The sequence below is a fragment of the Actinosynnema sp. NPDC049800 genome (genome assembly GCF_040656635.1).
GTDB lineage: Bacteria > Actinomycetota > Actinomycetes > Mycobacteriales > Pseudonocardiaceae > Actinosynnema.
Window position 1 is genome coordinate 1 of record NZ_JBFAMT010000021.1, and the last position, 55,323, is coordinate 55,323.

A 55,323-nucleotide genomic window follows, 5' to 3' on the forward strand; every position below is an offset into this window, starting at 1 on the left:
CCGGGCAGGCCTGGCGGGAAAAGCGTCCGCCAAGCCTGCCCGGCTTCGACCAGCCTATGGCACCCGAACCCATGTCAAATCGGGCCTAGGTGCGGCGGTTCCGGGTCCGTTGTGGGCGGGCGGGGGTGGTGCGTCCGGTGGGTGCGCGGCGGGGGCGTTGTGGGCGGGCGGGGGTGGTGCGTCCGGTGGGTGCGCGGCGGGGGCGTTGTGGGCGGGTGGGAGTGAGGGCTGATGCGTCGGTTCTCGTTGCGGTGGCGGGTCGCGTTGGTCATGGGGCTCGGGTCGGTGTTGTTGACCAGTGCGGTGGCGGTGGCGGTTTGGAATCTCACGGCCGGCTACATGTTGCGCCAGCGGGAGCAGAGCGCGGTGCGGCAGGCCGAGGTGAACGTGAGGTTGGTCGACGCGGCGTTGAGCAGTGGCTCGGACGGGTTGACCGGGTTGTTGACCGGGCTGACCACGGGGCCCGACTCGACCGTGCTGCTGTTCCACGACGGCCAGGTGCTGACCAGCGGGCGGCAGGTGGACGCGCGGGCGTTGCCCCGGAGGCTGGTCGACCTGGGCAGGGAGGGCACGCCCGCCGCGCAGCGGCTCGTGGTGGAGGGCATCCCGGTGCTGGCGGTGCCGTTGCCCATCGAGTCGACCGACGGGGCCTACGTCGAGTTGGCGCCGCTGGTGCAGTTGGACCGCACGTTCCGCTTCCTCAGCGCCCTGCTCGTGGCGGTCACCGTGGTCAGCGGCTTGCTGGGGGTAGCGCTGGGCTCGTGGGCCAGTCGGCGGGCGCTGCGGCCGTTGACCGAGCTGACCAAGGCCGCCTCCCGGATCGCGGGCGGTGACTTGGGGGCGCGGTTGCCCACCCAGACCGACCCCGACCTGACGTCGTTGGCCGCCACGTTCAACGCGACGGCCGAGGCGCTCGAGCAGCGGGTGCGGCGGGACGCGCGGTTCGCGGGCGATGTCAGCCACGAGTTGCGGTCGCCGTTGACGACCATGGTCAACGCCGCCGAGGTCCTGCGCCGACGCCGCGTGGAAGTGCCGGGCACGGCGGGCAAGGCGCTCGACCTGCTGACGTCCGAAGTGGACCGGTTCGCGCGGATGGTGGTGGACCTGCTGGAGATCTCCCGGGCCGACCAGGGCGCCGAGGACCCGACGTCGGAGACGATCGACCTGGCGACGCTGGTGGCCAACGTCGTCGCGGCACGTCCGGGTGGTCCGGTCGAGGTGGACACCGGGTCGCCGCCGCCGCGGGTGCTCGGCGACCGCCGCCGGCTGGACCGCGCCGTGGACAACCTGCTCGACAACGCCGAGCGGCACGCGGGCGGTGTGGTGCGGATCGGGGTGTTCGCGCGGGACGGCAAGGTGCGGATCGAGGTGGACGACGCCGGACCCGGGGTGCCGCCCGAGCTGCGCGACCGCGTCTTCGACCGCTTCGACCGGGGCGCGCGGGCCGGGCGTCGTGGCGCGGACACGGGGAGCGGGCTCGGGTTGGCGCTGGTCGCGCAGCACGTGCAGCGGCACGGTGGCACGGTGCGGGTGGAGGACCGGCCGGGTGGCGGAGCCCGGTTCGTGGTGGAGCTGCCGGAGGCCGGAGGATGAAGGTCGGGAAGACGGAGGGCGGGAAGACGGAGGGCGGGAGGACGAAGGTCGTGACGATCTTGCTGGCGGCGTCGGCGCTGGTCGTGTCGGCGCTGGTCACGGGGTGTGGCGTCACCACCCAGGACGAGCCGCAGCCGTTGGTCACGTCCACCGCGAACCCGGTGCCGACGCCGACGCTCACCCAACGCCCCGATCCCACCACCTCGACCACGTCGACCACGTCCGCTCCGACGTCGACCACGTAGGCGATAGCCGGCCCTGTCGGCGGAACGTGCGGCGCGCGGGCCCGGATGATGGGGTGATGCGCAGGCGGGTGTTGTCGGTGGTGGCGGTGGTGGCCATCATCGTGACCGTGGTGTTCGGTGGCGCGTTCGCGTTCCAGCGCAAGCTCATCTACCTGCCGACCGGTGGGCCGTTGCCGAGTGCGGGTGAGGTGTTGGACGGCGGGCGGGACGTCACGTTGACCACGGCGGACGGGTTGAGGTTGGCGGCTTGGCACTTCCCCGTGGAGTCGGCGCGGGCGACGGTGTTGGTCGCGCCAGGCAACGCGGGCAACCGCCGGCTGCGCCTGCCGCTCGCCCGGGCGTTGACGGCGCGCGGGCTGTCGGTGTTGTTGATCGACTACCGGGGTTACGGCGGCAACCCCGGCGATCCGACGGAGGCCGGGCTGGCGCTGGACGTGCGCGCGGCCCGGGAGCACCTGGTCCGCGACGCCGGTGTGCCGGCCGACCGGTTGATCTACTTCGGCGAGAGCCTGGGGTCGGCGGTGGTGGCGGAGTTGGCGGTCGAGCACCCGCCGGCCGGGTTGGTGCTGCGGTCGCCGTTCACGGACCTCGCCTCGGTCGGCGCGCGCCACTACCCGTTCCTGCCGGTCCGGTGGCTGCTGCTGGACGAGTTCCCGACCGAACGGCTCGTGGCGCGGGTGGACGCGCCGGTCACCGTCGTCTACGGCACGGCGGACTCGATCGTCCCGCCCGAGCAGAGCCGAGCGGTGGCGGCGGCGGCACGGGGGCGGTCCGTCGAGGTCACGGGGGCCGACCACAACGACCGCGTGCTGCTGGACGGCACGCGGTTGGTCGAGGCGATAGCCGGGGCCGCGTGAGCTACCAGGCGTCCTCCGGCCCGTCGTCGGGCAGCGGCACGACGCGGTTCTGGTCGGCGACGTCGGCCGGGTCGGCCTCGGGCACCTCCGGCGGCTCGGGGGCGTTCGCCCGGCCGACGGCGGCCTCCTCGTCGATGATCCCGGTGTCGGGCTCGGGCTCGACGGTGCGCAGCTGATCGGGCACGTCGTTCCACGGCTTCTCGGTCACGGTGATCCTCCACAACGGCGCGGGCACAACGGCGCGGGCAGGGCGCCGCCCGCTGCGACCAGCGTCGCAGCGGGCGGACGGATGCGACGTTCAGCAGGGGATTCACACACCATCGGGGGACTCAAACCCGTGGCGCCCGGCGAATCGCGCCACGAGGCGCGGGCCGGGCAACCGCGCCCGGGAAACCGGTGGTGCGAGCACCGTGAAGACCCCCGCTCCCACTCCGGATCACCTCCTCGGATCGATCACGGATCGCTGTTCGAACAGTCACTGTCGAGAGGTGGGGTGGCGGAGGGACCGCTGACGCGGCGGTGGGGATCGCTCGCGCGGGTCGACCCGGTGGGGCGGGCGGACCGCGGGAGAACCCGGCCGGTCGGGGTCGGTGGACGGTAGCCGCGCGGTGGACCGGGGGCGGTGCTCGGTGGAGCCGTGGAAGTTGGCCGCGATGATCGCGGCGAACTCGGCGTCGAGCCACTGCCGATCCGCCAGGACCACGTCGGCGAAGCCGGTGGTCCACACGCCACTCGTGCCGATCACGTCGATCACTCCCGGGCCGCGTTCACCTGGTCACTGACCGATATACCTTTCTTATAGCCACCGCTGTAGGTAGTGTCAAGTACCCGGTGGCGGAGGGAGCCGACGTGGCCCTGCACGAACTCGACGACGTCGACTTCCCGGCCTACTCGATCGGTCAGGCGGCCGACCTGCTCGGCGTGCGGCAGGCGTTCCTGCGCAGCCTGGACACCGCCGAGCTGGTCCGACCGCACCGCTCCGCGGCCGGGCACCGCCGCTACAGCCGCAGGCAGCTCGAACTCGCGCAGCGGGTGCGGGCGCTGTTCGACCAGGGCCACTCGCTCGCCGCGACCACGCGCATCCTGGAGCTGGAGGACGCGCTGGCCGCGGCGCGCGCGGAGATCGCCGACCTGCGGGGCAGGCTCGGCGCCGGGTCAGGTGGTCCAGTCGGCTGACAGGCCGGAGACGGCGGCCTTCTCGCCGGTCGCGCTGATGTGCGCGGTCTCGTCGCCCAGCCTGAGGTCGGTCAGGGTCAGCTCGCCCCAGCGCGGTGGCAGGTGCGGATCGGTGGTCAACGTCCTGTTCGGCACGTGGGGCTCCAGGCCCAGGCAGGAGCGGACCAACAGCAGCGGTGACGCGCTGGCCCACGCCTGCGGCGAGCACGACGTCGGGTAGGGCACGGGTGGGCTGAAGTCGTCGCGGGAGAAGCCGCAGTACAGCTCGGGCAGGCGTCCGCCGAACGCGGCGGCGGCGTCCAGCAGGCCGTCGGCCAGGCGGTGGGCGAGGTCGACCGCGCCGGGCAGGTGGGCGTAGCGCAGCAGCCCGGCCACCGCGATGGCCGTGTCGTGCGGCCAGACCGAACCGTTGTGGTAGCTCATCGGGTTGTAGGCGCCCATCGAGGACGCGAGCGTGCGCAGGCCGTAGCCGGTGTCCATGTCGGGCTCGGCCAGCCGCCGGATCACCGCGGCCGCGTGCTCGTCGGTCGCGATGCCCGACCACAGGCAGTGGGCGACGTTGCTGGTCAGCGCGTCGACGGGCTGCTTGCGGCCGTCGAGCGCGATGGCGTACCAGCCCCGGTCCGGCAGCCAGAACGCCTCGGCGAACCGGTGGCGCAGCTCGTCGGCGCGGTGGCGCAGGCGGGCGGCGGTGACCTCGTCGCCGAACCCCTCGGCCAGCTCCGCCCGCGCCCGGAACGCCGCGTACGCGTAACCCTGGACCTCGCACAGCGCGATCGCCGGGATGGCGGGTCGGCCGGAGGCGTCGTTGACGCCGTCGAAGCTGTCCTTCCAGCCCTGGTTGGCCAGGCCCCGGTCGGTGGCCCGGCGGTACTCCACGAACCCGTCGCCGTCGCGGTCGCCGTACCGGTCGACCCACGCGAGCGCGGCGTCGGCGGCGGGCAGCAGGGAGCGCACCACGTCGGGGTCCGCGCCCCACCGCCAGACCTCGGCCAGCAGCATCACGAACAGCGGCGTGGCGTCGACCGTGCCGTAGTAGTGGTTGCCGCCCAGCACCGCCGTGCTGTCCGGACCCAGCCGCAGCTCGTGCAGGATGCGGCCGGGCTCCTCCTCGGTCAGCGGGTCGACCACCTTGCCCTGCGTCTCGGCCAGGGTCTGCAACGTGCCCAGCGCCAGGCCGACGTCCAGCGGCAGCGCCATCCACGCGGTCAGCAGGCTGTCGCGGCCGAACAGGGTCATGAACCAGGGCGCGCCGGCGGCGACGAACGGTCGGCCGTCGCGCGTCGGGTCGTGGATCTGGAGCGCGCCGAGGTCGCTCTCCGTGCGGCGCAACACCCCCGTCAACACCGGGTCGCTCGCGGTGACCAGCGTGCTGGCCGCGCGCCACGCCCGGATCTTGCGCGCGGGCCCGCTGGCCTCGATCCGCTCGCCGCGGTGGAACTGGGGCTGCACCGGCCGGCCGGACACGGTCGGCTGCACGGCCACCTCCGTGGACCACCGGCCGCCGGCGGGCACGACCACGTGCCAGCTCAACGCGCCCGGCACCACCACGGGCTCGGCGGTGGCGGTGACCGACACCCCGCGCGAGCCGTCCTTGCGGTCGCGCAGCACGAGTTCCGACCCGGCGGCGGTGGTGTCGGAACCGCCGTGCGCGACCCGGCCCTCCTTGACCGCGAACAGGTCGGCGAAGTCGGCGTCCACGTGCAGCTCCAGCCGCACGGCGGTGGCTTCCCGGCCCAGGTTGTCGACCGTGATCGTCTCACGCATCCCGTCGCCGACCAGCCGTTCGCGCACCAGCAGCAGGGTGCTGTCGGCGAGGCCGGCGGCGGGTGGGCGGCGCAGCGCGAACCGCGCGGCGAACGCCTCCGGGTGCGAGACGGACAGCGGGTGCGGCGTGCGGCCGTCCAGCCGGAGCTGCCAGCGCGACACCACGCGCGCGTCGCGGAAGAACAGGCCGTGCGGCGTGCCGGGCTCGATGTCGCCGGTGCCGGTCGAGAGGCAGAAGGTGCTGCCCTCGACCAACGTCGTGGTGCCGCCGACGTCGCCGGTGAACGCCGGCTCGCCCGCGTTGAGCGGTTCCGGTGGCAGGTCGGCCGTCACGCGCGGTCCCCCGAGGCGTGCAGGGCGGGCCCGCCGTCGGTGTTGCGCTGGTAGACCCGGTCGAGCGCGTTGTCCAGCGCGGCGTAGTCGCGGCGCAGCGCGGTGAGCGAGCCGTCGGTGTCGAGCGCCGCCCGGTAGGCGGCCTCGTAGCCCGCGCCGAGGCCGTCGACGTCGAAGCGCGCGGCGACGTGCGCCCGGCAGGCGGCCGGGTCCAGGTCGCGCACGTCGTGCAGCGCGGCCACCAGTTCCTCGGGATCGTCCCGGACCAACCCGGTCACGCCGTCCACCACCACCTCCGGCACCGCGCCCGCCCGCAGCGCCACCACCGGCGTCCCGCAGGCCATCGCCTCGATCATCACCATGCCGAACGGCTCTTCCCAACGGATCGGGAACAGAAGACACCGCGCGGCGGAGAGGAGGTTGCGCTTTTCGGTCGCATCGGCGACGCCGAAGACGTGGTCGCGCTCGGTCAGCCGGGGGCGGACCTCGGCCTCGAAGTACTCCTTCTCGATCGGCTCGGCGCACTTGCCCGCCAGGACGAGCGGCACACCGGCGGCGTGGGCGGCCTCCAGCGCCAGGTGCGGCGCCTTGTCCGGGTGGAAGCGCCCGAGGAACAACGCGTAGTCCTCTTTCCGGGAGCGGAACGGCCAGTCGCGCAGGCGCAGCGCGTTGTGCACGGTGGCGACCCAGTTCAGCTCCGGCGCGAGCACGCGCTGCCGGTCGCTGATCGCGACGAGACCGACGTCCTCGCCCAGTTCCCGGTAGTAGCGGCGCAGGTCCGCGTCGACGGGGCCGTGGACGGTGGCCACGGTCGGCAGGCCCATCGCGGCGAACGCGGGCGCGTTGAGCGGACCGGCGAGGGTGTGGTCGTGCACGACGTCCAGGCCCCCGGCGGCGGCGAGCCGTGCGATCTCGCGGCGGACCGCCGCCGCGTGCACGACTTCGGGGAACGGCTCGCCGAGGCGTTCGGGGATCGTGCGGTCCCAGACGGGGACGAACCGGGCCCTGGTGCCGGGTCGCCCCGCGCCGAGCAGGGTCACCGAGTGACCGCGGGCGACGAGCGAGTCGGCGAGATCGGCGACGACGGCCTCCACGCCGCCGTAGGCCTTGGGCGGCACGTCGAAGTACGGTGGGGCGACGAGCGCGACGCGCAACCGGTCGCGGACGGCCTGGTGGGAAAGCGTTGCGGTGGAAGACAGGTTGCTCAAGTCGACCTCCGAGGCGGCAGGCGGACCACTGTTGGCACTCTTCGACCGAGAGTGCTAACAAAGATCGTGGGCGGTGCGCAACACCCACCGCCGCGAACATGACGTCGATCACGGGAGAGGTGCAGCGGTGGTGGCGGTGGACGGAGACCTGGTGCCGTTGCGGGCGGACTTCGACGTCGTGTGGCGCGGGTACGACCGCGGCCACGTGCGGCGCTACGTCGAGGGCGTCGAAGCCGAACTCCGCGTGCTGGCGGTGGATCGCGACGCGGCCGAGGCCCGGGCCGACGACCTCGCCCGCCAACTCGAGACCGCCCGCGCGGAGATCCGCGTGCTGCGGGAGCACGTCGACCGGATCTCCCGCACGCCGATCGAACCGGACGCGCTCACCGAGCGGTTGCGGCGCATGGCGGAGCTCGCGCACGAGGAGGCGGCCGAGATCACCGCGCGGGCGCGGGCCGTCGCCGAGAACCACTGGGCCACCGCGGAACGGGCCGCGACGCGGGCGCGCGAGCGGTCGGAACGGCTCGTCGCCGAGCTCGACGCGCAGCGGCGGCAGGCGGAGGCCGAGCACCGGAGGTCGATGCGGGAGGCCGGTGAGCGGATCCTGGCCGAGACGCGGGAGGCCGAGCGGCGCCGGCGTGAGCTCGACGAGCGGGCGGCGGCCGTGCGCGAGGAGGTCCGGGTCGACTTCGAGTTGGCGATGGCCGCGCGGCGGGCCGAGTCGGCGGCGGCACTGGCCGCCCAGGAGGCCGCCGCGCGGGCGCGGGCGGATCAGCTGGTCCGCGCGGCGGAGGAGCACGCGCGGCGGATCGTGACCGAGGCGCGGCAACGGGTGGACGAGCTGCGCGCCCGGCGCGACCGCATCGCCGCCGGGTTGCGCGACGCGCGGGAGCTGCTGGCCGAGGCGAACCCGTTGCTGCACGCGCCGCTGGACGAGATCCCCGCCCAGCGAACGGGCTCGGAGCCCGTCCCTGAAAGTACAGCGGAGGCTGTATAGTTCGGCTGGTGCTGACGTGTGAAACGCGCGAGACGGCGCTCGCCCGGCTCGGCCGGGCGCTGGCCGACCCGACCCGGTGCCGCATCCTGGTCGCCTTGCTGGACGGTCCCGGCTACCCGGCGCGGTTGGCCGAGCAGTTGGGCCTGAGCAGGTCCAACGCCTCCAACCACCTGTCGTGCCTGCGCGGCTGCGGGCTCGTCGTGGCCACCTACGAGGGTCGGCAGGTGCGCTACGACATCGCCGACCCGCACCTGGCCCGCGCCATCGGCGAGCTGCTCGACGTGGTCCTCGCCGTCGACCCGACGCAGGACTGCGTGGACGACGCGGTGGTCGCGCGATGACCGCCGAGACGTCACCCACGCCGACGTCCACGTGCGCGGACGGCTGCTGCGCCGTAGAGCCGAAGCCGGTCCTGGCGCCGGACCGCCGCGCCGCGCTCACCCGGCGGGTCCGCCTGCTGGTGGCCGCCACGATCACCTACAACGTCGTCGAGGCGGTGATCGCGATCAGCGCCGGCACGATCGCCTCGTCGACCGCGCTGATCGGCTTCGGCCTCGACTCCGTGGTGGAGGTCGCCTCCGCCACCGCCGTCGCCTGGCAGTTCTCCGCCAAGGACCACGAGGCCAGGGAACGGGTCGCGCTGCGCGTGATCGCCCTGTCGTTCTTCGCGCTGGCGCTCTACGTGGCGGTCGAGTCCGTCCGCGCCCTGCTCGGCGCTCAGGCCGCCGACCACTCCGCGGTCGGCATGGTCCTCGCCGCCGTCTCGCTGGTCGTGATGCCGGTCCTCTCGCGCGCCCAGCGCACGGCGGGCCGCGAGCTCGGCTCGACGAGCGCCGTCGCCGACTCCAAGCAGACGTTGCTGTGCACGTGGCTGTCCGCCGTCCTGCTGGCCGGGCTGGTCCTCAACAGCGCCCTCGGCTGGTGGTGGGCGGATCCGGTGGCCGCGCTCGTGATCGCCGCCGTGGCGGTCAAGGAGGGCCGCGAGGCCTGGCGCGGCGACCACTGCTGCTGACGCGCGGCTACCCGGCCCCGCCGAGGCCGAGCCGGCCGCCACCGTCCGGGAGCGGTGGCGGCCCCGGGCGCACGAGCAGCACCACGTTCACGCCGGCCACCAGCACCAGTCCGGCGAGCGCGACCCAGAAGCCCACCGCCGTGCCGACCACTTCGCCCGCCCGGCCCACCACGTCGACGCCTCGCGCGGACGGCAGGTGGACCAGCCAGGTCGCCTCCTGCTCCGCCAGCGAGACCAGCCGGCCCACCAGCGCGACCTCGGTGGCCACCAGCAGCGCGGCCGCCACCGACGCGACCGCCGCCGTGAGGATCGCCCGCAGCCTCCACACGCGCACGAACATGGTCAACAGGCCGAGGCCCATCACGACCGCCGTCGCGATGCCCCACACCCGCACCGCACCCCTCGGCGCCGCCTCGCTCGCCATGCCCGCGTTCGCCTCCGGCGACAGCTCGAACACCCCGCTGACCGAGAAGTCGGGATCGCCGCCGGTGACCACGTCGGCGCCCGACACCGAGACGCTGACGGCTCCCGACCCCTCCGGGAGGTCGGCGGGCAGCGAGCACGACGCCGTCGCCATGGGCAGCACCAGGAACAGCAACGCCACCAGCAGCAAGCCGGTCGGCCCGGCCCACACCTGAACCCGCTTGACCTCGCCGTCCGCCGCCATGAGAACGCACGCTAGGGCGCGCTCGCACCGCTCCCCGCGCCGTGGCCGCAACCGGCCGGCTCAGACAGAGTGTCCAGAAGCCGGACTTTGTGTCTAGACTGCGGGCATGACGGCGGACGTGATCCTCGCTGCGCTCAAGGGCGTGGTGCCCGGGTTGGCGGCGACGTTCGGGCGGTCGTGCGAGGTGGTGCTGCACGACTACCGGCAGCCCGACCACTCGGTGGTCGCGGTGGCGGGCGACGTGACCGGGCGGCGCGTCGGCGGGGCCATGAGCGAGATCGGGCTGGCCGTGCTCGCCGCCGGCGACGAGGCGGTCGACGAGCTCAACTACCTGACCCGCACGCCCGACGGGCGGTTGGTCAAGTCGTCCACCATGCCGTTGCGCGACGAGCACGGCACGGTGTTCGGCGCGCTGTGCGTGAACCTGGACGTGACGGCGTTGCGCCAGGTCGGCGACCTGCTCGCGGACCTGGCCGGTGGTGGCGGCGCGCCGACGACCACGACGTTCAGCGACGACGTCGAGGAGGTCGTCGACGCCGTCGTGCGCGCCGAGGAACTGGCCTTGGCCAAACCGGTGGCGGGCCTGGGCAGACCCGAGCGCCTGCGCCTGCTGCGCGCCCTCGACCGGCGTGGCGTGTTCCACCTGCGCGGTGCGGCGCCGAAGGTCGCGGCACGGCTCGGCATCTCGCGCGCCTCCCTCTACGCCGACCTGGCCGCGTGCCGGACCGAACCGACCGATGAGGAGCGATGACCCCCTACCTGCTCGTGGACGAGGCGAAGGTGCGGCGCAACGTCGACCGCCTGCGCGCCCACCTCGACGCGCTCGCCACCCCCCTGCGCCCGCACGTGAAGACGGCCAAGTCGGTCGACGTGGCCCGCTTGGTCTTCGACGGCGGCACGGGCCCCATCACGGTCTCGACGCTGCGCGAGGCCGAGGCGTTCGCGGACGCGGGGTTCACCGACATCGTCTACGCGGTCGGCATCGCGCCGGCCAAGCTGGACCGGGTGCTGGCGCTGCGGCGGCGCGGCGTGGACCTGGTGGTGCTGCTGGACAACGTCGCGCAGGCCCGTGCGGTGGCGGAGGCGTCGGCCGCGTCCGGGATCGTGATCCCGGCTCTGATCGAGGTCGACTGCGACGGCCACCGGGGCGGCGTGCTGCCCGGCTCCCCCGACGTCGCGGAGATCGCCGCCGCGCTCGACGGCGCGGAACTGCGCGGCGTGCTGACCCACGCCGGCGAGTCGTACTTCTGCTACACCCGCGACGCCCTGGTGAAGGCGGCGGAGGCCGAACGCGCCGCCGCCGTCCGCGTGGCCGAGGACCTGCGCGCGGCGGGGCACGCGTGCCCGGTGGTGAGCATCGGCTCGACGCCGACCGCGCACGCCGTGACCGACCTGACCGGCGTGACCGAGGTCCGCGCGGGCAACTTCGTGTTCTTCGACCTGGTGATGGCGGGCATCGGCGTGTGCTCGGTGGCCGACCTCGCGCTGTCCGTCGTGGTCACGGTGATCGGCCACCGACCGGGCCGGATCATGACCGACGGCGGCTGGATGGCCACCTCGCGCGACCGCGGCACGTCCCGCCAGCCGGTCGACCAGGGCTACGGCCTCGTCGCGCCGCTGGACGGCCCGCCGTTCGAGGACCTGCTGATGACCGACGCCAGCCAGGAGCACGGCACCCTGGCGATGCGGCCCGGCAGCGACCGGCCGCTGCCCGACCTGCCGGTGGGCACGCAGGTCCGCGTGCTGCCCAACCACGCGTGCGCCACGGCCGCGCAGCACGACGCCTACCGGCTCGCCGGCGACGCGGGCACGACGTGGGAGCGGGTGAACGGCTGGTGATCTTCCTGTCGGAGGAGGAAACGCGCGCGCTGGTGACCCGGGAGCTGGCCTACGAAGCCGCCCTGTCGGCGTTGCTGGAGGCGGCGGGCGGCGGCGTGCAGTTCCCGGCCGTGGTCGGTCACGGGTCCTCGCCCGCCAACCGGTTCACCGTCAAGTCGGCCGCCGCGGCGCGGGCGGCCGGGGTGAAGATCGGCAGCTACTGGCCGGGCAACACCGAGCGCGGGCTGCCGCGGCACAACTCGGTGATCCTGCTGTTCGACCAGTCCACCGGCCGGATCGCGGCGGTGATCGAGGCGGGTTTCGCGAACGCGTTCCGCACCGCCGCGGCCGACGCCGTGGCCGCCGACGTGCTGGCCCGGCCGGACGCGCGGTCGTTGGCGGTCTTCGGCACGGGTCCGCAGGCGTGGCACGAGTGCGTGGCGCTGGCCCGCGTGCGCGACCTGGCGGTCGTCCACGTGGTGGCGCGTGACGCCGGCCGGGGCGCGCGGTTCGTGGCCGACCTGGCGGCCGAAGGGCTGCCGGCGGTGCTGACCGGGGCCGAGGAGGCGTGCCGGTCGGCGGACGTCATCGTCACGGCGACGACCGCCCGCGCCCCGCTGTTCGAGGCGGGGTGGGTGCGGCCGGGCACGCACGTGGCGAGCATGGGCTCCGACGGCAAGGGCAAGCAGGAGCTGCCGGTGGAGCTGCTCGCGTCCGCGCGGCTGTTCTGCGACTGGCCCGCGCAGTCCGCGGCGATCGGCGAGTTCCAGCACGTGCCCGACGCCCGGCCGACCGCGTTGGGCGACGTGCTCGCGGGCCGTGCGGCGGGTCGGACGTCGCCCGAGGACGTGACGGTGTTCGACAGCTCGGGCATCGCGTTGCAGGACCTGCACCTCGGCGTGGCGCTCCTGCGCGCCGCCGGGCTCACCCCGCCACCAGCGGGGTGACCGCGGGTCGGGTGCGGCGTCGCGGACGGTCGCGGAGTCCACTGTGGACTCGTGGGCGCGCCGCTCGGACCGTGCGGCTTGGCAGGTTCCGGCCGTGGCGGGGGAGGTCGCGGGGAACCTGCCACGCTTGACGGCATGACACCCTCCGCTGTGGACCGGCTGCTGCTCGCCGGCGGGCTGCTCGCCGCGCTGGCCACGGCGGGCTGCGACACCGTGTCAGGCACCGCCGTTCCCGCTCCGATGACCAGCACCACGACCACGACGACCACCACCACCACTCCCCCGGCGCCGACCGCCGCCGACGGCACGAACTACGCGGCGTGCGCGGACGGGACGTGCGAGGTGGCGTTGTCCGGCCCGGTCGACATCCCGCTGGGCGGGGCGGCCGGGCCGGGCACGTTCGCGGTGCGCGCGGTGCTGGCGGACGGGATCGAGTTCGAGCTGACGTCGGCCATCGGCGGTGGCAGCGGTTCGCTGAAAGGGCACTGCACGGCCACGTTCGTGCCCGGTGGCGGCGGCATGTCGTGCTCGAACAAGCCGTCCCCGCCGCCCGAGCCCCGCGCGGGCGTGCTCGCCGTGCAGATGGTCGGCGTCACGGGCGGGACGGCGGTCGTGCGGCTGGTCACCGGGTGACGCGCCTCAGCCGAGCTGGTAGCCGACCTGCCGCACGGTGTGGATGAGCGGCGGCTGGCGCAGCTTGCGGCGCAGCCCGGCCATCAGCACGTCCAGCACGTTGGTCGCGGGCTGCGCCATCTCGTCCCACGCGTGCCGGATGAGGTCGGCGCGCGACACCGGCCGCCCCGCGTTGGCCAGCAACAGCTCCAGCACCAGGTACTCGCGCCGGGTCAACGTCAGCAGCACGCCGGCGCGCCGCACCTGGCGCGCGCCGGCGTCCAGCTCCACGTCCGCGTGCCGCAGCACGGCGGGCCGCTCGATCTCGCGGCGGTGGCACAGCAGGCGCACCCGCACCACCAGCTCCTCCATCGCGAACGGCTTCACCAGGTAGTCGTCGCCGACCTCCAGGCCCTCCACCCGGTGGCCCACGCCGTCCAGCGCGGTGAGGAACAGCACCGGCACCCGCAGCCCGGACCGCCGCCGCTGCCGGACGTAGGCCAGGGTGTCGACGCGGCCCGACGTGCCGCGGGCGGGAACCATGCGGTCGAGCACCGCGCAGTCGTAGGAGTTGACCGCCAGCGCCTCGTCCGCGCCCGCCAGGTCCGCCGCCGTGTCGACCGCGAAACCCGCGCCCCGCAACGACACCGCCACCGCGAACAGCAGGTCCGTCTCGTCCTCGGTCACCAGGATGCGCACGTCACCACCGTAGTCACCCGGCGCGTTGCAGCAGCCAGCCCCGGTCGGCGGCCTTCGCGCCCGCCTGGAACCGGCTGCGCGCGCCGAGGCGGTTCATGATGTCGGCGACCATGCGCCGGACCGTGCGGACCGAGACGTCCAGCCGGGCGGCGGCGGCCTCGTCCGTGCTGCCGGCGAACAGCAGGGTCAGCAGCTCCTGCTCGCGCCGGGACAGCTCGCAGTCGTCGGCCACGTCGTAGGCGGCCACCGCCTCCGGCCAGACCCGCTCGAACAGCTCGACCGCCGCGCGCACCACGCTGGGCAGCCGGAACACCGCGACGCCCTGGTCGGCCGGCAGCACGGCCGCGACACCGTCGACGACGACCGCGTCCATCGGGACCTGCGGCAACGTCCGCACGTCGCACGGCGCCAGGGCCAGCGCGGAGGGCCGCAGCGCGTCGGGCAGCAGGACCCGGTAGCGCACGCCGCGCCGCAGGTTGGCCTGGTCGATCCGGCGCAACGACATCCCGCCGGTGGCCATCACGACGACTTCCGCGCGGGCCTTGGCGAGCAGCGCGTCCACGCCGGTCGGCAACACCTTGATCACAGGACACCTCCGATGAGCAGCGAGGCGGCGACGCCCCGGGCGTGCAGTCCATCCAGTCGTTCGAGTCGTACGTGTGCGGAGAGCACGCCGACGGCCGCTTCCACGGCGGCTTCGGCGGCTCCCGCGATGCGCAGCACGGCGTCGTCCGCGGTCAGGGCGACGGTCACCGCGACGCCGGGCGCGGCGGTGAGCAGCCAGTCGACGGCGGCGCGCGCGGTCGTGCCGGGCAGCCGGAAGCAGGCCTGCGCGACGGGCCCGCTGTGCCAGTAGCGCCAGTCCTCGCGGACTTCGCGGTGCCCGGTCACGTGACCGAGCGCGGCGATGGTGGTGACCAGGTCCTCCTCGGCGAGCAGGTCGGTGGTCACGCCGCGGCGGCGCAGCTCGCGGCGGGTGCGGCGGGTCGAGTTGCCGAGCACGCGGACCACCTCGTCGTCGTGCCAGAGCTCCGGCGTCCGCTTCGCCTGCACCGCGACCCAGGCCCGCGGTCGCCGCACCTGGCCGCGCCCGACGTGCAGGACGACCCGGACGTCCGGCCCGGCCAGCCCGGCGAGCACGCGGGGAGCGGCCAGCCGCGGTCGCAACACCGCCACCACCCCGCCGGGCCCGTGCACGTGGTCCCCCTCCACCCACGCGCCGGGCGCGACGACCTCCAACAACCCCCCGCTGCGCCGCCGCCGGACCCGGAACGCCACGTACCGCCCGACCCACTCGGACACCCACCGCCGCCGCCACCGGCCCAACGCCGAGACCAGCACGACCGCCGCCGCGACCCACAGCGGAACCGCCACGGGCCAGGGCGATCCGACCCCGAACAGCACCGCGAGCACGGCGAGCTGGGCGCACACGAACCTGGTCATCGCGATCCCCCCGACACCCGGACCCGGTTCGAACGGGCAGGACGAACGCCGGGCCCGCGGACCAAGCCACCCGAACCGCGTGCCAGGCCGCCACCCGCGCCCGAACCGCGGCCCGGCACCGACAACGGCCCAGCCGTCCATCCCACACCGACACAGACACCAACACCGGCACCGCGAGCACGACCCCGCATCACGCGGCCACCTCCCGGCGCGCCCGCACCAGCTCCGGCCCCGGCTCGACACCCAGCTCGGCGGCCAGGAAGTCGCACACCCGCTGGTACTCCGACAGCGCGTTCGCCCGCCGACCGGCCGCGTGCAGCGCCCGCACCAGCCGCGCCCACGCCCCCTCCCGCAACGGGTCCTCCGCGGTCAACGTCCGCAGCACGGCGATCGCCTCGCCGTGCCTGCCCACCGCCGCGTACGCGTCCGCCAGCCGCTCCCGCAGCTCCCACCGCAGTTCGCGCAGCCAAGCCGTCGCCGCCAACGCCGTCTCCGCCCGCAACTCCGCGAACGGCGCGCCCCGCCACAACTCCAGCGCCGACGTCAGGCAGTCGACGGCCTCCGGCGGGCTCACCCGAGCGGACCGGTCCAGCAGGGCACGGGCGACGTCGGCGTCCACCTCGCCCGGCGCGACGTGCAGCCGGTAGGACCGCGGCCTGGCGTCGATGCGCCCCGCGGGCACGACCTGCCGGAGCTGCCAGACGTAGGTGCGCACGTTCCGCGAGGCCGACGGCGGAACGGCCTGTTCCTGCCAGATCTCGTCGATCAGCTCCTCTAGGCTGACCCAGGCGTTAGCGTGCAGGAGCAACGTGGCCAGCAGGGTGGCGGGCTTGCGCGGCCCGTCTTGCGGGCCGAGGACTCGGAAGATCACGCCACGAACGATCCGTCACGACACATGAGGTTCTGATGACATGCGGGTGATGGTGGTGGAGGACGACGAGAACCTCCGGGTCGCCGTGGCGGCCGAGTTGCGCGGCGCCGGGCTGGACGTGGACACCGCGGCCGACGTCCCCGCCGCGGATCGCGCGTTCGCCCGCACCGACTACGCGTGCGTGGTGTTCGACCGGATGCTGGGCGACGACGACGCCATCGACTACGTCCAGCGACAACGCGCACGCGGCTGGACGACGCCGGTGCTCTTCCTCACCGCGCGGGACACCGTCGGCGACCGGGTGGCGGGCTTCGCCCACGGCGGCGACGACTACCTGGTCAAACCGTTCGCCGTCGAGGAGTTGACCGCCCGGGTGCACAAGCTGTGCCGCCGCGCGGGCGTCGGCCGGCCGGCCGTGCTGCGCCACGCCGACCTCGAGGTGGACTGCATCCGGCACGAGGTGCGCCGCGCCGGCGTGCTGCTGTCGTTGTCCGGCCTGGAGTTCGCGGTGCTGGAGTACCTCGCCGCGCACGTCGGCCAGGTGGTCACGCGCACCGACCTGATCGAGCACTGCTGGGACGACGAGCCCATGGCCAACGTGGTGGAAGCCGTGATCAAGAGACTGCGCCGCAAGCTGCACGGGCCCGAGCTGATCCACACCGTCCACGGGCACGGCTACCGGCTGGGCGCCGCATGAGCGGCGGCGCGAGCGGCTCCGCGGCGCGCTTGCGCAGCCTGCGACGGCTGCTCACCGTGCTGTTCACCGCGATGAACACCGCCGGGCTGCTGGTGTTCGCCATCCTGGTGATCCAGAACGACGGCGAGCAGGGCATCGACAAGCTGGACGCCGACCTGCACCGCGTCACCGACGTGGTGAGCAGGCTCATCGACTACGACGACTCGTTGATCACCGCGGACCTCGTGGGCGACCCCGTGAACCGCAACTGCCCCCAGTTCGTGATCCTCTCCGGCGGCGCCACCCGCGAGTTCGGCAGCCACCGCAGCGAACGCACCTGCGTGAACGCCGACATGGGCGTGCTCAGCGCCCTCGCGACCACCGCCGTGAGCCAGGAAGTCCTGGTGACCGGCCCGAAGGACGGCCTGCGGGTCCGCGCCCAGCCCGTGAAGACCGCGGACGACGAGGTGGTCGGCGCGATCGTCGCCTACACCGACCTCGCCCCGGAACGGGCGCGCCACCTCGGCACGGTGTGGCGCGTGGTCGGCGGCTGCCTGGTCCTGGTGATCGCGCTCGGCCTCGCCGGGCACGTGCTGTCGGGCCGCGCGATCCGGCCCGCCGCGGCGGCGTTGGAGCAGCAAGAGGTGCTGCTCGCCGAAACCGCGCACGACCTGCGGACACCGGTGGCCGCGCTGCGCGCGTTGGCCGAGACCGCGATGCGCAACCCCGACCAGCACGCCGAACTGCTGCCGCGCACGGTGGGGCTGGCCGCGCGGATGGGCGGCATCATCGACGGCCTGCTGGTCCGGGCCCGGCTGGCGGCGGGCGTCGAGCACCTGGCGATCCAGCCGATCTGGCTGGACCAGCTCGTCGCGGTGGTGGTCGAGGAGACGCCCGCGCCGGACGTCGAGGTCACCGTCGCCGCCGCGCCGACCATGGTCAACGCCGACCCGACCCTGCTGCAACGCGCGATCGGCAACCTGCTGGCCAACGCCCTGCGGCACGGTCGCCGCCCGGACGGCGACGCGAAGGTGCACATCACCGTCGCGGGCGGCCGGGTGACGGTGGCCGACAACGGGCCGGGCATCGACCCGGAGGCGGCCGAGCGCGTGTTCGACCGGTTCACCACCTCCGGCGCGTCCGCCGGGCTCGGGCTCGCGATCGTGCGCTGGGTCGCCCTGGCGCACGGCGGCACGCTGCGGGTCTACAACGCCGAGGAGGGCGGGGCGATCTTCGAGCTGTCCCTGCCGGTCAGCGGACCGTGAACGTCTCCCACGGCTTGAGCCGCACCCAGTCGTCGTCCAACCGGTACGCGAGGTAGTACGTGTACCGGCCGGGGGTGTCGAAGGAACGCCGGAACGCGATCTCCTGCGTGGTCGTGCCGACCGCGTGGTCGCGGATCTCGTCGAAGTCGTGCGAGGTGTTGGTGGAGCGCTGCACCACCTGGACGGTGAGCGCGCGCACAGTGATCGGCCGGTCGGCGGCGACCGAGGCGCGCACCACGACCTCGTCGCCCGCCTCGGGCAGCCGGGGTTCCAGGCTGAGCGTGGCGACGACGGTCGGCGTCGGCGGCAGCTCGGCGACGGGGACGTCGCGCTCGCCGGTCAGCACGACCGCGAGGACGAGCACCACCACCAGCGCCGGCACGCCGAGGAGCAGCAGGAACCGGGAACGAGACAAGGGCTGGACCGTTTCTGTATCGGGTGCCATACGCTACGTGATCGCAGACTAGGGGGTCGGTGTTATGGGGAGATCCGCGAAGTGGCGTGGCCGGGCGCCGGTCGCCTTGTTGACCGCGGCCAGCCTCACCGTGGTCGGCTTGGCCATCGGTGGCGCGTCGGGCGTGCCGGAGCTGGAGTTCCTGAAACCGGGGCACTGGGTGCTGAACTCGGCGCTGGGCAAGGTGTTCCACGTCGACGGCTCGACCAAGCAGGTCAACGCCGAGGTGGCCGTGCCGGGCGCCGACCGGGGCAGCCTGGTGGTGCAGAGCGACACCAGCGGCTACGTCGTCGGGCGCGGCAAGTACACCGAGTTCGGCAAGTCCACGCTGCGGGTGGAGGGGACCACCGCCGCGCCGACCGACGACGAGGTGCCGGTCGCGCTGGAGGTCGCGGGCGGCCCGTACCTGGTCTACCGCGAGGCGGGCAAGGTGGTGCGCCTCGGCACCGACCACGCGGAACCGATCTCGACCAACGAGCCGCTGGGCAACCCCGTGGCCACCCCCGACGGCACGGTGTGGCTGCACTACACGCAGAGCGGCCGGCTGTGCCGGTTGTCGCCGGGCACCACCGCGCCGTCCTGCCCGGCGACGGTGGCGGAGGGGCACACGGGCGGGCTGTCCGTCGTCGCCGACAAGCCGGTGTTCGTCGACACCACGTCCGACACGATGCACCTGGCCGAGGACATGAGCCGGATGAGGCCGCTCGGCGCGGACGTGCCCGACGACGCGAAGATCGGCCCCGGTGACGTGGCGGGCCGCGTGCCGGTGCTCGACCCGAGGGGCAAGCTGCACCTGGTGGACAGCGCGGACGTGGTCGGCGACCGCCCGCCGGCGGAGACCGTCGTCGTGCAGCTGGAGCCGGGCGACTACACCGCGCCGTTGACCACCGGCACCACCGTGGCGGTGCTCGACCAGCGCAACGGCACGCTGCACACCTACGACAGCACCGGCGGCAAGCACCAGAAGACGCCCGTGCCCGCCGAGCGCGGCACGCCCAGGTTGACCAAGGGCGACGACACGCGCGTCTACGTCGAGAGCGGCGAGGGCAAGCACGTGCTCATCGTCGACCCCGAGGGCAAGGTGACGCCGGTGCCGGTGAACGGCACGCAGCTGTCCGCGTCCCGAGGGCAGTCGCCGACGGAGACGACGACCCAGACGACCGACCAGCCGGTCGGCACCCAGCCACAGGCCCCGCTGCCGACCTCGCAGCAGCCGACCCGCCGGCAGACGCCGCCACCGCCGCCGGTGGTGCCGGCCAGCCCGCCGGGCGCGCCGAGCGGCCTGACCGCCACCGCGGGCAACGGCACCGCGTCGCTGGCCTGGGGCGCGGCTCCGGACAACGGCGCGCCGGTCACGGCCTACCACGTCTCGTGGAACGGCGGCGCGCAGACGGTCGGCGGCGGCACCCGCGCCTTCACCGCGAACGGCCTGGCCAACGGCACCGCGTACACGTTCACCGTGACCGCCCAGAACTCGGCCGGCCGGGGTCCGGGCTCCCAGGCGAGCGCCACGCCGTTCCAGGTGCCCACGATCACGATCTCGCGCGGCGCGGACAGCAACGACGGCTGCGAACCACCGGACTGCTCGCTGATCCACATCGAGATGCGCGGGTTCGCGCCGAACACCGACTACGACATCATCCCCTACTCGACCAAGTGGGGACAGTTCAACACCGGCCACGGCACCCGCACCGACGCGCAGGGCAACAAGACGACCAGCCGGTTCGCCTTCAGCGGTGTCGGCCAAGAGGTGTGGGTGGTCGCCGGTGGCGTCACCTCGAACCGCTTGTACTGGGAGGACCGGTGACCGTGCCCAACCCCACCGCGCCCAAGGCGACCCGGGCGTACCAGGCCATCGCGGACAACGTGCAGCGCGTCGTGCGCGGCAAGCCCGAGGTGGTGCGGTTGGCCGTGGCCGCGTTGCTGGCCGAGGGGCACCTGCTCGTCGAGGACGTGCCCGGCCTGGGCAAGACCACGTTGGCGCGCTGCCTGGCGCGCAGCGTGGGCGGCACGTGGAGCCGCATCCAGTTCACCCCCGACCTGCTGCCGGGCGACGTCACCGGTGTGACCGTGTACCACCAGAAGACCGAGCGGTTCGAGTTCCACCCCGGCGGCGTGTTCGCCAACGTGGTGCTGGCCGACGAGGTCAACCGGGGCACGCCGAAGACCCAGTCGGCGCTGCTGGAGGTGATGAGCGAGCGGCGGGTCACGGTCGACTCGACGGCGCACGAGGTGCCGCACCCGTTCCTGGTGGTGGCCACCCAGAACCCGATCGAGATGGAGGGCACGTACCGGTTGCCCGAGGCGCAGCTCGACCGGTTCCTGATGCGGTTGTCGGTCGGGTACCCGGACCTGGCCGCCGAGGTGCTGGTGGTGATGAGCGACGCCGCGCGGGTCGGGCCGGACGACCTCGAACCGGTGATCGACGTCCCCGCGCTGCGCGAGGCGATCACCGAGGTCCGCGGCTCGCACCTCGCGCCCGCGATCGTCGAGTACGCCGTGCGGCTCGCGGCGGCCACCCGGGAGCACGCCGCCGTGCGCTGGGGCGCGAGCCCGCGCGGCAGCATCGCCCTCGTGCGGGCGGCGCAGGCGTTGGCCGCGACCGAGGGTCGGCTGTTCGTGACGCCGGACGACATCAAGGCCGTGGCCGAGCCGGTGCTGGCGCACCGGTTGGTGCTGACGCCCGACGCGGAGCTGAACCAGCGGCGGCCCGCCGAGGTGGTCGCGGAGGTGCTCGGCACGGTCGCGGCACCGTTCGCGGCGGGCTGACCGGTGCGGTTGACCCGGCGCGGCGTCGCCGTGCTCGTCGTGGCCCTGCTGTGCGGTGTCGGCGGTCTGGTGGCCGGCTACCCGTTGTTCCAGGCGTTGGCCGGGCTGTCGGTGGGCGCGGTGCTGGCGGCGTTCCTCGTCGCGGCCCGTCGTCCGCGCGTCGACGTGCGGCGTGACGTCTACCCCGACCGGGTCGAGCGCGGCAAACCCGCGCTGGCGCGGCTGGACGTGCGGCACGCGGGCGGCGGCTTCACCGCGCGGGACCGGTGCGGTCCGCACGTGCGCGCCGTAATCGTGCGGGCGGACGCGGTGTACCGGTACGAGCTGCCGACCACGTCGCGCGGCAGGCACACCGTCGGCCCGCTGGCGATCGAACGCGCCGACCCGCTCGGCCTGGTGCGCAACCTGGTGGACACCGGCGACACGGTGACGCTGTGGGTGCACCCCCGGCTGCACCCGGCGCGGCCGTTCGCGGGCGGCTACCGGCGGCACCACCACGACGGCCCGACCACCGACCAGTCCCCGCGCGGCTCGCTGGACCTGCGCGAGGTGCGCGAGTACGTGCCCGGCGACGAGGTGCGGCTGGTGCACTGGAAGGCGACCGCGCGGACCGGGAAGCTGATGGTGCGCGACTACGCCGACCCCGACCAGCCGCGGTTCACGCTGCTGCTGGACACCCGGCACGCCAAGGGTTTCGAGGAGGCCGTGGAGATCGCCGCGTCCCTGCTGCACGCGGGTGTCGTCGCCGGTCGGCACGGCCGGCTGCTGACGCCGTGCGGGGTGGACGTGACGGTGCGGGGCGGTGTGGTGGGCGCGCGGCGGTTGATGGACGAGCTGTGCGTGCTGGACGTGCGGCCGGGGTCGGCGTTGCCGTCCCGTCCGCCCGGCAGCCTGGTGGTGGTGACCGCGGGTCCGCTGGACGCGATCGCGCCGTTGCGGCCCGATGTCGTGTTCTCGCTCGGCGGTCCCGGCGAGGTCGCCGACGCGCGGGTGATCTGGGCGCCGGACGCCGAACGGGCGGTGCGGCGGTGGAACGAGGCGGTGGGGTGAGCGTGGTCGTGCGGGGATCGGTCGCCGTGTACGCGGCCGCCGCGGTGGCGGGTCTGCTGTTCGGGCCGGTGTTCGGGGTCGGCGCGTTGCTGCTGCCGGTCGGCGCGGCGCTGCTGCCCGCGTTGGGCGTCACGTTGTGGTTGCGGTCGAGTGAGGCGTGGCGTGCGGTGGCGGCGGCCGTGGCGGGGCTGGCGGGGCTGCTCGTGGCGTTGCGCGCCGACCCGTCGGCGGTGCTCTCGGGCGTGACGGGGTCGTGGCGCCTGGCGTTGCAGACGACGTGGCCGGCGCGGCCGGAGCCCGAGGTCGTCGTGTTCGTGCCGCTGCTGGTGCTGGCCGCCGCGGTGTTCGGGGTCGAACTGCTGCTGCGGCTGCGCGCGCCGCTGGTCTCGCTCGTGCCCGCGTTGGGTGTGGTGGTGTTGAGCCAGGCCTACGCGGCGGCAGGTGGGGTGGCGGCGATCCTGGCGGCGCTCGCGTTCGCGGCGTGCGGTGTGGTGGTCGTGGCGCGGGACGTGCCGTGGGCGGCCGTCGCGCTGGGCGTCGTCGGCGCGGTGGCGCTGGGTGCGGTGTCTACGGGTCCGGCCTGGTCGTTGCGGACGGGTGAGTCCGCGCCGCTCGCGTCGCCGCGGGTGGCCAGTCCGCTGGACCTGGTGGCGTCGCGGTTGGCCGACCCGTCTACGCCGGTGTTCGAGTACGCGTCGGCCGACGCGGAGCCCGTGGACCGGTGGCCGATCGCGGTGCTGGACGAGTTCGACGGGGTGAACTGGACGCCCGGCGGCGAGCTGCGGCGGATGGGCGCGGGGCTGCCGGACGACGTCGGCGGTTCGGTCACCCGGTCGGCGCGGGTGGAGCTGCTGGGGTCGTTGGGCGGTCCCTGGCTGCCGAGCCAGCCGCGTCCGGCCGCCGTGGACGGGGTGGACGCGCTGGTCGACCCCGCGCGTGGCACGTTGCTGGCGGAGCGGCCTTCGACGTACACGGTGACGTGGTGGGAGCCGCGGGTCGACCCGGTGTCGTTGATGGGCAAGGCGATCGACCCGGCCGCGCCGGGCGGGTTCGCCGGTGTCGGCGCGGTGCCGGCCGGCGTGGAGGCGGTGGCGCGGGACGCGGTGGCCGGCATGCGGTCGTCGTTCCAGACGGCGTTGGTGCTGGAGCAGTTCATGCGCCGCGAGTACGAGCTGGTGACGTCCGGCGACCTGCCGACCGGGCACGGTTGGCCGCAGTTGGAGCGGTTCCTGCTGGTCGACAAGCGCGGCACGAGCGAGCAGTTCGCGGCGGCCTACGTGGCGATGGCGCGGCTGCTGGCGATCCCGGCGCGGCTGGTGGTCGGGTTCGCCGGGTCTGGTGACGAGTCGGTGGTGCGCAACGGTGACGCCATGGCGTGGCCCGAGGTGGCCGTGGCCGGTGTCGGGTGGGTGGCGCTGGACCCGACGGGGTCGGCGCGGGTGTCCTCGGCTTCGGCGGGGTTGGCCGAGGTGACGGAGGAGGCGCGCGACCAGCTGCCGCCGGTGGAGGACCTGGCGCCGCCCGTGCTGCCGCCACCGGGCGCCGGCGACGTCGCCCCGCCGGTGCGGGTGCCGTGGGGGGCGTTGCTGTGGTTGGTCGTCGTGCCGCCGGCGGGGTGGTTGGTCGGCGTGCCGCTGGTCGCCGGGGTGCGGTCGTGGCGTCGGCGGCGTTCCGGGACGGTGGCGGACGCGTGGGCCGAGGTGCGGGATCGCCTGCGGCGGCACGGGGTGGCGGTGACGTCGGCGATGACGGTCCGGGACGCCGCGGTGGCCGCGCGGCCGGTCGTCGACCGGTCCACAGTGGACGCGTTGTCGGGCCTGGCGATGGCGGTGGACGCCACGATGTGGTCGGGTGCGCCGGTCGACGCGCGGGTGCACGCGTGGGCCTCGGTGCGGGCGGTGCGGTCCGGGTTGGCCCGTCGTCCGCTGAAGGCGCGGTTGCGGGCGCTGCTCCGGTACTGAGCCGGTACCGGGCTACCTGCCGCAGACCGCGTCGCGGATGCCCTTGGGCTGGCTGACGTAGACGTTGTCGCGATCGGTGCCCTGGACCTCGAAGCAGTACTTGCGGCCGGGCTCGACCGGGATCTGCGTGGTCTGCTCGCGCAACTGCACCGTCGCCCGGTTGGGTTGGCCTTCGGGCGCGACGATCACGACGTAGTCCAGCTTCGCCGAGCTGCGCCAGGCGAGCCGCACCTCGTCGCCGGCGTCCTCGACCACTTCCAGCTCGATCTGGACCCCGCCGTTGCCGTCGGGCGTGTTCATGGTGGGCGCCGCGGGTGCGGGTGGTGGTTCGTCCTCGCCGAGGAGGAGGAACGGCGCGGCGGCGAACAGCGCCAACGCGCCCACGATGCCCGCCACCAGCCCGATCCGCCCGGTCCGATCGGTCTTCTTCCCGGTCGGCTTCACCTCGGCGAGGGGCATCCGCACCGGCGGCGCGGGCGGAACGGCCAGGTAGGGCTCCGGCGGCAGGTCGGCCGCGGGTGGTGTCGAGGAGAGGAAGCGCTCGACCATCGGTGAGGCGGCCGGGCGGGGAGGCATCGCGGGCGGCACCTCGTGCGCGGGCAGGTGCGCGCCGGGGCTCGGCGGCGGGCCGAACGGCGACTCGGGGGCCGGTGCAGGCGGTATGTGCGCCGGCGGAACTTGGCCGAGCGGCGCGGACTCCGCACCTCCCGGCGGCGGGCCGAACGGCGACTCAACCGGCAAGGCGTGACCCGGCGCGCCGAAAGCCGACACGTCGCCCGGAGCGGGCGCGACAGGCCCCAGCGGCGCGGCGAAAGGCGGCTCGGCCGGCGGGACGTGGCCCGGCAGCGGGGTGAAAGGCAGCTCCGCCACCGGCGGGGCATAAGGCGAAAGCGATGCCGGTGGTGCGTAAGGCGATGGGCCCGACCCGGCGGCGGGCATCGTGAACGACGGGCCGGGGGCCGGTGCGTAAGTCGTGTCCGCGAAGTCGTCGAAGCCGACACCGGCGATCGCCGCCAGCCGTGCCGCCACGTCCGTCGGACGGGCCTCCGGCTCCCCCGCCAGCAGCGCGCGCACCAGGTCGGCCAGGCCCGCGGGCAGGTCGGCGCGCGTCACCTCCGGCACCGCAGCACCCAGCACGCGCAGCAGGTGTTCCTCCGCCCGCTCCCCCATCCGCCCGGGGTACGGCACCTCGCCCGTCAACGCCAGGTACAGCACGGCGCCCAGCCCGTACAGGTCGGTCCGCGCGTCGCGCACCGCGTCGCGCACGGTCTCCGGCGCGGCGAAGTCCACCGGCGGGTCGGCCGGGAACGCGCGGCGCGCCACCAGCCCGCCGTCGGCCAGCACCGGCTCGCCGGACGGGCGGAACAGGACGTTCGTCGCGGTGACCCCGCCGTGCACGAGCCCGGCGGCGTGCGCGGCGGCCAACGCCTCCGCCAGCACCTGCCCCAGGTCCAGCACCTCGGCCACCGGCAACGCGCCCTCGTGCCGCACCCGCGCCGCCAGCGAGTGCCGGCACAGCTCGGAGCACACCGCCGTGACGCCGTCGGCCAGCTCCTCCACCCCGCGCACGACCGGGGTGAACGGCACCCGCCGCCACTTGCCGATCTCACGTTCCAGCGCGGCACGCGTGCGGCGGTCCAGCGCGACCGGGAACACCTTGTACGCCATCCCGGCGCCCGCGTACACCGTCGCCACCGGGCCCTTGCCCAGCGGTACGAGGTGGTTGCCCTGAGGATTGGCCATCGCGGTGCTCATTGTCCCCACGGTGCCGCACCGCGTCCAGCCGCCCCGCCGCGTGTCCGGTAGCTGCCGCACGACGACCACGGGCGGCGCGGCCGGTCCATCGTGGCGCGCATGAACACCACAGGGCTGGTGCGGGTGACGATCGCCGCACCCCACCGGCGCATCGACTTGGCGCTGCCCGAGCACTCGTCGGTCGCCGAAGTGCTGCCGGGGCTGGTGAAGCACGCGGGCGAACCCCCCGCCGACGACGGCTGGCTGCTGCGCAGACCCGACGGAACGCCGCTGGAACCCGGCCGCACGTTCGCCGCGCACCGCGTGCGCGACGGCGAGGTGCTGCACCTGGCGCACCGGCGCACGGAGTGGCCGGAGCTGGAGTACGACGACCTGGTCGACGTGATCGCGTCCGGTCTCGGCCGCACCTGGGGCCCCCGGCACACCCGGCGGGCCGGTCTGCTCGCGGGCGGGCTGCTGGTGCTGCTCGGCGTCGTGCCGATGGCGGCCCTGGGCTCGCCGTGGTGGTCGTGGGGCCTGGCCGCGCTGCTGCTGGCGGCGGGCGTCACGTGCGCGCGGGCGTTCGGCGACGCGGGTGCGGGCGCGGTCGTGGCGGCGTCGGCGCTGCCGTTCGCCGGGCTCGGCGGCGTGCTGTTCGTCGGCGTCGGACCGGGCCTCGGCGCGCCGCACGTGCTGACGGCGTGCTCGGCGGTCGCGGTGGTGGCGGTGCTCGCGTTGATCGGCGTGGCGGAGAAGGCGGTGTGGTTCACCGGCGCGATCACGGCGGCGCTGCTCGGCGCGGGCGGCGCGTGGTTGGCGGCGGACGTGCTGACCGGCGTCGGAGCGGCCGCGGTGGTCGCGGGGGCGGCGCTGGTGTTCTCACCGCTGTGCGCGCCGTTGGCGATCCGGCTGGGCCGGGTGCCGTTGCCGACGTTGCCGCGCACGCCCGCCGACCTGCTCGCCGACCCGCCGCGACCGGCGCGTGCGGCGGTGCGCGAGGCGGTGGTGCGCGCCGACGGGCTGCTGACCGGGATGCTCGCGGGCTGCGCGGTCGTGGTGGTGGCGTGCGCGGTCCTGCTGACGCGCGGTGACGTGTGGGCGCAGGTGCTGCTGGGCGTGCTCGGGGTGGGGCTGTTGCTGCGCGCCCGGCTGTACCCGGCGGTGCGGCAACGGGGGCCGCTGCTCGGCGCCGGCGTCGCGGTGCTGGCGGCCCTGCCGACGGGACCGGCGGTGATCGGGCTCGGGGCGTTCGTGATCGTGGTGGGTCTGGTGAGGGTGAAGCGGAACGCGCGGCTGTCGCGGTACGCGGAGCTGCTGGAGGTCGTCGTGGTGATCTCGGTGGTGCCGGTGGTGTGCGCGGTGCTCGGCCTGTACGGGTACCTGCGCGGGTTGGGGGGCTGAGGCGTGGCGTCGAACCGGGATCAGGTGCAGGCGCAGCAGTTCCTGCTGCAACGCGTGGTGTCGGCGCTGGTCACCGGCGAGAGCGATCCCGAGCAGCCGCCGTTCCGCCGGTCGGTGGTGGCGGCGTTCGGGAGCATCGCGATCGCGGTGGTCGTGCTGGCGGGCTTCGGGGTGTACGGGATGGTGTCGCCTGGCGGCAGCACGGCGTGGCGCGGCGAGTTCGTGGTGGTGGAGGAGGAGACCGGCGCGCGGCACGTGTACCTGGACGGTCGGCTGCACCCGGTGGCGAACTACGTGTCGGCGTTGCTGGCGCTGGGCAAGCACGCGGACACGCGCACGGTGTCACGGGAGTCGTTGGCCGGTGTGCCGCGCGGTCCGCGGATCGGGATCGCGGACGCGCCCGACTCGCTGCCCGGCCCGGCCCGGCTGCTCACCGGCGGCTGGACGATGTGCTCCCAGCCCCGCGCGGACGTCACCGGCGCCACCGTGAACGACTCGGTGCTCGTCGTCGGCGGCGGCGTCCCGGGCGGGCGGGCGCTGTCGTCGGAGGCGCTGCTGGTCGAGGTGCCGGACACCGGTGACCAGTACCTGCTCCTGCGTGGTTTCCGGCACCGGATCAAGGAGGCCGACGCGGTGGCGGTGGGTCTGGCGCTGCGGTCGCAGCCGCGGGCCAGGGTCGGTTCGGCGCTGGTCGACGTGCTGCCGGCGGGCGAGCCGATCGCGCCGATCGCGTTGCCGGACACCGGTGCGGCGTCCAAGGCGGCGCCGGGCGCTCGGATCGGCCAGTTGCTGGTGGTCGAGACGTCCGGTGGCGAGGTCCAGCACTACCTGGCCGAGGCGGAGGCGCTGCGGCCGATCTCGCAGTTGCAGTACGACGTCCAACGGGCCTTCCCGCCGACCGCCCAGGCCTACGACGGCGGGCAGCCGGTCGGCATCCCGCTGGGTCTGGTGGTGGCGGGCCAGGCGAAGCAGGGGCCGCCGGTGGCGACCGGGCCGGGCAAGCCGCCCACCACGCGGCCGGAGTTCGCCGCGGTGGACGGCTCGGCGCTGTGCGCGGCGTTCGACGGGGAGGTTGCGCCGCCCACGCTCGTGGTGGACCCCGACCTGCCGGACCCGGACCCCCTGATGACCGCCACCGCCCGCCGCACCGGAACGGGGACGCCGCTCGCCGACCGCGTCGTGGTGCCGCCGGGCCGTGCGGCGGTGGTCGAGGTGATGCCGGGCCCGGACGCCCCCGTGGGCACGGTGGCGCTGGTGACCGACCAGGGTCGCGCCCACTCGCTGGCGAGCCGTGAGCTGCTGGAAGTGCTGGGGTACGAGGACATCACACCCGTGCGGCTGCCGGTGAGCCTGGTCTCCCGCGTGCCGCACGGCTCCCCGCTCGACCCGGCCGCCGCCCTCCGCCGCGCCTGAGCCCCGACGACAGCACAGCGCACCGCCCGTCGCTCGTGGCGACGGGCGGTGCGGTGCGTCCCGGTCAGCGGCCGGTCAGGGGCGACCTCGGTTCCTCGGTCTGCCACAGCTCCTCGTCCAGCGCGTCCGCCTCGGCGGTCCGCCGCCGGTCGGTCCGGGTCGGCAGCACGCCACCGGTGCTCGCCCTGCCCCGCAACGCCTCCGGAACTCCCGGCGTGCCGACGCGCGCACGTCCCCGGCCGGCCGGCGGGCGTTGCGCCTCGCCCGGCTTCGGCTTGCCGGAAGCGGGCTGCGCGGCGCCCGACATCGGCGGCACCATCGGCGGCACGCCGCCCCGCGTCGCCGGCTGGGACGTCGACGTGGTGCCCGCCACCGGCAACGCGGGTGGTGGCGGCGGGGTCGAAGCGACGGCCGAGACCGTGCCCGGCTTCGCCGCCCGGGGGATCATCGGCACGCCCGACTGACCGGTCAGGCCCGCCCCTCCGACACCCCGCCCGCCGACACCGCGTGCGGACAACGCCGGCGCGACGCCCGGCGGCGCGACCGGGAACTGCGGCAGCGCCGTGGTCGGACGGGTCTGCGGCAGGTCCACCGGCGGTGGCACGGACGGCGGTTTCGGCGGGGCCACCGCGCCACCGGACAGGGCCGGACCACCGGCCGCCCCACCGCCGGCAGCCGGACCACCGGCGGGAGCACCCGCCGCGCCGCCCGCCGGAGCACCGGCCGGACCGCCCGCGGGACCGCCACCGGGACCACCGGCCGGACCGCCACCGGGGCCGCCGCCCGTGGCCTCAGGACCACCACCGCCGCCCGCCGACGTGACGCCCGCGCCCTGCCCGGCCGCCTGGACGGCGTTCGTCGCCTCCGTGAACAGCCTGCCCAGCTCCGCCATCCGCGCCGCCGCCCGCTGCTGCAACTCCGCGAACTGGCCCTCGATGGACCCGGCGCCACCTGAGTTCAGGTCGGCCATCAGCTGCTTCTGCGTCAGCAGGCACCTCGCGATGAACTCCTGCGCCTCCGGGATGTCCTCGACGAGCTTGTCCAACGCCACCCACGGCTGCGCCGCGTCGATCCGCGCGACCCACTCGGCCATCCCGCGCTCCGCCTTCGACGCCCGTGCCACGAACAGGTCACCGGCCTGGTCGGTCCACTGTGGAGCGATGGTGGCGATCTCCTGGCCCAGCGACGCGCCGGACCTCGCCAGCTCGTCCCGCGCCTCCACCCACATCCGGCGCGCCAGCCGCAACCGCGGGAGGTGGCTGACCTCCTTGCGCACCATCGCGTCCATCTGCTCCAGCGACATCCCCGCGTAGCTCATGACATCCCCGCCGGCAACCGGCCGGGCCCACGACGCGTGATGCCCGCCAGGCGGGCCGCCTCGACGAACTCGGGCGCGGGCCCGAGCGGCGCGGTCTCGCCCGCCCGGACCAGCGCCTCGGCCGCGACGCCGTCCCCGCGCACGTAGTCCTCGGCGCACGCCAGCGCGATCTCCCGGCACCGGTCCAGCTCCTGGTCCACGGCGGTCAGGTACATGGTCAGCGCGGTGGTCGAGGCCTCGTCGGCCGCCTGGAACGGCGGGCACTCCAGCACCCCGCCGCCACAGCCCTCCGGCACCGCCAGCGACGCCACTCTCGTCAGGTCCAAGGGCCGTGGCCGGAACCCGGCCATGCCCTCGCTCGTCCCGTTGATCACCGATTACTCCCTCGGTCCGGATCTGCCACTTGCACCAGCGACGGCGCGCGCCGCCGGTCGACCAGCCGGCCGCGCCCCGGTGGCAGCGGCTCGGGTTTGAGGCCGCCGAGCAGCGGCCCCTCGTTGCGGTCGCCGGACAGCATCAGCCCCGGCGAACCGACGTCGCGCAGCCTGGCGACGAACGTCTCGAACAGCGCGCGCCCCGCACCACCGGTCCGCCGCGTGAGCACGACGTGCAGCCCGATGTCACGTCCCTGCGGCAGGTACGGCAGCAGCGCCAGCAACGGGTTGTCCAGGCCGGTCGCGACCAGGTCGTAGTCGTCCACCAGCACGAACAGCTCCGGTCCGGTCCACCAGTTCCGCGCGCGCAACCGCTCCGCCGTCACGTCCGGGCCGGGCAGCCGCGCCGCCATCGCCCGCGCCGCCTCCGACATCAGGTGCGTGGTGGTCGACGTGTCGCCGCCGTAGCCGAGCAGGTGGGTGTCCGGCACGTCGCCGACCAGGCCCCGCCGGTGGTCCACCACCAGCAGCCTGGCCTGCTCGGGCGTGCGGTTGGCCACGATCCGACGGGCCAGCAACCGCAGGAACGACGTCTTGCCGGACTCCGCGTCGCCCAGCACCAGGAAGTGCGCGTCGGCCGCGAAGTCCAGGTGCACCGGCCCCAGGTCGTGCTCGGCCACTCCGATCGCGAACCGCAGGTCCGAGTCGACCGCGGGCAGGTCGGCCTGCGCCACCCGGCCGGGCAGCAACCGCACCGGGGGCGCGGGCGGGCCGGGCCAGGCCGCGGCCACCGCGTCCACCAGCTCACCGAGCGCGGGCGTCGCGCTGTCCACGTCGGACCGGCCGTCGATCCGCGGCAGCGCCACCAGCAGGTGGTGCTTGCCCGGCGTGATGCCGCGCCCCGGCGCGCCCTCGGGCACCGCGGCCGCGCTGCGCCGGTCCACCACGCTGTCCATCGGGTCGCCCAACCGCAGCTCCACCCGGCTGCCGAACAGGTCCCGGATGCCCGGCCGCAGGTCGAACGGCCGCGCGCACGCGCCCACCACGTGCACCCCGAACGACAACCCGCGCGTCGCGATGTCGGAGACCACGTCCTCCAGGTCCTCGAACTCCTTGCGCAACGTCTGCCAGCCGTCGATCACCAGGAACACGTCGCCGTGCGGCTCGTCCGCGAACCGCCCCTCGCGCCGCAGCGCCCGGAACCCCGCGATGCCGTCCACGTCGTGCTCGGCGAACAGCCGCTCCCGCCGTTCCAGCACCGCGGCCACCTCGGCCACGGTCCGCCGCACGGCGCCCGCCTGCTGCCGGCCCGCCACCCCGCCGACGTGCGGCAGCCCGCGCAACGCGCCCAGCAGCCCGCCGCCGAAGTCCAGGCAGTAGAACTGCGCCTCCGCCGGCGTGTGGGTCAGCGCCAGGCTCGCCACCACCGTCCGCAGCGCCGTGCTGCGCCCGCTGCGCGGCCCGCCCACCACCAGCACGTGCCCGGCCGCGCCGGACAGGTCGAGCTCCAGCAGGTCGCGCCGCTGCTCGAACGGCCGGTCCACCAGGCCCACCACCGCGTGCAGCCCGCCGTTGCGCCGCGCGTCCACCGGGCACAGCCCGCGCACGGGATCCGTGCCGAGGGCCCCCACCAGTTCGTCCAAAGTGGATGACCGGTCCAGCGGCGGCAGCCACACCTGGTGCGCGGGCGTGCCGCGACCGGCCAACCGGTCGACCAGGATGTCCAGCAGGCTCTCGCCCACCGCGTCCTCGTCCACCGGGTCCGCCACGGGCACGACCGGCGGCGCCACGTAGTCGGTGGTGAACAGCGCCATCCCCGGCACCTCGACCGAGCCCGCCGCCACACCCGTCCCGGGCCTGCGGTGCACCCCCGACACGTACGCCGACCGGAACCGCACCATCGGCTCCGTGCCGAACTTCAGGTAACCGTGGCCGGGCGCGCGGGGCAGGCTGAACGCGTCCGTGACGCCCAGCACGGTCCGGCTCTCCAGCTCCGAGAACGTGCGCAACCCGATCCGGTACGACAGGTGCGTGTCCAGCCCGCGCAACCGGCCCTCCTCCAACCGCTGGCTGGCCAGCAGCAGGTGCACGCCGAGCGACCGGCCCAACCGCCCGATCTGCACGAAGATGTCGACGAAATCGGGCTTGGCCGACAGCAGCTCGCTGAACTCGTCGCACACCACCAGCAGCGTCGGCACCTCGGGCAGCGGCGCGCCCGCCGCACGCGCCCGGTCGTAGTCGCGCAACGAGGCGAAGTTGCCCGCCGCGCGCAGCAGCTCCTGGCGGCGCACCAGCTCGCCGTTCACCGCGTCGGCCATCCGGTCGACCAGCGGCAGCTCGTCGACCAGGTTGGTGATCACCGCGCTGGTGTGCGGCAACCGGTCCAGGGTCGCGAACGTCGCGCCGCCCTTGAAGTCGATCAACGCGAAGTTCAGCGACTCGGGTGGGTGCGTCAGCGCCAGCCCCAGCACCAGGGTGCGCAGCAGCTCGCTCTTGCCCGACCCGGTCGCGCCGATGAGCAGCCCGTGCGGCCCCATGCCGTCCTGCGCGGACTCCTTCAGGTCCAGCTCGACCGGCGTGCCGTCCTCGCGGATGCCGAACAGGATGCGCAGCCGGTCCCGGTTGGGCCGCGGCTGCCAGTTCTCCCCCGGCTCGTAGGAGTACACCTCGCCCAGGTCGAGCAGGTCCTCCAGACCGGTGTCACCCGCCAGCGGCTGCTCGCCCGCGCTGCCCGCGGTCAGCCGCAACGGCGCCAGCTCACGGGCCAGCGCCTCGGCGGAGGGCAGGTCGAGCACGTCGGCGCGACCCAGCTCGACGTCGCCCTCCACCGTCCGCGCGCTCAGCACACCGTCCCCGGACACCTCCAACGCCAACGTCCCCCGCTCCGGCACGCGCGGCAGCGACGACGACAGGTCCAGCACGGTCACGCCCTCGACCCCGCCGCCGGTCATCAGGTGGTCCGAACCCGCGACCGCGCCGCCGTCCAGCACCACCACCAGGTGCGGCCCGGCCGTGCCCCGCGCGCCGTCGGGGTCGAACCGGGGCCGGTCGGCGAGCAGGTCGTCCAGCAACGCCTCCAGCGCGACCACGCCGGAGGTCACCAGCCGCACCGGTCCCACCGCGTCGGCGCGGTCGGGGTGCAGGGCGTGCGGCAGCCACTTGACCCACTCCCACAACGGCCGCCGGGCGTCGTCCGCGCACACCGCCACCCGCACGTCGTCCGGCGCCTGCAACACCGCCAGCTGCGCCAGCACCACCCGCGCCAACGCCACCGCGCGTTCCCGGTCGCCGCCGAGGTGGATCACGCCGAACCCCGCCAACGCCAGCGCCAGCGGCAGGTCGGCCACCGTCGCGTAGGTGGTCAGAAACCGCCGCAACGCCAAGGCGGACAACGGTTCCAGCCGCTCCAGCGGCACGGTGTCCGGCGGCACGAGGTCCAGCGCCGGGCTCTGCGGGCCGAGTCCGACGCGCACGACGGCGAAGTCCGCGTCGGACCGGCGCCTCTCCCACCGCCGGTCCGACGCGGCGAGCGTCAGCAGCGCGTCCGGCTCGGGGTGCAGGTGGGCCAGCGCGTCGCGCTGGCGGCGGATCGACCGGGTGACCCGCACCCGGTGCTGCGCGAGCTTCCGCAGGTACGACCGCCGGGCCTGCGCCATCTCCCGCTTGCTCGGACCGCTGTTGTTCAGCAACGACACCAGCACCATCGCCAGCATCGCCACGCCGAAGAGCCCGAACACGACGAACCGCAGCGCGCCGCTCGTGCCGCCGCCGAACACCAGCAGCATCGCCGCCATGATCGCCACCATCGGCAGCACCACGACCAGCTGCGTCCACGCGCGGGCGGCGGGCTGGGGCAGCTCGGGCGGCGCCTCCAGCACCAGCTCGCCGGACGGCATCTCCGGCGCGGGCCTGCGCCGGGGCCTCGTCACCACCACGGTCGCCACGCCGGCTCCCCCTTCGTCGGTGTCGGGACCGATGGTGGTGCCGGGTGGACGGTCGGCGGGCGGTGGTGGCAGGAACGTGCCGCGTGCCGCCGCCGGCCCCGCCCCGCGCGGTTCGCTTGGCAGCGCCGATCGGCAACCAGGGGAAAGGAGAACCGGAGTGCAGGACCAACTTCACGGTGTCACCGAGACACTGGAGCGGGCCGCCGCGATGGCGGCCACCGTGTCCGGTGACATCGAAGGGCACCGGGCGTCGCTGCGTCCCACCGTGGACGCGCTCAAGGGCGCGTGGGAGGGCACCGCGCGGCCCGCGTTCGACTCCGCGCACGCCCAGTGGGAGGCGGGCATCGCCCGGCTCACCACGGCGCTCAACAGCCTCGGCGAGAACACCAGGTTCTCCTCGAACACCTACCTCAACGCCGACCAGGCCTCGGCGTCCGGGCTGAACGCCGTGCAGGGCGCGAGCCCGTTCGGCGGCGCGCTCGGCTGACCGCCGAGCCGGACCAGGAGAGGAACGACATGCTCATCAAGGGCAACTTCGCCCAACTCGAAGGGCTCGCCGCGCAGATCGCCTCGACGGTCGCCAGGGTCGAGCAGGAGATGGACACCTGGCGCACCACCGCCGGCGCCACCTCGGCGGACTGGCTCGACCAGGCGGGTGGCCAGTTCAGCGAGATCAGCGCCGCGTGGCACCAGGTGTCGACCGCGCAGCAGGCCATGCTGCAGGCGCTGCGCGGCGGGGTGGACAAGGCCAACGCCGAACTTCAGCAGGCACTCGGCTCGGCCGTGGCCCGGGTCGGCAGCACGGGAATCTGAGCAGGCACACGGAAAGGCCCCGACGCTCCCCGGCGCCGGGGCCTTTCCACACCTCGACTTCCCGCACCTCACCTACTCCTCCCGCACCTCACCCACTCTTTCCGCACCTCACCGACTCTTTCCGCAACCCTGCAATTTTCCCCACAGGGCCGCAGATCCCCCTCCCGCAACCCAACCTCCATACCTGCAACCCAGCCGCCTTTCCCGCAACCCAGCCGCACCTTCCGCAACCCCGCCGCACCCTCCGCAACCCCGCCGCCTTTGCCGCAACCCAGCCGCCCTTCCCGCAACCCGGCCGCCTTTTTCGCAATCTTGCCGAAGCCCTCGCGGCCCGACCGCCCTCCCCGCAATTCGACAGCCGCCGCCCCTATCCCCGCAGCCCCCGTCCCCATCCTCCGCAGCCACTGTTGCCTACCTCCGCGGCCGCCGTCCCCACACCTCAACGGGGGAACAGGAACACCTGATCCGGTACTTCTGCCGGAGGCGGCCCATCGGGCAACGGGTCGAGCCGGACCGGCGTCCACCGCCGACGGCGGCCGTTGACCAGCACGAACGCGATCACGACAGCCGCGATCACCGCCCCGGCCGCCCACACAACCTGCCCACGCGCACCCGCCACCGCAGCCCGCCACCAAGCCCGCTCACGCGCCACGTCGGCATCCTCGACCGGCTTGACCACCACCGGCATGACCTCCGGCGTAGCCGAGGTCAACCCGTCGGTGACCGCCCGGTACGGGTTGACCACGCCGACCCCGTACGCGGCAGCCTCACCACGAGCCGGGCTCGCCGTCGCCAACAACCGACGCGCCACCTCCGGCGCCGTCAGCTCCGGCCACGCCGCCCGCACCAGCGCGGCCGTGCCCGCGACGAACGGCGCGGCGAAGCTCGTGCCCTGCCAGTACGTGTGCCCGCCCGCCCGGGTCGCGCCGGCCACCTCCTTGCCCGGCGCGACCAGGTCGACGTAGTCACCGAGCTGTGAGCCGGACACCCGGTCGCCCGCGATGTCGATCGCGCCGACGCCGAGCACACCGTCGTACGCCGCCGGGAACGACGCCAGCCGGACGCCGCCGTCCTGCTGCCGGTTGCCCGCCGCCGCCACCACGAGCGCGTCCTTCGCCACCGCGTGCGCCACGGCGTCCCGCACGTGCTGGTCGTCCTCCTGCCCGGACATCGACAAATTGATCACCTTCGCCCCCTGGTCCGCGGCGTACCGGATGCCACGCGCCAGCACGACGGGGTCGAGCGCGTTCACCGCGCCCGTGTCGTCCAAGTCCCGGTCCGCGACCCGCACCGGCAACACCCGCGCACCGGGCGCGACCCCGTGGAAGCCGACCCCCGCCACCGGATCGGCGGCGACGATGCTCGCCACCGCGGTGCCGTGCGAACCGCAGTCGAAGTCGCCGGGCAAGTCACCGACCAGGTAGAAGTCCTCGCCGCGCGCCACCTTCCCCGCCGCGCTCAACTGCGGGTGGTCGCGGTCGACCCCGGTGTCCACGACGGCGACCAGCACGCCGCCGCCGGTGCTGTGCGGCCACGCCCGCGTCACGTCGAGCGCCTGCTGCGCCCAGGGCAGCTCCTTGATCGGCGGTCGGGCGGGCTCGGGGTCGCGGCAGGCGCCCGGCGGCGGCGCGGCGTGGGCGTCCGGTGTGGACAGTGCCACGAACGCGACGGCCGCGAGCACAGCGCTGAGTCGTCTCACGGCCCCATCGTCGACACGGGACCCACCGCCCGCTCCCGACCTGGCCGGAAACGGCCACCCGCCAAGCGACCATTCCGCACCCACCGCCCGCACACCACCCCACGACCACAAACCATCGGCCACCACCGGGGACCTGCAGCCGAACCCACCCCCGGACACCGCCGCACCGCACCGACACCAAGGACCAACCATCAAGCCCCGGGGCGCATGTCACCCGTCTCGTCGCACGGCAAGGTGTCCGCGCCGTACACGTCGGCGTAGTCCTCGGCCATGTCGTCCGCGGCGGCGCGCATCGCGTCGGACGACACGCTGATCACCCCGGCGAACGGCCGGTCGACGTCCCGGATGAGCAGCAGGCTCAGGGTGAACAGCGTGGTCAGCACCACCAGCGTGGCGACCTCCACCGCGCGCTTGCGCGCGGGCAGGTTGAACGCGAACGCCATCACGGTGACCGCGAGCGTGACCACCATGAACCAGTAGAGGATCTCCGGGATCGCGGGCACCGACTGCGCCACCCGCTCACTGCGCGCCTCCGAACGCCGCGCGTCCGTCTCGACCAACGTCTCGAACAGCGGGTCCGCCGCCCCCAGCTGCTTGAACACCGCGCGGAACCGGGTGCTCCAGACGCTCGGCTTGGGCGACGTGCCCGAGCCCTCCTCCATGTTCGGCCACTCGTGGGTCAGCACGGCGCGGGCGTAGCAGACGGTCGAGCCCTGCAACGCCTGCCCGGCCGGCTCCGGCGCGAACTCGGAGACCTCGAAGAAGTGGTCGACCACGTTGGCCTCCACGCGCGCCGCCTCGTCCGCCGCGCTGTACGACTCGGCGGCCACCACCAGCACGAACGCCAGGAGCAGCACGGCCAGCGTCTCCATCGGGCTGGTCAGGTCGCTGTTGGTGATCGGCTCGCCGGGCTCGATGTGGCGGCGGCGCTTCAACAACCAGTTGAAGAACAGGCCCAGCGCCAGTGCGCAGACCGCGGCCGCAACGGTGGTGATCACCGTTCCAGAGGTAGACCCCGCCGCTGTCGCCGACAACTCGAACGGCGACAAGCACCCGTCCAGGTAACGACCGGATCACGAAACGGGGCCCGCACACGTGACCGGGGGTTGTGATGCAGCTCATGAGGACGCATGCTTGCGGCCGGTTGGGAGCGCTCCCAAGCAGCGCTCCGTGAGGAGTGGTCGAGTGAACAGCGGACCGAGACGACGGCGCGTCGGGCTGACCCTGGCGGCGACCGCCGTGTGCGTGTTGATCGGCGTCAGCGGTGCCGGTGCCCAGGGGACGGTGACGGCTTCGGGACCGCCGCACCTGCCGAAGGGCACGTCGTTCTACGTCGAACCGGACGGCAACGCCGCGCGGCAGGCCGAGCAGTGGCGAGCCGAGGGGCGCACCGCGGACGCCGACCTGATGGCGGGCGTGGCCGCGCAGCCCACCGCGATCTGGTTCACCACGGCGGGCGCGGAGCAGGTGCGGCAGAACGTGCGCGACGTCGTGCGCGCCGCGCGGGCGAAGGACCAGGTGCCGGTGCTCGTGGCGTACTTCGTGCCCTACCGGGACTGCTCGCAGTGGTCCGCGGGCGGCGCGCGCAGCGAGCAGGAGTACAAGGAGTGGATCGACGCCTTCGCCGCCGGCATCGGTGACGAGAAGGCGGTCGTGGTGGTCGAGCCGGACGGCTTGGCCCTGCTGACCAGCGAGCCGTGGTGCACGATCGGGCCGGACGCCGAGCTGGTGCCCCAGCGGTTCCGCGAGATCAACCACGCGGTGGACACCCTCAAGCGCGGCAAGCACACCCGCGTCTACCTCGACGCCGGGCACTCCGCGTGGCAGGCGCTCAACGACTACGACGCGGGCTACGGCGAGCCGCGCCAGCAGCTGGGCATCGTCAACCGACTGCTCCAGGGCGGCGTCACGCGAGCGGACGGTTTCGCGCTCAACACCTCGAACTACCGCTTCACCGAGGACCTGGTCCAGTACGGCACGCGCGTCTCCAAGTGCATCCACCTGCGCACGAAGGCCGGCGCGACCACCTGCCCGGCCAACGACGAGCTGGACGCGATGCCCGTGCTCAAGGCGAAGATGACGCACTTCGTGCTGGACACGAGCCGCAACGGCCGCGGCCACTACACGCCCGGCGAGGGCGAGACCGACTGGTGCAACCCGCCGGGCCGGGGTCTCGGCGAACGTCCCACGGCGAACACCGGCGTCCCGCTGGTGGACGCGTTCCTGTGGATCAAGCGCCCCGGTGAGTCGGACGGCGAGTGCCAGGGCGGCCCGGCCGCCGGCCGCTGGTGGCCGGAGCAGGCGCTGGAACTGGCGAAGCTGGCCTCACCACCGCTGCGCTGACGTCGACGTCGGGGCCACCGGCCGCTGGTGGCCCCGACGCCGAACCCCTCCTGCCACCGACGTCGACCCACCCCGCCACGGGTAACCTGTCCGGGTACGAACCTCCCGGCAGACCAGGGGTGACCGTGTTCAGCGTGCCCGAGGCGCGAGAAGAACTGACCAAGCTCCTGCCGGTGCTCACCGAGATCGTCGAGATCCGGGCGGACGCCGCCGAGCTGGCCGCCTCGCTCGAGGGCGGAGGCCCGACCGACCTCGGCGGCCTGCCCGAGCTGAAGGCCGCGCAGGCCCGACTGGACGACCTGATGACCACGGTGCAGGCCACCGGCGCCGAGCTGAAGGGCTTCGCACCACTACTGGTCGACTTCCCCTCCGAACTCGACGGCGTCCCGGTGCTGCTGTGCTGGATCGAAGGCGACCGAGGCCTCAACTGGTACCACCGGACCGACCTGGGCTTCGCCGGCCGCCGCCCCCTCCCCTAACCACTCACCTCCCCGCTCCACCACCGCTCCGACGCGCCCACACCCCTCCAGTCCACAACGGACAGGACGACGCAGAACCGGCGCACCCCCTCCCCGCTCCACCTCACCACAACGGACCCGCACCGCACCGACCGAAGTCCACTCACCTCAACCGCCGCACAGCGGACCCGCAACTCACCCACCTAGGCCCGATTTGACATGGGTTCAGGTGCCATAGGCTGGTCGAAGCCGGGCAGGCTTGGCGGACGCTTTTCCCGCCAGGCCTGCCCGGCTTCGGCCTGCCTGGGGTGCCCGTAAGGGCCCCATGTCAAATCGAGCCGAACGAGACCACCACCGCCCCGCCCAACCCAGCCAACCCACACAACCCAGCCAGGCCCAACCCGCACAACGGATCAGAACCCGATACCCCACCCATCGATCTTCCCGGTGTCATACGCATACGCGTCCTTCACCCGCAACTTCCACGTCCCGTTCTTCTCCTCCGCCGACGTGTCCACCTTGAACGTCTCGTGGATGCCGTCCGCCGAGTTCTCCCCACCCGACCGCCGCAGCACGAACACCGCACCGCTCGGCCCGACCAGCTCCACCGCCAGATCAGCGGTGTACGGGTGCACGATGTCCACCTTCACCGAGGTCGTCGCCGTGCCACGACCGTCGCATCCGGACACCACGATCTCCGACGTCACGGCCTCACCGGCGTCCGGGATCGCCACGTCCTCCTCGCTCGTCCCGCCCTTGCACGTCGGCGGGTTCGGGTCGCCGCCGTTGATGAACCCCGTGTACAGCAACTTGTTCGGCGTGCCGGGCCCGGAGTTCTTGACCACGCCGTCGGTCGCGTTGTCGATCAACGCCTTCGCCACCTCCGCCGGCGTGGCCGCCGCACGAGCGGGATTCGCGCTCAGGTACAACGCCGCCGCGCCCGCCACGTGCGGTGACGCCATCGACGTTCCGTTGATCGTGCGCTCCGCGCCGTCGTTCCACGTCGACGTGATCTTGGTGCCAGGGGCGAAGATGTCGGTGCAGCGACCGTAGTTGGAGAACGACGACCGGGTGTCCGTGCTGTCCGTCGCGCTGGTCGTGATCGCTTCCGGGACGCGCGCCGGCGACGTGCGGCACGCGTCGCGGTTGTCGTTGCCGGAGGCCACGGCGACCGTGACACCGGCCGCCACGATCTTCTTCACCGCGTCGTCCACCGCCGTGCTGGCCGCCCCACCGAGGCTCATGTTCGCCACCGCCGGCTTGGCCGCGTGCTGCGCCACCCAGTCCAGGCCGCCGACGACCTGCGACCACTGGCCGGAACCCTGGCAGTTGAGCACCCGCACGCCGACCAGCTTCACGGCCTTGGCCACGCCGTACGTGGTCGAGCCGATGGTGCCCGCGACGTGCGTGCCGTGGCCGTTGCAGTCCTGCGCCTCCGCGTCGTCGTCGATGAAGTCGTGCCCGTCGGCCGCCCGACCGCCGAAGTCCTTGTGCTCCTTGTGGATCCCGGTGTCGACCACGTACGCGGTCACGCCCGCGCCGGTGCTGTTGTAGGTGTACTTCTTGTCCAGCGGCAGGTTCTTCTGGTCCACCCGGTCCAGGCCCCAGGTCGGGTTCTCCTGCGTGTCGGTGGCGTGCGCGAGGGCGTCCTGCTCGACGTACTCGACCGCCGGGTCGGCGGCCAGCCTGCGCGCCTGCTCCGCGCTCATCGCGGCCGCGAACCCGCGCAACGCGGCGGTGTACGTCATCTTGACCGCGCCGCCGTACGTGCCGACCAGGGCCTGCGCCGTGGCGGGCGTCTGCTGCACGCTCACCGCGGTCTCCCGCAACGCGACGATGTAGCTGTCCTTCACCGCGCCCGGCCGGTTGGCGCCGAGGACCTCTCCCTCGGGTTGCCTCCCCACCCCGAATCCGTGTCCGTATCCATAGCCGTGGCCCGCGCTCGCCAGCAGCAGGGCCGATGTCGCCAGGCCCGCGGTGACGACCCGTCGCCGGGTCGAGCGATCGTGTCGCATCGGTCGTTCTCCGTTCACTCGGCCGCCAGCAGGGGTGTCGGTGCGGGAACGCCTGCGCGAACCAAGGGCGCGACAGCCTCCGGACCTCGACCAGCTCGTCACCACTCGACTACCCCGCGCAACCGGTGCTCATGCGTCCGGAGCAGTCACCGGATCGGGCGATCGACCGCGCCGACTACCCCGATAGGCCCTCTCGCGCGCCCTGGCCAGGGCCGCCGGCGCCAGGTCGAGGCCCGGCGGGCGGTTCCGGATCGGGTCGAGCGCGGGCAGGTCGCGGTCGACGTCCAGCGGTCGGACCACGAGCCTGCCGACCGGCCGCCACGGCGCGCCGATCTCCAGCGTGAACCCCAGTTCGCCCGGCAGCCCGGCCAACGCCGCCGAGCAGAGCCGCAGGTGATCGGGGACGGCGGCCAACCACACCAACCGGTCACGCCAGCGGAACGGGGTGATGCTGCCGTACCGGGCGCTGGTCCATGTCCGCGCCGGCCGCGGCAGCACGCGGGCAACGCACGTGGACAGCAGCACGTCCCACGGCCCCGGCAGCCGGAACGCCAACCCGAGCACGTCCGGCAGCCCACCCGGCGTGCCGGCGCCCTTCGACAGCCGCCCGGACACCTCCGTCACGCCGACCGGCAGCGGCAGCCCGGGGTCGAACGTCACGGTCACCGTGCCGTCGAACCACCGGCCGCGCGGGTGGAACGCCTTGGCGTCCCGCGCGCCGGCCAGCACGCGGAAGGCGGGTTCGACGAGGTCAGGCACTGCGCGCATGCGGGTTGCCCTTGAGCGCCGAGCCCAGCGCCACCATGCCGAGGCCGAGCCCCAGGTGCAGCCAGTCGTCGGCCGCGTCGACCGGCACGAAGTTCGCCGCGCTCTCCTTGTCCACCACCAGCCCGTACAGCCACAGCACCAGGTACAGCGCGCCGCCGCCGATCAGGAACGCCCGCGCCGCCGACGCCGTGCGCGCCATCACCAGGCCCACCACGCCGAACAGCAAGTGCACCAGGTTGTGCAGCACCGACACGTGGAACACACCGATCAAGTGCGCGCCGGATCCGGGACCGGCGAACGCGATCTCGTCCAGCCCGGTGGTGATCCCGGGCACGAACCCGAGCACACCCACCACCAGGAACACGACCGCGACCGCCATCGCCGCCGCGCGGACCGGGTGCGGCAACCGGGTCGTCGCACTCATAGCGGATCACCTCGCCTGTGACGGTGGTCCCGCTCGACTACCCCTCGACGACCGCTCGAAACAGCCCGTCACCACCCGGCGCTGACCGGCCCCTCATCGGAACCGACACCTTCGCCGGATCTGGCACCCTCCCCGGATCCGACGCCCTCCCCATCGACCTGAACCGCACGCCGCCCCCCACGCGACACCCGCCCACGGGCCACCGCACCACCGCCCACCGCACTACCACCCACCGCACGACCACCGGCCGCACCTCCCGCCACCGCACGACCACCCGCCACACCGTCCACCGCACGCCCGTCCACCACACCGTCCACCGCACCACCACCCGCCTCCGCACCCGACGCACCCGCCTGCCCGCTCGCCGCCGCACGCCCCGTCGCCGCCGACGCCACGTCCGGGTAGCGGGGAAACAGCCGATCCAGGTCCGTCCGCTCGAACACCCGCCGCACGTGCGGCGGCACGGCGGCCAGCCGCAGCCAACCGCCCGCCCGCTGGGCCCTCGCCCTGGTGCGGACCAGCGCGCTCATCGCCTGGGCCCCGCAGAACGCGACCCCCGACATGTCGAGCACGATGCGGTCACGTCCCTCGCTCACCAAGCGGTCCATCCGGTCCAGCACCCGGCGCGCGCCCGCCAGGTCCAACTCCCCGGTCGCCACGACCACCGCGCACCCCGTCCGGTGAGCCTCGACCGACAGCGCCAGCATCCCGATCCCTTCACGCCACCCGGCAGTACTCGTCGTCATCGCCGCCCGCGCCGATCAGGGCGAGCAGCAGCCCTTCCCTGGTCGACCAGGGGCATATCTCCACCTCGTCGTGCCCGGTGGCCACCATCAACGCCTCCGCCACCAGGGCTCCCGCCAACGACTGCTCCGCGCGGTGCCGGGAGATGCCCGGCAACCGGGCGCGTCGCGGCACGGGCATCCGGGCCAGCCGGGGTATCCAGCCGCGCAGGTCGGCCAGGCGCAGGGAGCGCGGCACGAGCGGTCCCTCCTGCTGCGGCCGCGCCCCGGCCAGCCGCGCCAACTGCTGGAACACCTTCGAGCAGCCGACCGCCCGGTGCTCGGCGACCGACGTCCCCTCCAGCGCGACCACCACCCGGTCGTGCACCAGCACCTGCTCCCGCGCCAGGCCTCGGTGGTCGCGCCGCGCGGCGCGGTCGACCGCGAGCCGCCGGGTCATCGTGCGGGCGCCGAACGGCAGCGAACGCGTGAACGACGGCTCCACGTCGTCACCGACGGCGAGCTCCACCGTGCCGCCGCCGACGTCGAGCACCAGCAACGGGCCGGCGCGCCAGCCGAACCAGTGCCGCGCGGCCCGGTAGGCCAGGCGTGCCTCCTCCTGGCCGGGCAGCACGCGCAACCGGGTGCCGGTGCGGCGGGCGACCTCGGCGATGACCTGCTCGGCGTTGGGCGCGTCGCGGATGACGGAGGTGGCGAAGGGCACGACGGCGGAGACCCCGGCGCGTTCGGCGATCCGGTGCGCGGCGTGGACGGCGGTCACAACCTGTTCGACGCCTTCCGGGCGGAGTCGGTTGTCCCGGTCGAGCGCCCGGTCGAGCCGGAGCCGGGTCTTGTGCGAGAGGACGGGGTGCAGCGGCGAGCCGGAGACGACGACCAGGTGGGCGCTGAAGCAGCCGACGTCGAGCACGCCGACCTGGCCGGGTCGTCCGGACATACGTCACCACCATCCGCGTGTGAGAGGTACCGGGAGGAGTGCCCAAAGGCGCATCGGGTGAAACCGGATTGGGTGATCCGACTCCGGGTAGTTCAGGGCCACTCCGGGTAGTTCAGGGCCATGAGTGCTTCGGAGAGGCCGTTGGCGGTGGTGACCGGCGCGTCCAGCGGAATCGGGCTCGAGCTGGCGAAGGTGTTCGTCGAGCACGGGTTCGACCTGGTCGTGGCGGCGGAGAACGACGTGGTCCACGACGTGGCGCGGGAGTTGGCCGCCGGTGGGGCGCGGGTGGACCCGGTGCGGGCGGACCTGGCCACGTTCGAGGGCAACGAGGACCTGGTCGCGGTGGTCGAGGGCGTGGGACGGCCGGTGGAGGCGTTGGCGGTGAACGCCGGGGTCGGCGTCGGCGGTGATTTCGTCGACGACAGCGACCTGCGCAGCCACCTGCGGGTGGTGGACCTCAACATCTCCTCGGCGGTGCACCTGGCGAAGCGGCTGGTGCCCACCATGGTGGAACGCGGTGCAGGCCGGGTCCTGTTCACGTCGTCGGTGGCCGCGACCGCGCCCGGGCCGTTCCACTCGGTGTACGCGGCGTCGAAGGCGTTCCTGGCGTCGTTCTCGCAGGCGTTGCGGGAGGAACTGCGCGACAGCGGGGTGACCGTGACCGCGCTGATGCCGGGCCCGACCGACACCGACTTCTTCCGCCGGGCGGGCATGACGGACACCAAGGTCGCGACCGGGCCGAAGGACGACCCGGCGGACGTCGCGCGGGCGGGGTTCAAGGCGCTGATGGACGGCGACGACCACGTGGTGGCCGGTTCGCTGCGGACCAAGGCGCAAGCGGCCGCCGGCCGCGTCCTGCCGGACCCGGTGAAGGCGCGGGCGATGCGCGCGATGACCGAACCGGGCTCTGGGGGTTGACCCCGGCGCGGCCGAACGTCCGCGCCGCGGTGGAAAGCCGACAGGCCGACCCGGCTCCCGGGAACCGACCCAGGCGCCGCCGATCCGCCTGGGTCAGAACTCCGGGATCTCGGGCACCCGCCTCTTCGACCTCTCCCCCGACGCCCGTGCCCGCGCCTCTGCCTCGGCCTCTGCCCACCTCCGTGCCTCACGGTGATCGCGCGTCACCCCGGGCTCGGGCGTCTCGTCCCCGATCAGCGCCCGGTACTCGTCGACCTCCTGCGGGGTGGGGTCGATCGGCGCTTCCTCGGCGACCTCGTCCGGGTCGATCGGGTCGACGGGCTCTTCCGCCCGCTCCCGGGGCTCCAGTGGTTCCTGTGCTGCCGTCATGACCGCTGGTTACCCCGTGTGCGGATGCTCGAACGGGGTAACCGTGACGCCGTGACCATCCACGCGAGACGAGATGTGCCCGCCCTGCCCGACCTGGTGTTCAACGCCGCCGCCGACCCCGCCCGCCTGGCCTCCTGGCTGCCCGACCCCTACCAGGTCGTCGGCCGCACGGACGACGTGCTGATCCTGCGCACCAACGACGAGCCGCACCAGGTCAGCCTCGCCGCCGACTACGACCGACTGCTCCTGACGTGGACGCCGCTGGCCGAGCACGGCTGCCGGGGCGAGCTGCGCGTCTCGCTGGCCGGGGTGGCGGGCAGCGTCGCCGAGCTCCGGGTGGACGACTGCCCCGACGACCAGCTGCCGTCACGCCTGCTCGAAGCCCTCGCGAACGCGGTTGAGCAGAACCTCACCGCCGGCTGATCATGCTCCCGTGGACCTCCGCGCCGCCCGGCCCGACGAACTGCCGCTGCTGCCCCCGATCGAACGGGCCTCCGGTGAGCCCTTCCGCGAGTTCGGCATGCCCGAGATCGCCGACGACGACCCGATGCCGCTGAGCACCCTGGCCGGACTGCACGTCTGGGTGGCCGTCGACCCGCTCCCGGTGGCCTGGATCGCGGTCGAGGTGCTGACCGCGGACCGCGCGGCGCACGTCGAGCAGGTCTGCGTGCACCCCGACCACGCGCGGCGCGGTATCGGGGCGGCGCTGCTGGACCACGTCGAGCGCTGGGCCGCGACGCGCGGGCTGGAGGCGTTGACCTTGACCACGTTCCGCGACATCCCGTGGAACGGCCCCTACTATCGACGACTGGGGTTCCACGAGGTGGCGGACCTCTCGCCGGCCCTGACGGCCGTCGTCGCGGCGGAAGCCGCACGTGGACTCGACCCCGCGACACGCGTTTGCCTGCGCAGGCCGCTCCGTGACGATGATCGGGCGGGATACTGAACGGGCAGTCCTCCCCTGCCAGCAACCGTTCGGAGGTTCCCCCGGTGGTCGACTTCGTGCACGAGGCACTGCTCTACCGCGACGACGAGGAGTACCTCGCGGGGACAGTGCCGTTCGTGCGCGACGGCGTGACCGCGGGTGAGCCGGTGCTGGTGGCCGTGCCGCAACGAGGCATCGACCTGCTGCGGCGCGCGCTGGGCGGGCTGGCCGAGCAGGTCGAGTTCCTGGACATGAGACGCGCCGGGCGCAACCCGGGCCGGATCATCCCCGGCGTGCTGACCGCGTTCACCGACAACAACGCCGCCACCGGCCGGGTGCGGATCATCGGCGAGCCGATCTGGCCGGGCCGCACGGACCTCGAGTACCCGGCCTGCGTGCAGCACGAGGCGCTGATCAACACCGCGTTCGAGGACCGGCCCGCGTGGATCCTGTGCCCGTACGACACGGCGAACCTCGCGCCGGAGGCGGTGCGCGACGCGGAGACCACGCACCCGGTCGTGGTCGAGGGGCAGCGGCGCAGGCAGAGCACCGGTTACCGCGAGCCGTTCCTGATCGCCGAGGAGTTCAACCGACCGCTGCCCTCGCCGCCGCCGGACGCGCTGACCCGCCGGTTCGACCTGGACGCCCTCGGCGCCACCCGGCGACTGGTGGCCGCGTTCGCCGTCGAGACCGGCCTGACCGCAGACCAGGTGGAGGACCTGGTGCTCGCGGTCAACGAGCTGACCACGAACAGCGTGGTGCACGGCGGCGGCTTCGGCACGCTGCTGCTGTGGCGCGAGGGCGGCGCCGTGGTGTGCGAGGTGCGTGACGCGGGCCGGATCGCGAGCCCCATGGTGGGCAGGCGCAATCCCGGCGCCAACGCCCGCGGCGGGTACGGCGTCATGCTGGTGAACCTGCTCTGCGACCTGGTCCGCGTGCACACGCACGAGGCCGGCACCGCGATCCGCGTGTACGTCGGCTGACCTCGCTCCCTCCTCGCACCTGCCCCGCCGCACCCACCCCGGCACACCGCGCTCCCGCCGCGCCGCACCCCCTCCCCCGCACCCCACCGCCAGCACACCCGCCCTCAGCGCACCCCGCCCCGGCCCGCCCTCCGCGCCCCACCCCCCGCCCTACCGAGCCGATCTACGTGTGTGCTTGCACACCAACCGACCACCGTCGCCCGATCCGCCCTGGTCACGAATCGTCCTTCGCGCGCAATTCCCGCCGCCGCACGCGCGTCGCCCGGCAGAATCTGCCACGTGACTCCCGCACTTCTGCTCGCCCACGGGGCCGGTGGCACGGTCCGCGCCAACTTCAGCCCCCTCATCCCGCGGCTGTCGCGCAAGCGCAAGGTGCACGCGGTCGACTTCCCCGGCTCCGGGACCACCCCCCGCGCGACCGGCCCCCTCGACCTGGACGACCTCGCCGACCGGCTGGTGGCCGCCGCCGAGGGCGAGGAGCGGTTCGCGGTCGTCGGCTACTCGATGGGCTGCGCGGTCGCCGTGCGCGCGGCGCGGCGCCACCCCGAACGCGTGACCGCCCTGGTGCTCACCGCCGGGTTCGCCCACCTCGACCCCGAGACCGCGGAACGGGTGCGGCGGTGGCGTCGGCTGCTGGACGCCGACCGCGCCGAGCTGGCCCGCTTCCTGATGTCCGTCGCCCTGGGCGCGCCGTTCGAACGGCGGCTGACCGCCGAGCAGACCGCGGGTTTCCTGGAGCTGATCGCGCTCACCATCCCGCCCGGCACCCCGGAGCAGGTCGACCTGGTGCAGCGGATCGACCTGCGTGACGAGGTGCCGACGCTGACCGTGCCGACCCTGGTGATCGGCGCGAAGCACGACCGGCTGATCGCGCCCGGCACCACGCGCGGGCTGGCCGACCTGATCCCCGGCGCGCGGTGGGCGGAGCTGGACAGCGGCCACTCGCCCGCGGTGGAGGCGCCCGCCGAGTGGGGACGGCTGATCGAGGAGTTCCTGGACTCCCTCCCCGCCCGCGTCTGAGCGCTGCGCCGTGCACCCCGAACCACCCGTCCACAACACCTTCGACGGCACCGCCACGTTCGTGCTGCAGGCCAGGGACGTGCACGGCGACGTGCACGTCCACCTGCCGCCCGCGGCCGAGCCGGTCGACCTCGCCGCCGCGGAGCTGGCCGCGCTGGTGCTGGCCCAGTGGCGCGACGAGTCCGCCGCCCGCGACGTGTTCGACCCCGCGCCGCTGCCGGTGGTGTGGCGGGCGGGCCCCGAGCACGCCGACCACCGGGAGAACATCGGTGGCGCGGTGCCCGAGGGCGACGACCTGGCACGGCTGGCCGAGGCGTTCCGCGCGCTGCCGCGCGGCAGGCTGGTGGTGCTCGGGGAGCCGGGCTCGGGCAAGACCACGTTCGCGATGCTGATGGTGCAGCAGCTGCTGGTCGACCTGCGGGTGAAGCAGACCGTGCCGGTGCTGCTGTCGATCGCGTCCTGGGACCCGGTCCGCGAGAAGCCCGCCGAGTGGCTGCTGCGCCGGATCACCGAGGAGTACCCGGGTCTGCACGTCACGCACGGCCGGGCCGCGGTCGAGCGGCTGGTGCGCGACCGGCGGGTGCTGCCGGTGCTGGACGGGCTGGACGAGCTCCCCGCGCCGGTGCGCGGCCGGGCGCTGGCGGCGTTGCACAAGGGGTTCGGCGAGGTGATCGTCACCTCCCGCGCCGCCGAGTACGCGGCGGCCGTGGCCGACGGCCAGGTGCTGCGGTCGGCGGCCGTGCTGCGCGCCGCGCCGCTCACCCCGTCCGCCGTGGTCGCGCACCTGCGCACCGCCGTCACGCCGGCCCGATTACCCGCCTGGCGCCCGGTGCTCGAGAAGATCGAGGCCGAGCCGGAGGGCGACCTGGCCGCCGCGCTGTCGACCCCGCTGATGGTGTGGCTGGCGCGCCGCGTCCACCGCTCCCCCGCCGCCGATCCCGCCGGGCTGACCCGCCTGCCCGACCGCGCGGCCGTGGAGGAGCACCTGCTGGACGGGCTGATCCCGGCCGCGTTCGACGACGAGGACCGCGGCCGGTGGGACGTCGAGCAGGCCACCCGGTACCTGCGGTTCCTGGCCGACCACCTGACGGCACGCGGTGAGCAGGACATCGCCTGGTGGCGGCTGAGCCGGGCGCGACCGGCCCGGGTCGCGTTCCTGGCGCTGGCCTCGCTGGTCACCGGCGTGGTGCTGGCGGCCCTGGTCGTCGCCGACCTCAACTTCGCCCGCCTCGACGAGCTCGACTGGCTCCCGATGGCGCTCAGCTTCCCGATGGGTGTGGCCGTCTGGGTGTTCGTGGAGTTCACCGCGGGCGGGATGGCGGCCGACGGTCGGGCGCCCACCGGCAGGCCGGGCCCGACGGCGTGGCGCAGGCGGATCCGGGCGCTGGTCCAGGAAGCGCGGCACCGGCCACGCCAAGCCGCGCTCGCCGTGACCGGCTGGGTCGGCGGCACGGCGGTGGTCGGCGTGCCGCTGGCGTCCGTGGGCGACAACTTCGGGTGGTTCCTGGTGCCCCTGGCCCTGCTGCTCGGGCTGGGCAAGTCGGTCCTGATGTCACCGGTCGACGCGGACCGCGCCGTCGACCCGGACGCCCTGCTGCGCGGCGACCGCAAGGCGGTGCTCGCGGCGCTGGTGCTCATCGCCCCGCAGGTCGGCTCGCTGATGTACCTGCCGACGCTGCACGAGGGCAAACCGGTCGTGGTGCAACTGCTGCTGGGCGCGGTGTACATGGTCGGCTCGTGGGCCGGCTGCGGCGCGGTCATGCTGCTGGTCAGCGCGTCCGGGCGGTGGGTGCTCACCAGGGTGGGCCTGGCGCTGACCGGCCGGCTGCCGTGGGCCGCCCTGGCGTTCCTGCGCGAGGCGCACCGGGCGGGCGTGCTGCGCCGGGTCGGCGGCGTCTACCAGTTCCGGCACGTCCGGCTGCGCGACCGGCTGGCCACGGCGGCGCCCGCGCCGGAACGGGTGCCGACCACCGTGCCGGTCCGGGGCAGCGAGGTGCTGTTCCGGCAGGCGAACACGGTTTCGAGGCCCCGGGCGGCGCTGTCGATCGGCGGCGGGCTGGCGTCCGCGGTGTTCGCGGCGTCCGGCAACCTGCCCCGGATGTTCGTCCCCGGCTGGGTGCCGGTGGCCCTCGTCGGCGTGAGCATCGCGGTGCTGCACTGGCAGGTGCGCGGCGTGCCGTGGCGGCCCAACCGGCTGCGGGTGGAGCCGACCCGGCTGGTCGTGTCGCGGTTCGGCTCCACCCGCGAGTTCACCGCCCGCGAGGTGGGCGGGCTGGAGATCCGGTGCAGCGAGGGCACCTACGGCCTGTACCTGCGCGGGAAGTCCAAGAGCCGCCCGCTCGACACCCGCGGCCAGTTCGTGGTGTGGACGGCGGACGACGACGGCTGGCTGCCGGTGTGGCCGCTCGGAGCCACCGCCGAACAACACCCCGACCTGGACCGGGCGCTGGCGCGGTTCGCGCGGTCGGCCGGTTTGCGGGTCTCCCGGCCGGGCTAACCAGGCCGCATGACCAACACGCTCGTCCTCGACGTGGACGGCACGCTGGTGGACACCAACTACCACCACGCGGTGGCCTGGTTCCGCGCGTTCCGCCGCTTCGACCTCACCGTGCCGACCTGGCGCCTGCACCGGGCCATCGGGATGGGCGGTGACAAGCTCGTCGCCGCCGTGGCGGGCGAGCACGTGGAACGGGAGCACGGTGACGAGGTGCGCAAGGCCTGGGAGGTGGCGTTCGAGCCGATGCTGGCCGAGGTCAGGCCGCTGGAGGGCGCGCACCGCCTCATCTCCTCGGCGCTGGAGCAGGACTTCGCGGTGGTGCTGGCCAGCTCCGGCAAGCGCCACCACGTCGACCACTACCTGAAGCTGATCGACGCGTCCGGCATCACCTCGACCTCGTCGGACGACGTCGCCGAGAGCAAGCCCGCGCCGGACCTGGTCGAGGTGGCGTTGCGGCGGGTGGACCGGGGCGGCCGGGCCGTGGTCATCGGCGACTCGGTGTGGGACTGCGAGGCCGCCGCACGGGCCGGGCTGCCCGCGGTGTGCCTTCGCACGGGTGGTTTCGGCGAAGCCGAGTTGCGCGACGCCGGCGCGTCGGCAGTCTACGAGGAACTCGACGAGTTGCGGGCGGACCTCACCGACCTGCCGATGGCGTAGGAGGAATCGTGCGGATCGGCTACACGCTGATGACCGAGCAGGCCGGGCCACGGGAGCTGGTCGAGCACGCGGGCCTCGCCGAGCAGGCGGGGTTCGACTTCGAGGTGATGAGCGACCACTACTCGCCCTGGCTGGACGAGCAGGGGCACGCGCCGTACGCGTGGAGCGTGCTCGGCGCGGTCACGCAGGCCACCGAGCAGGTCGAGCTGATGACGTACGTGACCTGCCCGACCGTGCGCTACCACCCGGCGGTGGTGGCGCAGAAGGCGGCGACCGTGCAGCTGCTGTCTGGCAACCGGTTCACGCTGGGCATCGGCGCGGGCGAGAACCTGAACGAGCACGTCGTCGGCCGCGGGTGGCCGCCGGTGAACGTGCGGCACGAGCTGCTGCGGGAGGCCGTGGAGATCATCTCGCAGCTGTTCGAGGGCGGGTACGTGAACTACTCGGGCCAGCACTTCCGGGTCGACTCGGCGAAGCTGTGGGACCTGCCCGAGCAGCGCGTGCCGATCGCGGTGGCGGTGTCCGGCGGGCAGTCGGTGCGCACGTTCGCGCCGCTGGCGGACGCGATGGTGGCGACCGAGCCGGACGCGTCGCTGAGCCACGAGTGGGACGTCTTCCAGGGCAAGCGGTCGCGCAAGATCGGTCAGCTGCCGATCTGCTGGGACCCCGACCGCGACGCGGCGGTCGAGCGGGCGCACGAGCAGTTCCGGTGGTTCGCGGGCGGCTGGAAGGTCAACTCGGAGCTGCCCGGCACGTCCGGTTTCGCCGGCGCGACGCAGTTCGTGCGACCGGAGGACGTGGCCGCGCGGATCCCGTGCGGCCCGGACGTCGGCCCGGTGGTGGAGGCGGTGGCGAAGTTCCGCGACGCGGGCTTCACCGACCTGGCGCTGGTCCAGATCGGCGGCGACCACCAGCCGGAGTTCCTGGACTTCGCCAAGGGCGAGCTCCTCCCGGCCCTCCGCTGACCAAACCGCACCCACCCGACCGCACCCACCGGCAGCGCTCACCGGCAACCGATCGGGCCGCCGGGTCGGGTCAGCCCCGGCCCGACGAGGCGCCGCGGTCCCTCGACGGCGGCCCGGTCACCACCGTGGGCGGTCCCGGGGTCGGCACGATCACGACCGGCGCGTTCGACGGCACGACCGGCGTCTCCCGTTCGGCCTTGGTGGTGGTCGTGGTGGCGGCAGCGGGCGTCGTTTCCGTCACCGTGTTGCCGCCGCCGGCGGCGTCGTCCCCGGTGTTCCCGACCGGCAGCTCCCGCGCCGGCGCGTCCTGCAGCACCGTCACCGTGGAGGGGTTGCCCGGCACCACCGCGCCGGTCTCCGTCCCCTGCTCGGCGATCGGGTCGGCCGCGGTGCTCGTCACCGGCCTGCCGCCGCGCCCACCGGGCCCGGAGTCGAACGGGTCGCTCATCGCCAGGAAGCCGATCACGGTCAGCACCGCCGCCGCGGCGGCCGCGCCCAGCAGCAGCGGCCGGTTGTCGGACTTCGGCTCGGGCTCGTCCGCCTGGGGCCGGTCCACCACCGCCACCTCGACCAGCGGCGACAGGCCGGCGCTCGCCCGCTGCGCAGCGTCGAGCAGGCGCTCGCACTCCGCCGCCGACGGCCGCTTGGCCGGGTCGGACGCCGTCATCGCGGTCAGCACGTCGACCCACGGGTCGGGCAGGTTGGCCGGGATGCGCGGCTCCCGGTGCAGCCGCGACAGCGCCGCCTCCGTGTCGCCGCCCGGGTACTCCGGCCGCCCGGTCAGGCACTCCAGCAGGACCAGGCCCAGCGCGTAGACGTCGGCGGCCGGCAGCACGTCGCCCCCGCGCACCTGCTCGGGCGCGAGGTAGCCTGCGGTGCCGACCAGGATCCCGGACCTGGTCACGCGGGTGACCTGCGCCTGCAACGCCAAGCCGAAGTCGGCCAGGTACGCCCGCCGCCCGGTCGCGTCGAGCAGGATGTTCGACGGCTTCACGTCCCGGTGCACCACGTCGTTGGCGTGCACGTGGGCCAGCACGCCGGCGATCTGCGACCCGATCGCGGCCACCACCTCGGGCGACATCGCCCCGCGCATGCGCCGGCGCAGCGTGCCGCCGTCGACCGGCTGCATCACGAAGTAGGGCCGCCCGCGGAAGCTGCCGGTGCCGTACACCTCGACCAGGCCGGGGAACTGCAGCTCGCCGAGCACCTGCGCCTCGCGGTCGAGCCGGATCCGGTCCTCGCCGGAGGCCTGGCCCAGGAAGAACTTGATCGCGACCTTCCGGTCGAGACGGGTGTCCACCGCCCGGTACACCTCGGCCATGCCGCCCGACCCGTACAGGCTGCCGAGGGCGTACCTGCCGTCGACCACCTCACCGGTCAGGTCACCGTCCCACATCCGGTTGAACCTCCGCTGTGTCGACGACGTCGGCCCGGACGCCGGAAGCTACCTGGCCGCGGGCACGGTCAGCCACCCGGTTTGCCGTTCCGCGTCCACCTACCCGTAGCACCGCCGTCACAAACCACCGATTTCTTCGGGATGCCGAAGCCGTGTCGGACCCCCGACCCGGGGTACCTCCGCGACATGACCGAACGCGAGCGCGAACCCACGATCGACGAGTTCATCGACGACCCCGCCGCGAAGGTGGACGCCCTCGGCGAGGTGGACGAGGTCAGGCCCGCGCAAGACGGGAACGACCCGGATGAAGAGTACGAGCACGGACCGGTGGACGGCGCCGAGCCGACCGACTGAGCGCCGAAGACCACCCGGTTGAGTGACCTCCGGCGCACGGTCGAGCGAAATCCCTCACCCGTTACGGCACGGCGGTCGTGCAGGTCGCCGTTGAGGGGGTCGTAGTGGTGGTAGAGGGCAGGGTGGTCACCGGCGGACCGGCCGAGGCGGGCCGGGTGCCGCTGCAGTAGTGCGACTCCACCCGACCGTCGGACGCGTCGCCGTGCGCGAACACGACGTACTCGGTGCCCGGGTAGAGCCTGATGCCGCACATCGCGCCGCTGGCGGGCGTGATGATGTCGACCTGCGACGGCACGTCGGCCTTGTAGACCCGGCCGACGTCGACGGTGTACCGGTACTTGTCGTCGTAGGTCACGGACGGGTCGCCTGCCTCCAGCGCCTCGCTCAGCACGAGCGCGTCGAAGACGTAGGTGGCCTGGTAGAAGCGCTGCCCCTCGG

At 74.1% G+C, this 55,323-nt stretch carries 56 protein-coding genes (1 of these 56 only partly in view); 32 read left to right on the plus strand and 24 right to left on the minus strand.

Features of this window, described 5'->3' with window-relative positions; translation table 11 throughout:
* The first annotated feature begins 231 nt into the window (after positions 1-231).
* The 3 genes from AB0I91_RS23510 to AB0I91_RS23520 are packed head-to-tail and all read left to right on the plus strand — an operon-like array spanning position 232 to position 2,695.
* The gene (locus tag AB0I91_RS23510) at positions 232-1,593 is read left to right on the plus strand and encodes a HAMP domain-containing sensor histidine kinase (RefSeq protein WP_499638809.1); all 1,362 of its coding nucleotides are present in this window, start codon (positions 232-234) and stop codon (positions 1,591-1,593) included.
* Positions 1,594-1,643: 50 nt separating this feature from the next.
* Positions 1,644-1,838, plus strand: coding sequence for a hypothetical protein (locus AB0I91_RS23515; protein WP_498775616.1), 195 nt, complete (start codon positions 1,644-1,646; stop codon positions 1,836-1,838).
* Between the two features lie 56 nt (positions 1,839-1,894).
* On the plus strand, positions 1,895-2,695 hold the full coding sequence (locus AB0I91_RS23520) for an alpha/beta hydrolase (RefSeq protein WP_499638811.1): 801 nt from the start codon (positions 1,895-1,897) through the stop codon (positions 2,693-2,695).
* Position 2,696: 1 nt separating this feature from the next.
* Here the strand turns inward: AB0I91_RS23520 and AB0I91_RS23525 are convergent, their stop codons facing one another.
* Both AB0I91_RS23525 and AB0I91_RS23530 read right to left on the minus strand, forming a co-directional pair.
* Positions 2,697-2,903, minus strand: a complete 207-nt coding sequence (locus AB0I91_RS23525; protein ID WP_498775620.1) for a hypothetical protein — start codon at positions 2,901-2,903, stop codon at positions 2,697-2,699.
* A gap of 267 nt (positions 2,904-3,170) precedes the next feature.
* Entirely contained in the window at positions 3,171-3,440 is a 270-nt protein-coding gene (locus tag AB0I91_RS23530) for a hypothetical protein (protein WP_499638813.1), read from the minus strand.
* 104 nt (positions 3,441-3,544) lie between these two features.
* Here AB0I91_RS23530 and AB0I91_RS23535 point away from each other — a divergent pair, with 104 nt between their 5' ends.
* Entirely contained in the window at positions 3,545-3,871 is a 327-nt protein-coding gene (locus AB0I91_RS23535; protein WP_498775624.1) for a helix-turn-helix domain-containing protein, read from the plus strand.
* Here the strand turns inward: AB0I91_RS23535 and AB0I91_RS23540 are convergent.
* Complete coding sequence (locus AB0I91_RS23540; RefSeq protein WP_498775695.1) at positions 3,851-5,959, minus strand: amylo-alpha-1,6-glucosidase; 2,109 nt, start codon at positions 5,957-5,959, stop codon at positions 3,851-3,853. The two genes, AB0I91_RS23535 and AB0I91_RS23540, sit on opposite strands and share 21 nt — an antisense overlap.
* Positions 5,960-5,967: 8 nt before the next feature.
* Positions 5,968-7,179: a glycosyltransferase family 4 protein gene (locus AB0I91_RS23545; protein WP_499638815.1), complete on the minus strand. Its 1,212-nt coding sequence runs from the start codon at positions 7,177-7,179 to the stop codon at positions 5,968-5,970.
* A gap of 130 nt (positions 7,180-7,309) precedes the next feature.
* Between AB0I91_RS23545 and AB0I91_RS23550 the strand changes: the two genes are divergently transcribed.
* From AB0I91_RS23550 to AB0I91_RS23560, 3 genes are read left to right on the plus strand one after another with little or no spacing between them, the layout of a single operon-like run.
* Complete coding sequence (locus tag AB0I91_RS23550; protein ID WP_498775628.1) at positions 7,310-8,176, plus strand: hypothetical protein; 867 nt, start codon at positions 7,310-7,312, stop codon at positions 8,174-8,176.
* A gap of 8 nt (positions 8,177-8,184) precedes the next feature.
* Positions 8,185-8,517, plus strand: coding sequence for a Cd(II)/Pb(II)-sensing metalloregulatory transcriptional regulator CmtR (cmtR, locus tag AB0I91_RS23555; protein ID WP_499638817.1), 333 nt, complete (start codon positions 8,185-8,187; stop codon positions 8,515-8,517).
* Positions 8,514-9,188, plus strand: coding sequence for a cation efflux transmembrane domain-containing protein (locus AB0I91_RS23560; RefSeq protein WP_499638819.1), 675 nt, complete (start codon positions 8,514-8,516; stop codon positions 9,186-9,188). Before cmtR ends, AB0I91_RS23560 begins: the two co-directional genes overlap by 4 nt.
* A gap of 7 nt (positions 9,189-9,195) precedes the next feature.
* On the opposite strand, the gene AB0I91_RS23565 is transcribed toward AB0I91_RS23560, so the two are convergent.
* Positions 9,196-9,855: a hypothetical protein gene (locus tag AB0I91_RS23565; RefSeq protein ID WP_499638821.1), complete on the minus strand. Its 660-nt coding sequence runs from the start codon at positions 9,853-9,855 to the stop codon at positions 9,196-9,198.
* A gap of 106 nt (positions 9,856-9,961) precedes the next feature.
* Between AB0I91_RS23565 and AB0I91_RS23570 the strand changes: the two genes are divergently transcribed.
* From AB0I91_RS23570 to AB0I91_RS23585, 4 genes are all read left to right on the plus strand, one after another.
* Positions 9,962-10,606 (plus strand): helix-turn-helix transcriptional regulator, encoded by a 645-nt coding sequence (locus AB0I91_RS23570; RefSeq protein WP_498775636.1) that lies wholly within the window; start codon positions 9,962-9,964, stop codon positions 10,604-10,606.
* A complete protein-coding gene (locus AB0I91_RS23575; RefSeq protein WP_499638823.1) occupies positions 10,603-11,694 on the plus strand; it encodes an alanine racemase in 1,092 nt (363 codons plus the stop codon). The genes AB0I91_RS23570 and AB0I91_RS23575 overlap by 4 nt, the downstream gene beginning before the upstream one ends.
* The gene (locus AB0I91_RS23580) at positions 11,691-12,620 is read left to right on the plus strand and encodes an ornithine cyclodeaminase family protein (RefSeq protein ID WP_499638825.1); all 930 of its coding nucleotides are present in this window, start codon (positions 11,691-11,693) and stop codon (positions 12,618-12,620) included. Before AB0I91_RS23575 ends, AB0I91_RS23580 begins: the two co-directional genes overlap by 4 nt.
* Before the next feature lie 135 nt (positions 12,621-12,755).
* The gene (locus AB0I91_RS23585) at positions 12,756-13,253 is read left to right on the plus strand and encodes a hypothetical protein (protein WP_499638827.1); all 498 of its coding nucleotides are present in this window, start codon (positions 12,756-12,758) and stop codon (positions 13,251-13,253) included.
* A 6-nt stretch (positions 13,254-13,259) separates the two neighbouring features.
* Here the strand turns inward: AB0I91_RS23585 and AB0I91_RS23590 are convergent, their stop codons facing one another.
* The 4 genes from AB0I91_RS23590 to AB0I91_RS23605 form a co-directional block, all read right to left on the minus strand.
* Positions 13,260-13,931 carry a response regulator transcription factor gene (locus AB0I91_RS23590; protein WP_499638829.1) on the minus strand — a complete coding sequence of 224 codons (672 nt, stop codon included), beginning with the start codon at positions 13,929-13,931 and terminating at the stop codon, positions 13,260-13,262.
* 13 nt (positions 13,932-13,944) lie between these two features.
* Positions 13,945-14,517, minus strand: a complete 573-nt coding sequence (locus tag AB0I91_RS23595; protein ID WP_498775646.1) for a helix-turn-helix transcriptional regulator — start codon at positions 14,515-14,517, stop codon at positions 13,945-13,947.
* Positions 14,514-15,374, minus strand: a complete 861-nt coding sequence (locus AB0I91_RS23600) for a type VII secretion protein EccE (RefSeq protein WP_498775648.1) — start codon at positions 15,372-15,374, stop codon at positions 14,514-14,516. The genes AB0I91_RS23595 and AB0I91_RS23600 overlap by 4 nt, the downstream gene beginning before the upstream one ends.
* Positions 15,375-15,564: 190 nt before the next feature.
* A complete protein-coding gene (locus AB0I91_RS23605) occupies positions 15,565-16,245 on the minus strand; it encodes an AfsR/SARP family transcriptional regulator (protein ID WP_499617719.1) in 681 nt (226 codons plus the stop codon).
* A gap of 40 nt (positions 16,246-16,285) precedes the next feature.
* Between AB0I91_RS23605 and AB0I91_RS23610 the strand changes: the two genes are divergently transcribed.
* Together AB0I91_RS23610 and AB0I91_RS23615 are read left to right on the plus strand one after the other, a co-directional pair.
* Positions 16,286-16,942 carry a response regulator transcription factor gene (locus tag AB0I91_RS23610; RefSeq protein ID WP_498775652.1) on the plus strand — a complete coding sequence of 219 codons (657 nt, stop codon included), beginning with the start codon at positions 16,286-16,288 and terminating at the stop codon, positions 16,940-16,942.
* Positions 16,939-18,186 (plus strand): sensor histidine kinase, encoded by a 1,248-nt coding sequence (locus AB0I91_RS23615; protein ID WP_498775654.1) that lies wholly within the window; start codon positions 16,939-16,941, stop codon positions 18,184-18,186. The genes AB0I91_RS23610 and AB0I91_RS23615 overlap by 4 nt, the downstream gene beginning before the upstream one ends.
* Here the strand turns inward: AB0I91_RS23615 and AB0I91_RS23620 are convergent.
* Entirely contained in the window at positions 18,173-18,601 is a 429-nt protein-coding gene (locus AB0I91_RS23620; RefSeq protein WP_499617717.1) for a hypothetical protein, read from the minus strand. The two genes, AB0I91_RS23615 and AB0I91_RS23620, sit on opposite strands and share 14 nt — an antisense overlap.
* Positions 18,602-18,665: 64 nt before the next feature.
* On the opposite strand from AB0I91_RS23620, the gene AB0I91_RS23625 reads away from it, so the two are divergent.
* The 4 genes from AB0I91_RS23625 to AB0I91_RS23640 are packed head-to-tail and all read left to right on the plus strand — an operon-like array spanning position 18,666 to position 24,420.
* Positions 18,666-20,447 carry a fibronectin type III domain-containing protein gene (locus AB0I91_RS23625; protein ID WP_499638832.1) on the plus strand — a complete coding sequence of 594 codons (1,782 nt, stop codon included), beginning with the start codon at positions 18,666-18,668 and terminating at the stop codon, positions 20,445-20,447.
* Positions 20,444-21,409 carry an AAA family ATPase gene (locus AB0I91_RS23630; protein WP_499638834.1) on the plus strand — a complete coding sequence of 322 codons (966 nt, stop codon included), beginning with the start codon at positions 20,444-20,446 and terminating at the stop codon, positions 21,407-21,409. The genes AB0I91_RS23625 and AB0I91_RS23630 overlap by 4 nt, the downstream gene beginning before the upstream one ends.
* 3 nt (positions 21,410-21,412) lie before the next feature.
* The gene (locus AB0I91_RS23635) at positions 21,413-22,459 is read left to right on the plus strand and encodes a DUF58 domain-containing protein (RefSeq protein ID WP_499638836.1); all 1,047 of its coding nucleotides are present in this window, start codon (positions 21,413-21,415) and stop codon (positions 22,457-22,459) included.
* On the plus strand, positions 22,456-24,420 hold the full coding sequence (locus AB0I91_RS23640; RefSeq protein WP_499638838.1) for a transglutaminase TgpA family protein: 1,965 nt from the start codon (positions 22,456-22,458) through the stop codon (positions 24,418-24,420). The genes AB0I91_RS23635 and AB0I91_RS23640 overlap by 4 nt, the downstream gene beginning before the upstream one ends.
* A gap of 12 nt (positions 24,421-24,432) precedes the next feature.
* On the opposite strand, the gene AB0I91_RS23645 is transcribed toward AB0I91_RS23640, so the two are convergent.
* Positions 24,433-26,175 (minus strand): serine/threonine protein kinase, encoded by a 1,743-nt coding sequence (locus tag AB0I91_RS23645; RefSeq protein ID WP_499638840.1) that lies wholly within the window; start codon positions 26,173-26,175, stop codon positions 24,433-24,435.
* Between the two features lie 99 nt (positions 26,176-26,274).
* On the opposite strand from AB0I91_RS23645, the gene eccD reads away from it, so the two are divergent.
* Both eccD and eccB read left to right on the plus strand, forming a co-directional pair.
* Positions 26,275-27,555 (plus strand): type VII secretion integral membrane protein EccD, encoded by a 1,281-nt coding sequence (gene eccD / locus AB0I91_RS23650; protein ID WP_498775666.1) that lies wholly within the window; start codon positions 26,275-26,277, stop codon positions 27,553-27,555.
* A 3-nt stretch (positions 27,556-27,558) separates the two neighbouring features.
* The gene (eccB, locus tag AB0I91_RS23655) at positions 27,559-28,968 is read left to right on the plus strand and encodes a type VII secretion protein EccB (protein ID WP_499638842.1); all 1,410 of its coding nucleotides are present in this window, start codon (positions 27,559-27,561) and stop codon (positions 28,966-28,968) included.
* A 64-nt stretch (positions 28,969-29,032) separates the two neighbouring features.
* Here the strand turns inward: eccB and AB0I91_RS23660 are convergent, their stop codons facing one another.
* Genes AB0I91_RS23660 through eccCa form a run of 3 tightly spaced genes read right to left on the minus strand, consistent with a single transcriptional unit; the run spans position 29,033 to position 34,604 of the window.
* Positions 29,033-30,286: a hypothetical protein gene (locus AB0I91_RS23660; protein ID WP_499638844.1), complete on the minus strand. Its 1,254-nt coding sequence runs from the start codon at positions 30,284-30,286 to the stop codon at positions 29,033-29,035.
* Positions 30,283-30,660 carry a hypothetical protein gene (locus AB0I91_RS23665; RefSeq protein ID WP_498775672.1) on the minus strand — a complete coding sequence of 126 codons (378 nt, stop codon included), beginning with the start codon at positions 30,658-30,660 and terminating at the stop codon, positions 30,283-30,285. Before AB0I91_RS23665 ends, AB0I91_RS23660 begins: the two co-directional genes overlap by 4 nt.
* Positions 30,657-34,604 (minus strand): type VII secretion protein EccCa, encoded by a 3,948-nt coding sequence (gene eccCa / locus AB0I91_RS23670; protein WP_499638846.1) that lies wholly within the window; start codon positions 34,602-34,604, stop codon positions 30,657-30,659. Before eccCa ends, AB0I91_RS23665 begins: the two co-directional genes overlap by 4 nt.
* 157 nt (positions 34,605-34,761) lie before the next feature.
* Between eccCa and AB0I91_RS23675 the strand changes: the two genes are divergently transcribed.
* The gene (locus tag AB0I91_RS23675; protein WP_230571210.1) at positions 34,762-35,091 is read left to right on the plus strand and encodes a WXG100 family type VII secretion target; all 330 of its coding nucleotides are present in this window, start codon (positions 34,762-34,764) and stop codon (positions 35,089-35,091) included.
* 29 nt (positions 35,092-35,120) lie between these two features.
* Positions 35,121-35,417: a WXG100 family type VII secretion target gene (locus AB0I91_RS23680; protein ID WP_230571209.1), complete on the plus strand. Its 297-nt coding sequence runs from the start codon at positions 35,121-35,123 to the stop codon at positions 35,415-35,417.
* Between the two features lie 439 nt (positions 35,418-35,856).
* Here the strand turns inward: AB0I91_RS23680 and mycP are convergent, their stop codons facing one another.
* The gene (gene mycP, locus AB0I91_RS23685) at positions 35,857-37,116 is read right to left on the minus strand and encodes a type VII secretion-associated serine protease mycosin (protein ID WP_499617711.1); all 1,260 of its coding nucleotides are present in this window, start codon (positions 37,114-37,116) and stop codon (positions 35,857-35,859) included.
* A gap of 191 nt (positions 37,117-37,307) precedes the next feature.
* Entirely contained in the window at positions 37,308-38,114 is an 807-nt protein-coding gene (locus tag AB0I91_RS23690; protein WP_499638848.1) for a bestrophin-like domain, read from the minus strand.
* Positions 38,115-38,301: 187 nt separating this feature from the next.
* Between AB0I91_RS23690 and AB0I91_RS23695 the strand changes: the two genes are divergently transcribed.
* Complete coding sequence (locus AB0I91_RS23695; protein ID WP_499638850.1) at positions 38,302-39,459, plus strand: glycoside hydrolase family 6 protein; 1,158 nt, start codon at positions 38,302-38,304, stop codon at positions 39,457-39,459.
* A 125-nt stretch (positions 39,460-39,584) separates the two neighbouring features.
* The gene (locus tag AB0I91_RS23700) at positions 39,585-39,938 is read left to right on the plus strand and encodes a DUF2203 domain-containing protein (protein WP_498775685.1); all 354 of its coding nucleotides are present in this window, start codon (positions 39,585-39,587) and stop codon (positions 39,936-39,938) included.
* Between the two features lie 392 nt (positions 39,939-40,330).
* Here AB0I91_RS23700 and AB0I91_RS23705 read toward each other — a convergent pair whose 3' ends face one another.
* From AB0I91_RS23705 to AB0I91_RS23725, 5 genes are all read right to left on the minus strand, one after another.
* Complete coding sequence (locus AB0I91_RS23705; RefSeq protein ID WP_499638852.1) at positions 40,331-41,932, minus strand: S8 family peptidase; 1,602 nt, start codon at positions 41,930-41,932, stop codon at positions 40,331-40,333.
* Positions 41,933-42,061: 129 nt separating this feature from the next.
* Positions 42,062-42,700, minus strand: coding sequence for a hypothetical protein (locus tag AB0I91_RS23710; RefSeq protein ID WP_499638854.1), 639 nt, complete (start codon positions 42,698-42,700; stop codon positions 42,062-42,064).
* Positions 42,684-43,124 (minus strand): DUF4383 domain-containing protein, encoded by a 441-nt coding sequence (locus AB0I91_RS23715; protein WP_499638856.1) that lies wholly within the window; start codon positions 43,122-43,124, stop codon positions 42,684-42,686. Before AB0I91_RS23715 ends, AB0I91_RS23710 begins: the two co-directional genes overlap by 17 nt.
* A gap of 68 nt (positions 43,125-43,192) precedes the next feature.
* Positions 43,193-43,831, minus strand: a complete 639-nt coding sequence (locus AB0I91_RS23720) for an STAS domain-containing protein (RefSeq protein ID WP_498785898.1) — start codon at positions 43,829-43,831, stop codon at positions 43,193-43,195.
* 10 nt (positions 43,832-43,841) lie between these two features.
* The gene (locus AB0I91_RS23725; RefSeq protein WP_498785896.1) at positions 43,842-44,801 is read right to left on the minus strand and encodes a Ppx/GppA phosphatase family protein; all 960 of its coding nucleotides are present in this window, start codon (positions 44,799-44,801) and stop codon (positions 43,842-43,844) included.
* A 120-nt stretch (positions 44,802-44,921) separates the two neighbouring features.
* On the opposite strand from AB0I91_RS23725, the gene AB0I91_RS23730 reads away from it, so the two are divergent.
* The gene (locus AB0I91_RS23730) at positions 44,922-45,719 is read left to right on the plus strand and encodes an SDR family NAD(P)-dependent oxidoreductase (protein WP_498785894.1); all 798 of its coding nucleotides are present in this window, start codon (positions 44,922-44,924) and stop codon (positions 45,717-45,719) included.
* Positions 45,720-45,812: 93 nt separating this feature from the next.
* On the opposite strand, the gene AB0I91_RS23735 is transcribed toward AB0I91_RS23730, so the two are convergent.
* Positions 45,813-46,088: a hypothetical protein gene (locus tag AB0I91_RS23735; RefSeq protein WP_498785891.1), complete on the minus strand. Its 276-nt coding sequence runs from the start codon at positions 46,086-46,088 to the stop codon at positions 45,813-45,815.
* A 51-nt stretch (positions 46,089-46,139) separates the two neighbouring features.
* Between AB0I91_RS23735 and AB0I91_RS23740 the strand changes: the two genes are divergently transcribed.
* The 7 genes from AB0I91_RS23740 (at position 46,140) to AB0I91_RS23770 (ending at position 53,135) form a co-directional block, all read left to right on the plus strand.
* On the plus strand, positions 46,140-46,511 hold the full coding sequence (locus tag AB0I91_RS23740) for a hypothetical protein (RefSeq protein ID WP_499638859.1): 372 nt from the start codon (positions 46,140-46,142) through the stop codon (positions 46,509-46,511).
* Between the two features lie 10 nt (positions 46,512-46,521).
* The gene (locus AB0I91_RS23745; protein WP_499613923.1) at positions 46,522-47,034 is read left to right on the plus strand and encodes a GNAT family N-acetyltransferase; all 513 of its coding nucleotides are present in this window, start codon (positions 46,522-46,524) and stop codon (positions 47,032-47,034) included.
* 44 nt (positions 47,035-47,078) lie between these two features.
* Positions 47,079-47,996, plus strand: a complete 918-nt coding sequence (locus AB0I91_RS23750; RefSeq protein WP_498785884.1) for an anti-sigma factor RsbA family regulatory protein — start codon at positions 47,079-47,081, stop codon at positions 47,994-47,996.
* 279 nt (positions 47,997-48,275) lie between these two features.
* Positions 48,276-49,016: an alpha/beta fold hydrolase gene (locus AB0I91_RS23755; protein ID WP_499638861.1), complete on the plus strand. Its 741-nt coding sequence runs from the start codon at positions 48,276-48,278 to the stop codon at positions 49,014-49,016.
* A 10-nt stretch (positions 49,017-49,026) separates the two neighbouring features.
* A complete protein-coding gene (locus tag AB0I91_RS23760) occupies positions 49,027-51,513 on the plus strand; it encodes an NACHT domain-containing protein (protein WP_499613917.1) in 2,487 nt (828 codons plus the stop codon).
* A 9-nt stretch (positions 51,514-51,522) separates the two neighbouring features.
* Positions 51,523-52,170, plus strand: a complete 648-nt coding sequence (locus AB0I91_RS23765; protein ID WP_499613914.1) for an HAD family hydrolase — start codon at positions 51,523-51,525, stop codon at positions 52,168-52,170.
* 8 nt (positions 52,171-52,178) lie between these two features.
* Entirely contained in the window at positions 52,179-53,135 is a 957-nt protein-coding gene (locus AB0I91_RS23770; RefSeq protein ID WP_499638863.1) for an LLM class F420-dependent oxidoreductase, read from the plus strand.
* 70 nt (positions 53,136-53,205) lie between these two features.
* On the opposite strand, the gene AB0I91_RS23775 is transcribed toward AB0I91_RS23770, so the two are convergent.
* Positions 53,206-54,531: a serine/threonine-protein kinase gene (locus AB0I91_RS23775; protein WP_498785874.1), complete on the minus strand. Its 1,326-nt coding sequence runs from the start codon at positions 54,529-54,531 to the stop codon at positions 53,206-53,208.
* Between the two features lie 186 nt (positions 54,532-54,717).
* Here AB0I91_RS23775 and AB0I91_RS23780 point away from each other — a divergent pair, with 186 nt between their 5' ends.
* Positions 54,718-54,885, plus strand: coding sequence for a hypothetical protein (locus AB0I91_RS23780; RefSeq protein WP_498785872.1), 168 nt, complete (start codon positions 54,718-54,720; stop codon positions 54,883-54,885).
* Positions 54,886-54,946: 61 nt separating this feature from the next.
* Here AB0I91_RS23780 and AB0I91_RS23785 read toward each other — a convergent pair whose 3' ends face one another.
* Positions 54,947-55,323, minus strand: the 3' portion of a protein-coding gene (locus AB0I91_RS23785) for a hypothetical protein (protein WP_498785870.1). It continues 112 nt past the right edge of the window; 377 of the gene's 489 nt are visible here — the last part of the coding sequence; its start codon lies beyond the right edge, outside the window; the stop codon is at positions 54,947-54,949.

Excerpts from the sequence above, each read along its gene's own strand:
- AB0I91_RS23625 (WP_499638832.1), top strand. The coding sequence starts at position 18,666 with ATGGGGAGATCCGCGAAGTGGCGTGGCCGGGCGCCGGTCGCCTTGTTG.
- AB0I91_RS23575 (WP_499638823.1), top strand. The coding sequence starts at position 10,603 with ATGACCCCCTACCTGCTCGTGGACGAGGCGAAGGTGCGGCGCAACGTC.
- AB0I91_RS23715 (WP_499638856.1), bottom strand. The coding sequence starts at position 43,124 with ATGAGTGCGACGACCCGGTTGCCGCACCCGGTCCGCGCGGCGGCGATG.
- AB0I91_RS23705 (WP_499638852.1), bottom strand. The coding sequence starts at position 41,932 with ATGCGACACGATCGCTCGACCCGGCGACGGGTCGTCACCGCGGGCCTG.
- AB0I91_RS23765 (WP_499613914.1), top strand. The coding sequence starts at position 51,523 with ATGACCAACACGCTCGTCCTCGACGTGGACGGCACGCTGGTGGACACC.
- AB0I91_RS23510 (WP_499638809.1), top strand. The coding sequence starts at position 232 with ATGCGTCGGTTCTCGTTGCGGTGGCGGGTCGCGTTGGTCATGGGGCTC.
- AB0I91_RS23720 (WP_498785898.1), bottom strand. The coding sequence starts at position 43,831 with ATGCTGGCGCTGTCGGTCGAGGCTCACCGGACGGGGTGCGCGGTGGTC.
- AB0I91_RS23645 (WP_499638840.1), bottom strand. The coding sequence starts at position 26,175 with ATGAGCACCGCGATGGCCAATCCTCAGGGCAACCACCTCGTACCGCTG.
- AB0I91_RS23775 (WP_498785874.1), bottom strand. The coding sequence starts at position 54,531 with ATGTGGGACGGTGACCTGACCGGTGAGGTGGTCGACGGCAGGTACGCC.
- AB0I91_RS23735 (WP_498785891.1), bottom strand. The coding sequence starts at position 46,088 with ATGACGGCAGCACAGGAACCACTGGAGCCCCGGGAGCGGGCGGAAGAG.
- AB0I91_RS23610 (WP_498775652.1), top strand. The coding sequence starts at position 16,286 with ATGCGGGTGATGGTGGTGGAGGACGACGAGAACCTCCGGGTCGCCGTG.
- eccD (WP_498775666.1), top strand. The coding sequence starts at position 26,275 with ATGAACACCACAGGGCTGGTGCGGGTGACGATCGCCGCACCCCACCGG.
- AB0I91_RS23660 (WP_499638844.1), bottom strand. The coding sequence starts at position 30,286 with ATGAGCTACGCGGGGATGTCGCTGGAGCAGATGGACGCGATGGTGCGC.
- AB0I91_RS23520 (WP_499638811.1), top strand. The coding sequence starts at position 1,895 with ATGCGCAGGCGGGTGTTGTCGGTGGTGGCGGTGGTGGCCATCATCGTG.
- AB0I91_RS23615 (WP_498775654.1), top strand. The coding sequence starts at position 16,939 with ATGAGCGGCGGCGCGAGCGGCTCCGCGGCGCGCTTGCGCAGCCTGCGA.
- AB0I91_RS23730 (WP_498785894.1), top strand. The coding sequence starts at position 44,922 with ATGAGTGCTTCGGAGAGGCCGTTGGCGGTGGTGACCGGCGCGTCCAGC.
- AB0I91_RS23565 (WP_499638821.1), bottom strand. The coding sequence starts at position 9,855 with ATGGCGGCGGACGGCGAGGTCAAGCGGGTTCAGGTGTGGGCCGGGCCG.
- AB0I91_RS23585 (WP_499638827.1), top strand. The coding sequence starts at position 12,756 with ATGACACCCTCCGCTGTGGACCGGCTGCTGCTCGCCGGCGGGCTGCTC.
- AB0I91_RS23680 (WP_230571209.1), top strand. The coding sequence starts at position 35,121 with ATGCTCATCAAGGGCAACTTCGCCCAACTCGAAGGGCTCGCCGCGCAG.
- AB0I91_RS23725 (WP_498785896.1), bottom strand. The coding sequence starts at position 44,801 with ATGTCCGGACGACCCGGCCAGGTCGGCGTGCTCGACGTCGGCTGCTTC.
- AB0I91_RS23600 (WP_498775648.1), bottom strand. The coding sequence starts at position 15,374 with ATGACCAGGTTCGTGTGCGCCCAGCTCGCCGTGCTCGCGGTGCTGTTC.
- AB0I91_RS23780 (WP_498785872.1), top strand. The coding sequence starts at position 54,718 with ATGACCGAACGCGAGCGCGAACCCACGATCGACGAGTTCATCGACGAC.
- AB0I91_RS23570 (WP_498775636.1), top strand. The coding sequence starts at position 9,962 with ATGACGGCGGACGTGATCCTCGCTGCGCTCAAGGGCGTGGTGCCCGGG.
- AB0I91_RS23710 (WP_499638854.1), bottom strand. The coding sequence starts at position 42,700 with ATGCGCGCAGTGCCTGACCTCGTCGAACCCGCCTTCCGCGTGCTGGCC.
- AB0I91_RS23560 (WP_499638819.1), top strand. The coding sequence starts at position 8,514 with ATGACCGCCGAGACGTCACCCACGCCGACGTCCACGTGCGCGGACGGC.